Below are 56,221 nucleotides of genomic sequence, written 5' to 3'. Positions count from 1 at the left end.
AGCCACAGCAAGAGGCAAACCCAAAGCAAAAGCCATAGCCAAAGCCAAAGCCAAACCCAAAGCCAAACCCATAGCATCCCTTCACCGCGGTCCTCAACCACCGCGGTGCTTTTTACAAACGAGGCCACACATGAAAGACCTTCCCCTGCAGGGACTGCGCATCCTTGCCGTCGAACAGTACGGTGCTGGCCCCTATGGCTCGATGCACCTGGCCGACCTTGGCGCCGAAGTCATCAAGATCGAGTCCCCGCCGGGTGGCGATGTTTCGCGCGCCACAGGCCCGTACTTCCTGGGCGAAGGCGACAGCCTGTTCTTCCAGACCTTCAACCTCAACAAGCGCTCGCTGCGCCTGGACCTCAAGGCAGCCGAAGGCCGCGAAGTCTTCGAGAAGCTGGTCGCCAGCGCCGATGCCGTGCTCAACAATCTGCGTGGCGACCAGCCGGGCAAGCTCGGCCTGGACTACGCCACGCTCAGCAAGCTCAATCCCAAGATCGTCTGCGCCCATCTGTCTGCCTATGGCCGCGACAACGAGCGCGCGGCATGGCCGGGCTACGACTACCTGATGCAGGCCGAAGCCGGTTTCATGGCGCTCACCGGTGAGCCCGACGCGCCGCCGGCCCGCTTCGGCCTGTCGATGGTCGACTTCATGACCGGCACCACCATGTCGATGGGCCTGCTCGCTGCGATCATTGGTGCCATGCGCACCGGCCTTGGCCGCGATGTGGATGTCAGCCTGTTTGATGTGGCCCTGCACCAGCTCAGTTATCCAGCCACCTGGTATCTCAACGAAGGCCATCGCACCGAGCGCCTGTCGCGCAGTGCGCACCCGTCCACCGTGCCGTGCCAGGTCTACCGCACTGCCGATGGCTGGGTGATGGTGATGTGCATGCTGGAGAAGTTCTGGCAGACCTTCGTCGAAGGCATCGGCAATCCGGTCTGGGCCGCCGAGCCGCGCTTCGCCAATTTCGGCGAGCGTCGCAAGGTGCGTGACGAGCTGACCGTGCTGGTCGACGCAGTCCTCACCACTCAGCCCACCGTTTACTGGACACAGAAGTTCGCCGGCCGTATTCCGATCGCGCCAGTGCTGGATATCGCCCAGGCGCTGGACAATCCCTATGTGCGCGATGTCGATATGTTGCAGGACGTCGAGCATGCACGGGGCACGCAGCGCCTGCTGCGTAACCCGATCAAACTCGATGGTCAGCGGTTGAGCGGAAATGCCTGCCCGCCACTCAATGCCGATGCGGATGCATTGCTGCGTGAGCTGGGTTACAACGATGCAGACCGCACGCGCCTGCTCGGCGCGTGACGCAAGGGAATCGATGATGAAACTCGAAGGTGTACGCGTACTCGATCTTTCGCTGTTCCTGCCCGGTCCGCACCTGACCATGATGATGGCCGATCATGGCGCTGACGTGATCAAGATCGAACCGCCCAGCGGCGAGCCGGTGCGCGAGGTCGGGCTCAAGCAGGCCGGTGTTTCCACCTGGTTCCGTAACACCCATCGCGGCAAGCGCTGCATCGTGCTGGATTTGAAAAGCACGGATGGAAAAGCCGCCTTCGCCAAGCTAGTGGAGTGGGCCGATGTGGTGGTGGAGGCATTCCGGCCCGGCGTCGCCAAGCGCCTTGGCATCGACTACGCCAGCTGCAAGGCGATCAACCCGAAGCTGGTGTATTGCTCGATCAGTGCCTTTGGCCAGACCGGTCCCAAGGTCAATCGACCCGCCCACGATCTGGCAATGCAGGCCGATACCGGCGTGGTCAGCCTGAATCGCGCGCCGGATGGCACACCGGCGATGCCGCATATGCCGGTGGCCGATATGGCCGGCTCACTGATGGCGCTCAACGGCATTCTGATGGCCTTGTTCCGCCGCGAGCGCACGGGCGAGGGCGACTACATCGATCTTTCGATGCAGGACGCGTTGATGGCGTGGTTGCCAAATGTGCTGGGTCCGCCGTTCGCACTCGGCCGTGACCCGGTGGTCAAGGAAGAGCGCAGCTGGGGTGGGAATGCGTTGTACAAGCTCTACCGCTGCTCCGACGACCGCTGGATCGCACTCGGCGGTGCCGAGCACAAGTTCGCCGAGAACCTGTTGAGCGCGCTCGGCCGCGCCGACCTGATCCATCTCTGCCATCTGCCACCGGGCAGCGGGCAGGACCCGGTCAAGGAGTTCCTGGCCGAAACCTTTGCCCGCCGCACCTTGGTGGAATGGACGCTGTTCCTGCACGACATCGACGTGTGCTGGGCACCGGTCAAGACGCTGACCGAAGCCTTCAATGATCCGCACACGCGTGCGCGCGAAATGGTCTGGACCGATGCACAGGGCGGAACCCACTTGGGCATACCGATCAAGTTCGCCAACGAGCCAGGACGCATCAATCCGCAGTTGGATGGCATCGGTCAGTCCACCGCAGCCGTGCTCGCCGAGCTAGGCTTCTAGCAAATACCAAGGCGCTGCAAGAACCAGCCCCCTCCCTTGCGCTGCGCGCAGGGGAGGGTTGGGGAGGGGTGCCTTTGATTCAAGCACCACCCCAAAAAACTCAGGCGTCGCTACCAATATCGCTGGTTTCATCAGTCACGCTGGCCGCATGACGGCGACGCTGCGCGATCTGCCGCGACTTGGCTTCGATAGCCTCGTTGTCGCGCTTGTTCTTGCGGTACAGCGCATAGCCGATCAGGCCCAGGCCAACAGCCGCAACCGCGACGGTAGCAGTGGGATTGCGCTTGGCGACGCGGGTGACGGCACGGCCGCCGGTCTTCATCGCACCAATGGCGGCGCCGGTCTTGAGCCATTCGGCTGCGCTGGAACCACCGTGCTTGATGTTGCCACCGGCGCTGTTGACCAGTTCCAGTGCACGCTCCAGTGCTGGGCCGGTGATATCGCTGAACTTGCTCATGTGGGGACTCCATGTAGATGAGGGCCAGACCCCCATTCTTACCAGAGGGCCGTGTAGGGGATGTTAGCCGGGATGCGCTGGGCGTTGTTGTGGAAGGCTGAAGCGGGAGTAACGAGCATTGCGAACCTCAAAAGCTACCCCTCCCCAACCCTCCCCTGCGCTATGCGCAAGGGAGGGGGTTGAAGCTGCCGCACTGCGCACTGGCAGATTGCGAGGAACCGCCCCCTCCCTTGCGCATAGCGCAGGGGAGGGTTGGGGAGGGGTGCTCTTGCTCTTGCTCCTGCCTCTGTCCCGAATACCCAATCAAGTCCCCCGCGGCTTCGCCCGATGCGTCGCAGTAGCACTCCAAGGATCATCCGGCCACGGATGCCGTGGATAGCGCCCCTTCATTTCTTTCTTCACCTCGGCATAGGTGTTCTGCCAGAAATTGCGCAGGTCTCCGGTCACCTGCAAGGGCTTTCCACCCGGCGACAGCAGATGCAACAACAGCGGCACACGCCCATCGGCAATACGCGGCGTATCAGCCAGGCCAAACAGCTCCTGCAATTTCACCGCCAGCACCGGCGGGCGCGGGCTGACGCCGTCATCGTCCAGCGCGTACTCGATGCGTCGTTCCATCCCCGAAGGCACGCTGATACGCGTCGGCGCATGACGATCCACCAGCTGCCGCTTGCTCCAGTCGATGCCGGACTTCAGCGCTTCGCCGAGCTCTTCCTCGGACAAGGCTTCCAGGCGCGTCTTGCCGTTGAAGGCTGGCAACAGCCAATCGTCCAACGTCTCCAACAGCACCGCATCGGATAAGTCGGGCAGTTCGAGCTCCGGCATCCAGCGTCGCAGGCCCATCACCCGCCAGCGCAGCTGCTGCAGGTTCTCAGTCCACGGCAATGCATCCAGCCCCAGCTCGCGTACCGCATCGGTAAGTGCGCGTGCGGCACGTGCCGGGTCTACCTGGCCGGCAGGGCGGCTGTCCAGCACGATGCGCTCGAAGCTGCTTTCACGACGCGCTTCCAGTGCGCGCTTGGCGCTGTTCCAGCGCACGACATCCTGGGTCTTGAAGCGGCCGGGGAAGTCGCGGCGCAGGCGCTGCTCGTCTACCGGTGCCGCGCGCAGGATCAAGGCATCGCGTGGATCGTGGCGCAGCTCGCTGATCACCAGCCACGGCTCGCCGCGCAGGTCGCTGTTGTCGAACTGGCGTGCGCTGCGGCCATTGGCCAGCTGATAGCGCTGTGGATCATTCGGATGCTGGGTGGCAATGCGATCGGGAAAGGCATGGGCGAGCAGGTCGCCGAGTTCATGCGCTTCGATATCCGTCGGCGGCGCCGTATCGCAGCGCAGGCGGCGGCGCCATTGCTTGGCCGCAGCATCAATCGCAGCCAGTCCGCCGCGATTGGCGTCGTAAGGCGCACGGCCATTGCGGAACGCCGCCAATGCGCGCCAACGTGCGGCCAAGGCATCGCCGCCTTGACGCAGTGGATCGCGCGCTTCCAGCAGTGCGGCAACATCGGCGGCCAACGCCTGCTCGCGCGGATTGCCCGCGGACAGCAGCATCGCCGCCATGCGCGGATGCGTGCCCATCGCCAGCATGCGTTTGCCCAATGCGGTGATGGTGTTGTCCGCACTCAAGGCGCCCAGCCGCTGTAGCAGCTCACGCGCGGCCGAGAGTGCGCCGCTCGGCGGTGGATCGACGAAGCGCAGCTCGTCACTGCCCCAGGCTGCCAGTTCCAATGCCAACCCGGCCAGTTCCACCTGCGCCATTTCCGGACGCCGCTGTGATTCCAGTCGCTGTGATTGCGGCCACAGCCGCCACGCCCAACCGGAAGCAACGCGGCCGGCACGACCAGCGCGCTGATCGGCCGAGGCTTGCGAGATGGTCACCGCATCCAAACGCGAGAAGCCGCTGTTAGGGTCGTAGCGCGGTTCGCGCGCCAGCCCGGCATCGATCACCACGCGTACGCCGGGCAGGGTGACCGAGGATTCGGCGACGTTGGTGGCCAGCACCACGCGACGACGGCCGTCGGGATCGGGCTGCAGTACTTGGGTTTGTTGCTCGATTGGAAGCTCGCCGTGGAGGGGGAGCACGTCAAAGCTCTGCTCCTCCCCTTTCGCGGAGCGAAGGGGGAGGTTGGGAGGGGGTTGCTGTTGATCTTGGTCTGACGCGCGAAGCGACCCCTCCCCAGCCCTCCCCTTGCCTGTGGCAAAGGGAGGGAGCAGAGCAGCCTGCACTCGCGCAATCTCCCGCTGCCCCGGCAGGAACACCAGCACATCGCCCGGATGCTCGGCCACGGCTTGTTCCACCGCGCGCCGGGTCTGCGCTTCCAAGGCCTCGTCACGCCGTGCCGGGAAGTGGCTTATCTCCACAGGATAGCTGCGGCCTTCGCTGGACAGGCGTGGCGCATCAAGGAACTGCGCCAGCCGCTCGCCATCCAGCGTCGCCGACATCACCACGATGCGCAGGTCGTCGCGCAGCTGCGATTGCACGTCCAGCGCCAACGCCAGGCCGAGATCGGCGGACAGATGGCGCTCGTGGAATTCATCGAACAGTAGTGCGCTCACGCCTTCCAGCAGCGGATCATCCTGCAGCATGCGGGTCAGGATGCCTTCGGTGACCACCTCGATGCGGGTACGCGCGGACACCTTGTTCTCGAAGCGGATGCGGTAACCGACGGTTTCGCCGACCGGCTCGCCCAACTGCTTGGCCATGAAGGTGGCGGCACTGCGCGCGGCTACCCGGCGCGGTTCCAGCATGATGATCTTGCCTCCCTGCAGCCACGGCGCATCCAGCAGCGCCAACGGCACTTGGGTGGTTTTACCGGCGCCGGGCGGCGCTTCCAGTACCAGCCGCGTGTGCGTGGCCAGGTGTTGGAGGATGTCGGGGAGCAGCGGAGTGATGGGGAATGCAGTTGCCATCGGCGCATTGTAGAAGCCACACGCATCAAACGCCGCTTGAACACTCTGAAGTTCCGGCGCTGGGGTAACCGCACCGCACCTGGACGTTCTAGCCAAGTGCGAGGCCTGAGCAATTTCCCAAGTACCCTGCTTTTATCCGGGTCAGCGCGCTAGGACGTGGCGTCGTTCGAGCAGGTCCTGAACACCCCTTCCGGATTGAAAGAGTCCGGGTCTGCTTTGGTCAGCAGGGCGCTGCTCTGATCACGGGTCCAATAGTCATATGCAGCGGCGCGTAGCTTCGGATCACTTATCCGGAACACTCCCTTGGATTCCAGTTGCTGTGCCAGGCGGAATTTCGCGTCGAATGTCTCCACCCCAGTTTGCTGGAACAGCAATCGCTCGCCGCCGAAATTACGGTAGATATATCCCTCGGCCAATGTCCCGGCAATCAATGCGGATACAACGAAGCGCAGGATCTCTGGCTTGTCATACTCCGGTGTGGGATAGGGAATACATGCACGCGAGCGCTGGAATGCGGCCTCAGCGCGAACCAAGGTTGCCTCATCGGGCATCCACTCGCTGCGGTGCTCCCGCAGATATGCGGTGATGGCCGGCAGTATCGTGAGTTCACGCAGCTTGTCCCCCGCGCTGGCCGCATCTTCGCCCAGTTGCGAGCGTAGGATCGGCTGTTGGCCGTAATGCGCAACTACCTCATCGGAGGCGTGTGCCAGTGGGATGAACAGGCTGAACAGCAGCAGGGATGAAAGGCGCATCACGATTCTTTCGCAGGGCCACAACCGCGGACTCTAGCACCCGTTTCGGCGGGTGTATAAGGGCAGCCCTGTAGAATGAGCGTTCCCCAGCAATAGCACCTCTCATGCAACTGATCGACATCGGCGCCAACCTCACCCACGAATCCTTTGATCGCGACCTGGACGCGGTGCTGGAGCGCGCCCGCGCTGCGGGCGTGGTGCAGATGGTGATCACCGGTGCCAGCCGTGAGCATTCGCCGATGGCCTTGACGCTTGCGCAGCTACATCCCGGTTTCCTCTACGCCACTGCTGGCGTGCATCCGCATCACGCTAGTGAGTACACCGACGAATGCGACGCGGAGATGCGCGCGTTGCACACGCATCCGGAAGTGGTGGCAGTGGGTGAGTGTGGTCTGGATTTCAATCGCGATTTCTCGCCGCGTCCGGCCCAGCGCAAGGCCTTCGAACGCCAGCTGCAGATCGCCAGCGAGAACGGCAAGCCCTTGTTCCTGCACCAGCGCGATGCGCACGACGACTTCATCGCGATGATGAAGAACTTCGACGGCAAGCTCGGCCCGGCCGTGGTGCATTGTTTCACCGCTGAGCGCCGAGAGCTGTTCGACTACCTGGACCGCGATTGGTATATCGGCATCACTGGCTGGCTGTGCGACGAGCGCCGCGGCGCGCACCTGCGTGAGCTGGTCAAGCACATCCCGGCCGAGCGCCTGATGATCGAGACCGATGCGCCGTACCTGCTGCCGCGCACGATGCGGCCGCTGCCAAAGGACCGCCGCAACGAGCCGGCGTTCCTGTCGCACATCGTCGAAGAACTGGCCCGTGATCGTGGCGAAGACGTGGCGGTCACCGCTGCCAACGCTACCGCCGCGACCCGCGCCTTCTTCCGCCTGCCGCCAGTCTGACGGCAGGCGCAAGGCTGAAACCTCAAGCGGCGCGCTGCGCCTCGTAGGCCTGCAGGTGGCAGTACGCTGCCTGCAGCAGCGGCGCTGATTGCCCGGCGGCAAGTGCACGGCCCAGCATGTCGCCGACGATGTGTGCGGCTTCCACGCGCTGCCTGGCTTCCAGGTCACGCAGCATCGATGCCTTGATCGGCGAGCCGGTTTTGGTGATCGCGCCCAGTGCGATTTCCTGTGCTTTGGCGGGAATCGGCTGCCCGGCCTGCGCGGCGACTGCAAGACACTCGGTGTACAAAGCCTGCATGAAGGCGCTGCCGTGATCGCTGGCAACGATGGTGCCGACGTCAGCACGCATCAGGCAGGTGCCGGCGGCCAGCGCGGTCAGGAAGGTGTACTTGATCCACTGTTCCTGGGCGATATCGGCCGAGGCGACGTGATCGATGCCGGCTTGTTCGCAGGCCTTGGCCAGTGCTTCGACGCGTGCGCTGTCGGTAGCGCCATCGCGCTCGCCGAAGGTCAGCTTGGCCGGCTTGTCCAGATGTAGCACCGCGCCGTCCTCGGCCTTGGTTGCGCTGATGAAGCACAGGCCGCCCAATACGCGCTCGTGCCCGAAACGCGCGTCCAATGCGGCGTAATGGCGCAGGCCGTTGAGGATCGGCAGCACCGTGGTGTTAGCGCCAACTGCTGAAGCGATGGCATCGATCGAGCTGTCCAGGTCATAGGCCTTGCAGCTGAGAATAACCAGATCGAAGGGCTGATCCTTGGCCAGTTGCGGCAGGGCATCGGCAGTGACGTGGGTCACGGGGAATGCCGCATCACCGAGCGGGCTGCGGATCACCAGGCCATCGCGGTCCAGCTGTGCAGCGCGGTTGGCTCGCACCAGGAAGGTGACATCAACGCCGGCCTGCGCCAGCCGACCACCAAAGTAACCACCGGTACCACCGGCACCGAGAATCAGGATGCGCATCGGGTTGGATATCCATCAACAGAGGGGAGTGAAGCCATCATAGGTGTTCGGGGGTGTTGTAGGAGCGGCGTCAGCCGCGAAGCTGACACTGCTTCCAATTGCAGAAACCATGGTTCGCAATATCCAGATTGCAGAGTCATCTTGGTTTGATGCTGTACGAGCTTCGCGGCTGACGCCACTCCTACAAAATCAAAAAAGGCGCCTTTCGGCGCCTTCTCTCAGCTACGCAGGCCTACGCCGCGCTTCAACAGCCATAGCGCCAATGCAGTGAGCACTCCAACAAAGCCCAGCATCAACGCATACGACACCCACAACGGCACGTCGCTGCTGCCGAGCAGGCCGTAACGGAATGCATTGACCATGTAGAAGATTGGATTGGCGTGCGTCATCGCCTGCGCCCAACCCGGCAACAAGGTCACCGAATAGAACACGCCGCCCAGGTAGGTCAGCGGGGTCAGGATGAAGGTCGGCACGATCGCCACGTCATCGAACTTCTTGGCGTAGACGGCGTTGATGAAGCCGGCCAGCGAGAAGATCGTCGCGCCCAGCAGCACCGTGGTCAGGGTCACCAGCGGATGCGGGATGCGCACCGGGGTGAAGAACATGGCGATGATCAGCACGATCACGCCCACCATCAAACCACGCAGCACCGCGCCGGCAACATAGCCCCACAGGATCACCCAGTTCGGCATCGGGCTGACCAGCAGTTCCTCGACATGGCGGCCGAACTTGGCACCGAAGAACGAGGAGCTGATGTTGCCGTAGCTGTTCTGGATCACGCTCATCATCACCAGGCCCGGCACGATGAACTGCATGTAGCTGTAGCCGCCCATCTGCCCGATCTTGGAGCCGATCAGGCCGCCGAAAATCAGGAAGTACAGGGTCATGGTGATCGCCGGCGGCACCAGGGTCTGGCCCCAGATACGCAGGATGCGGTTGACCTCGCGGCGAACGATGGTGCCCAGCGCCACCCAGTTGCGGCTGCTGTCGGTCACGGGAACGGGGGTACTCATGCTGCGGTGCTCTCCAGGTTGCCGGTGAGGCGCACGAACAGCTCCTCCAGGCGGTTGCTCTTGGTACGCATCGAGCGCACGCGGATGCCGGCGGCATTCAAGGCGTCGAAGACTCGGTTCAAATCCATCGCACGCGGCATGTCCAGGTCCAGCGTATGCGCGTCGGTGGCGACCAGGGTGGCGCCTTCGATCTGCGGCAGCTGCGCGGGCAGCTCACCGTCGATATCGAACAGGAAGCCTTCCACATCGAGCTTGGCCAGCAGGCCGCGCATCGGGCCCTGCTCGACGATCTGGCCATGGTTGATGATGGCCAGGTTGCGGCACAGCTGCTCGGCCTCTTCCAGGTAATGCGTGGTGAGGATGATGGTGGTGCCGGCGGCGTTGATTTCCTGCAGCGTCTTCCACATGTCGCGGCGGATCTCGATGTCCACGCCTGCGGTGGGCTCATCGAGGATCAGCAGGCGCGGCCGGGTCATCATCGCGCGGGCGATCATCAACCGACGCTTCATGCCACCGGACAGGGTGCGGCTCATCATCTGCGCCTTGCCCCACAGGTGCGCGCGCTTGAGTTCTTCCTCGGCGCGTACTTCAGCCTCGGCACGCGGAATCCCGTAGAAGCCGGCGTAGTTGACCAGGATGTCGAAGGGCTTCTCGAACAGGTTGAAGTTGATTTCCTGCGGCACCAGCCCGATCAGGCGCATGGTCGCGCTGCGGTTGGCCACCAGGTCGCTGCCGAACACCTGTACCTGGCCTTCGCTCAGGTTCACCAGTGAAGACACGATGCCGATCAGGGTCGACTTGCCGGCGCCGTTGGGGCCAAGCAGGGCGAAGAAGTCGCCCGGGGCGACTTCCAGCGACACGCCTTTCAGGGCCTGGACGCCGTTGTCATAGGTCTTGCGCAGGTCGGTGATGCGCAGGGCGGCTGCGCCGGATGGGGTACGGGAGTCCAATCTGTGGCCTTCGCGCCGGGTACAGGCGTCGGATAAGTGCAGGCGGCTATTATAGAAGGCCCCGTGGTCCATACCCGGTTACACACTGTTCCCCTCCTGTGCCAATCCAATTCCCCCTCAAGCTGGTCGGCAGCCGCATGCTGGCCCCCAGCGTCGGTCACTACCAGTTCGTCCGTGACGACGGCCAGCCGCTGGATTTCCTGCCCGGCCAGTTCATTCAGGTCCATTTCGACTACGCCGACGGCACCGCAACCAAGCGCAGCTACTCCTTGGCCACCATCCATGACCACGCGATGGGCCCGGGCGAGGCGGTGGATATCGCGGTCAGCTTCGTGCCCGGCGGCGCTGCCACCGCGCTGTTCGAGGGCCTGAAGGCCGGCGACCATATCAGCGGCAGCGGCCCGTTCGGTCGCTTCTGCCTGCAGCCGGGCGACCACAATGGCCGCTACCTGCTGATCGCCACCGGCACCGGCGTCACCCCGTACCGCTCGATGCTGCCGCAATTACGCACTGCAATGATCGAGCGCGGCGTGGAAGTGGTGCTGCTGCAGGGCGCGCGTACACCGGAAGAGCTGCTGTACAGCGACGATTTCTACGCCTTCGCCGCCGCCAATCCGGGCTTCCGCTACCTGCCCTGCCTGTCGCGTGAGCTGCCGGAAAACCCGCATGCCGATGTCCGCAAGGGCTATGTGCAGCAGCAGTTGGCCGAGATCGCACCGGACCCGGCCCGCGATATCGCCTACCTGTGCGGCAACCCGGACATGGTGGATACCTGCGTGGAAGCACTGAAGGAAGCCGGTCTGCCGATGCCGCAGATCCGCCGCGAGAAGTACGTCAGCAGCAAGTGAAGGTTGGCGACTGCAGTGCAGTCGCCCGCTGGAGAGTCCGCCGGACTGGTCTCGGTTTGGTTTCGATCCGCATAAAGGCGCGACGCTTTCGTTCGCGCCTTTCTTCGTTGTGGATGCAGCTTTTCCACCTTGACCCGGGCAGTACGGGACAGCGCAAAGGGTGTTTTCATCTGTAAAGGCTACTTGACAGGTTGGCCGGGCTGACGGCAGGATGTGTCAAGCGTGCTTTACAGGAGTTGGGCCATGCGTCATTGCAAGTGTCTTGCCCGTCATGCGGCGACGGCCTTCGTCGCCAACCGGTTCGTTGCCGTACCGTGCGACCTGCAGCTGCAGCCACTATTGGAAGGGGTGGGGCAATGAGTCGCAATCATTGGACGATCGGCATGCTGATTGCCGCCGCTGCATTCACCCTCGCGGCTTCGGCCGTGCTGCTATGGCAGCCGATGGGTGCGCAGCCGCGGTTCTCTGGCATCTTGTTTGGTATCGCCCTTGGCCTGGCACTGGCGGCGCTGCTGCGCCGATTGATGCCTGCCGCCTGCGATGCCGCACCGGCCAAACTGCGCAAGCGCTATACCCGTGAGGTGATGCTGGCCATGGCCGGCTATGTGGTGCTGCTGGTGCTGTCGATCCTGCTGCTGAAGCGGGTCGAAGACGGCCTACTGCGCGCCCTGATCGCACTGCTGCCGGTGCCGCCGATGATGCTGGTGCTGCGTGCGATGATCCGCTACATCCGCGATGCCGATGAGCTGCAGCAACGCATCGAACTGGAGGCAGTGAGCTTCGCCACGGCATTCATTTCGCTGGTATACCTGACAGGGGGCTTTCTGCAGTCGGCCAAGGTCATCGATGTGCCGTCCAACGTGGCGATGATCTGGGTGTTTCCCTTGGTCTGCCTGTCATATGGGCTGGCCAAGGCCGTGGTCGCACGGCGTTACCACTGAGCCCGGGCGATGGATAACCGATTACGCGAGTTGCGCGAAGCCAAGGGCTGGTCGCAGGGCGAGCTGGCCGAGCAGCTGGAGGTTTCCCGGCAGACGGTCAACGCGCTGGAGACCGGCAAGTACGATCCCAGCCTGCCGTTGGCCTTTCGTATCGCCCGGCTTTTTGAAAGCCGGATCGAAGAAATTTTCTTTCCTGATGTCACATAGCTGCCGCGCCCGCGTCTGGATGCAGGTAGATCCGTTTCTTCTTCAACCGTGAGGGGCTGTTCCGATGATGTCCCGTAAGACCCAAACCATCCTCGCCTTGGCTGTGATCGCCGGCATCGTCGGTTACCGCCTGGTGCGGTCAACCGATACGCCAGCGTCAGTGCCTGCTGCGGCCGGAGCCACAGCTGTAACGGCCGTGGCCGGCAAGCCGCAGACGCTGGGCAGCTTGAACTTCCAACCCTGCAGCCTGAGCTCCAGCGGCAGCCGCGACAGCCTGGAAGCACAGTGCACCACGCTGGAAGTGCCCGAAGACCGGGCAAACCCGCAAGGCCGCAAGATCACACTGAACATCGCCTGGGTTGCCCCGGAGAAGGAAAGCGACCTGCAGCCCGATCCGGTGTTCTTCCTCGCCGGTGGTCCGGGCCAGGCCGCGGTCGCTACCTATCCGCAGGTGGATGCTGCATTTGCCGAGGTGCGCAAGCACCGTAACGTGATCCTGGTCGACCAGCGCGGTACCGGCAAATCCAACCTGCTGGCCTGCGATACGCCGGACGATGCCGATTTCACAACCGCGTCGATGCAGGCCGCCGCACAGGGCTGCGCAACCGAGCTGGCAAAGAAGGCCGACCTGCGCTTCTACACCACCACCGAGGCGGTGGCGGATCTGGATGCGGTGCGCCAGGCTATCGGCGCGACGCAGATCAATCTGGTCGGTGTCAGCTACGGCACCCGTGTGGCCCAGCAATACGCCATGCGTCATCCGCAGGCCACCCGCAGCATCGTGCTCGACTCGGTGGTGCCGAACAGCCTGCAGCTGGGCAATATCTTCGCGCGCAACCTTGACGACGCACTGGCGCTGCAGTTTGCCCAGTGCACCAAGACCGCCTCGTGCAAGGACAAGCTCGGTGATCCACGTGCCGAGCTGGACACGCTGCTGGCCAAGCTGCGCGCGCAACCGGTGACGGTGCAGTACCGCGACGCCAGCACCGGCGAACAGCAGCAAGGCGAGCTGCGTGCCGAAACCGTGGCCGGGCTGGTGCGCATGTATGCCTACATGCCGGCTGCCGGTGCGCTGCTGCCCAAGCTCATCCATGAAGCCAATGGCGGCCGTTACGACAACCTGATGGCGCTGACGCAGATGCTGCAGGGCGAGATGAAGGACGCCATGGCGATGGGCATGCAGCTGTCGGTGGTATGCAGCGAAGACAAGGAAAGCATGGTCGCCAACAGCGCCGACGAGAACACCGTGCTCGGCAACCAGATGGCCGAAGCCATGGGCGCGATGTGTGCCAGCTGGCCCAAGGGCACGGCACCAGCCGACTTCCACAAGCCGCTGGCCGGCAAGGTGCCGACGCTGGTGCTGGAAGGCGAGTTCGATCCGGTGACGCCGCCGCGCTATGGCGAAGAAGTGGTCAAGCATCTGGATAACGCGCGCCTGTTCGTGCTGCGCGGCCAGGGTCACAACGTGATCGGCGCGGGCTGCATGCCCAAGCTGTTCGCGCAGTTCATCGAAAAGACCGACCCGAAGGCGCTCGACGGTGCCTGCCTGGAAAAACTCAACTACGTGCCGCCGTTCACCAGTTTCAATGGCTGGGAACCGTGACATCACCGCATCACTGAGGATTAGCTTCCATGATCGTTGCAGAACGACTCCGCAAGACCTTCCCCGGCAGGGGCAAGGACAAGACGCCGGTGATTGCCGTGGATGACGTGGGCTTCACCGCCCATGATGGCCAGATCACCGGTCTGCTCGGCCCCAATGGTGCCGGCAAGACCACCACGCTGCGCATGCTGTACACGCTGATGACGCCGGAAAGCGGCCGCGTGCTGGTCGATGGCATCGATGCCGCGGTCGACCCCAACGCGGTGCGCCGCAGCCTCGGCGTGCTGCCGGATGCGCGCGGCGTGTACAAGCGCCTGACCGCCCGCGAGAACATCGATTACTTCGGTGAACTGCATGGCATGAGTTCGGCCGCCATCGTCGAGCGCACCGCGCGCCTGGCCAAGGCGCTGCAGATGGAGGATTTCCTCGATCGTGCCACCGAGGGTTTCAGCCAGGGCCAACGCACCAAGACCGCGATCGCCCGTGCGCTGATCCACGACCCGCGCAACGTCATCCTCGACGAGCCGACCAATGGCTTGGACGTGATGACCACCCGTGGCCTGCGTGGCTTCCTCAAGGAACTGCGCGAGGAAGGCCGCTGCGTGATCTTCTCCAGCCACATCATGCAGGAGGTCGCCGCGCTGTGTGACCGCATCGTGATCGTCGCGCAGGGCAGGGTAGTGGCCCAGGGCACGCCGGATGAGCTGCGCGAGCAGGCCCATGAGAGCAACCTGGAAGACGCGTTCGTGAAACTGATCGGCAGCGAGGAGGGCCTGCACGCATGAGCCAGACTGGATATTTCCGCGCCATTTTCACGGTGATGCGCAAGGAACTGCGCGACTTCGCCCGCGACCGCCGCACCTTCCTGCTTACCTTGCTGACCGCGCCGCTGCTGTACCCGTTGCTGTTCCTGGGCATGAACAAGCTCACCAACCTGCGCGCCGAGACGCAGTTGGAAAAAGACTTGAGCATCCCGGTGGTGGGCATCGCCCGCGCCCCGAACCTGGTTGCCTTCCTGGCCAGCCGCGGCATCAATGCCACCGAGGCGCCGGCTGACTACGAAGCACTGATCCGCAGCCAGCGCGAAGACCTGGCCTTGGTGATCGACGAGAACTTCGCCGCCGACTGGCAGGCCGGCAAGCCGGCCAAGGTGGAGATCGTCGCTGATACCACGCGCCGTACCGGAGACGTGCAGATCGCCCGCGTACGCAATGTGTTGACTGCCTACGGGCAATCGGTAGGTGCATTGCGCTTGCTGGCGCGCGGCGTCAATCCGATGGTGGCCGCGCCGGTCAATGTCGGCACCCGCGATCTGGCAACGGCCGAAGCCAAGCGCGGCATCTTCCTGTCGGTGGTGTTGCCTTTGGTGCTGATGTTGTTCGCCTTCATCGGCGGCTCGCATCTGGCGATGGATACCACCGCCGGTGAGCGTGAGCGGCAATCGTTGGAGCCCTTGCTGGCCACGCCGGCAGCACGCGGCGCACTGGTCAGCGGCAAGATGCTGGCGGCGGTGTTGTTGGGTCTGGCGTCGATGCTGCTGATCCTGATCTCGTTCAAGATCAGTGCCAGCATTGGTGGTGGCGCGGCGCGTTCGCTGGACGTGAGCTTCGCGGCGATGGGCAAGCTGCTGGTGATCCTGCTGCCGCTGGTGCTGATCGGCACCGCCCTGCTGACCTGCCTGTCGGCCAGCTCCAAGAGCATGAAGGAAGCACAGAGCCACATGGTCTGGTTGATGTTGCTGCCGATGCTGCCGGGCTATGCCTTGATGGCTTATCCGCTGAAGGACACCCAGCTGTGGCAGTACGCAGTGCCGTTCCTGTCGCAGAACCAGATGCTGGTGAAGGTGACCCGCGGCGAGATGCCATCGGCCACGCAGTGGGCGGTGTATCTGGCCGCCTCGGTGCTGTTGGCGGTGCTGCTGTGGGCGGTCGCAGTATGGCGTTACCGCCAGGAGCGTCTGGCGATCTCTGGTTGATCTTCTGTAGTGCCGAGCCATGCTCGGCATACGGAACGAAGCAGCAATGTTTCAGATATACAAAGGCCCGGATCACTCCGGGCCTTTGCTTTTGCTCCACCTGTAGTGCCAAGCCATGCTCGGCAGGGGCTTTACCGGTAAGGCCTCTGCCGAGCATGGCTCGGCACTACCAAAACCAAAAAGGCCCGGAGCGATCCGGGCCTTTTCGCAAGCAAAAACCGCTTACTTGTTCGGCGCAAACGCCAAGGTACGACGGGTGGTGGTCGGGCTGCTGATCGGCTCGAACTTCCAGCGCTTCACCGCATTCAAGGCTTCGCGGTCGAACACGCGTGCCGGGGTGGCGCGCAGCACGCGAGCGTCGGTGACCGAGCCGTCGGTGCCGATGCTCAGCTCCACCAGCACTTCACCGGAGGTGCCCGAACGCAACGCATCGGCCGGGTAGCGCGGGGCCGGGGTGCTGACTGCACGTAGCGCCGGTGCTGCAGCCGGCTTGGGTGCGGCGGCCTGCTGGGCGGCAGCCTGCGCAGCACTGCGCTGCTCTGCTTCGCGGCGGGCGGCAGCCTGACGCTCAGCTTCCTGACGCTCACTGTCCTTGCGCGCGGCTTCCTGCTTTGCCGCCAGCTGCTGCGCGGCAGTCGCTTCAACCGCCTGCTGCTGGGCCAAGCGCTGCTGTTCCACCTGCTGCTTGGCGCGGGTTTCAGCGTCCTTCTTGGCCTTATCGGCTTCTTCCACGGTGCGGCGTTCGGCAACCTGCATGCTGCCGGTGACGCCCTGCTTCAGGCGCGGCAGCGCCGGTGCGGTGGGGTCCACTTTCTCAACCAACGCGATCAGGCGCTGGGTTTCGGTGAAGTCCTCACGGCTCAAGGCCTGCTCAGCGGCGATCAGGGTGTAGGGCTGCAGGTCGGTCAGCGCGCTCTTGATCGAGGCGTCGTCGGGCAGCTTGTCGCGCAGGGCGAGGTAGTACTCCATGGCGTTGTCGCCGGCCGGCGCATACATGCGGTTCTCGCGCAGGGCGGCGCTGGCCATGTCGCGCAGCTGCTGGGTGTCCATGGCCTGCACCTTGTCGGCAACCACCGGTGCGGCGGGTGCTGCGGCTGCAGGCGTGGCCGGTGCAGCAGCCGGGGCGGCGGACTCATCCTTGCCGGAACAGGCGACCAGCGTGCTCAGCAGAACAGCGGGCATCAACAGGCGCAGCGTGCCTTTACTCATGACGTACGACATCAAACATCCCCTTGAATCGACGAACGTGGACTGCGTTTGCCTTGGCGGCATGAGGTGATGGCATTTCCCGATGCCGTACCCATCAGCAGTGAAGCGCGAATCTAGCATCGCCGGCGCGGTAAGCGGCAGCCAATGGTGACGCTGAAATGAAAGAGTGACGGGCGTCACATGATGTGGCGCCCGTCATTGGTGTTGCTCAGTGCGCGTTGGCCGCCGGTTTGGCGTGGCCGTTGGACATCAGCTTGTCGGTCCAAGCGATGCCGATGGCCGACAGGATGAACACGCAATGGATGATGGTCTGCCACAGCACACCGGCCTCGGTGTACTTGCTGCCTTCCGAGCCCAGCGTGCCGATCTCGATGAAGGTCTTGAGCAGGTGGATCGAGGAGATGCCGATGATCGCCATCGCCAGTTTTACCTTCAGCACCGAAGCATTGACGTGGCTCAGCCACTCCGGCTGGTCCGGGTGGTTGTGCAGACGCAGGCGCGAGACGAAGGTTTCATAGCCGCCGACGATCACCATTACCAGCAGGTTGGAGATCATCACCACGTCGATCAGGCCCAGTACGGCCAGCATGATCAGCTGCTCGGTCAGCTGCGTGGCCGAATGGATCAGGTGCCACAGTTCCTTGCCGAACAGGAATACGTAGACGCATTGCGCCAGGATCAGGCCCAGGTACAGCGGCAGCTGCAACCAGCGTGAAGCGAAGATCAGGGAGGACAGCGGGCTCAGTGATTTCTGTTCAGACATTGGGAAGGATGGTGCGTTGCGGAAACAGGGGAGGTTACCGGTCGCCCGGAAGGCTGCCAAGCGGCTACCGTAGAGGCCCCTGAGGATGGTTCTGCCGAGGCGTATTCATGATCGACCTTTACTACTGGCCCACCCCGAATGGCCACAAGATCACCTTGTTCCTTGAAGAGGCCGGGCTGGAGTACCGGGTGCACCCGGTCAACATCGGCAAGGGCGACCAGTTCCTGCCGGAATTCCTGGCAATCTCGCCAAACAACAAGATGCCGGCCATCGTCGACCATGCCCCGGTCGATGGCGGCGCGCCGCTGAGCGTGTTCGAGTCCGGCGCCATCCTGCTGTACCTGGCCGAGAAGACCGGTCGCTTCATCCCCGCTGACCTGCGCGGTCGTGCCGCCACTCTGGAGTGGTTGTTCTGGCAGATGGGCGGTCTCGGCCCGATGAGCGGGCAGATGGGCCACTTCAACGTCTACGCGCCGGAGCGCATCCCCTACGCGATCGAGCGCTATGACAGCGAGGTACGGCGCCTGCACCGGGTGATGGACAAGCGCCTGTCCGAGTCGGCGTTCCTTGGCGGCGACGACTACGGCATTGCCGACATGGCCAGCTACCCGTGGATTGGCGCCTACGCCAAGCTGCCGGTGGACTTCGACGCCTTCCCGCACCTGCGCCGCTGGCACCAGGCCATCGCCGAACGTCCGGCCACCCAGCGCGCCTACGCGGTCGGGCCGACGGTGAACCCGCAAGCCGGCCAGCCGCTTAGTGACGAGGAGAAGCGCCTGCTGTTCGGCAAGCGAGACTGACGCACGGCAGGGGCAGTACGGGCGGTGCTCGGCTAGGATGGTCAGATCCGTGCTGTTCTGACAGGTAAACCATGCGTCCCTTGTTTCTAGCCCTTGCCATGATCCTAGCCACCCCTGCTGTCCACGCTGAAAAGCTCACCCTCGAAGCCATCACCGGCAAGGCGCCGCTGTCCGGCCCCACGTTGATGAAGCCCAAGGTCGCCCCGGACGGTTCGCGGGTCACCTTCCTGCGCGGCAAGGACAGCGACGTCAAGCAGCTGGACCTGTGGGAATACGACATCGCCAGCGGCCAGACCCGGCTGTTGGTCGATTCCAAAGTGGTGCTGCCCGGTACTGAAACCCTGAGCGATGCCGAGAAGGCCCGCCGCGAGCGCCAGCGCATCGCTGCCTTCAGCGGCATCGTTGATTACCAGTGGTCGCCGGATGCGCAGACCCTGCTGTTCCCGTTGGGCGGTGAGCTCTACCTCTACGACCTGGGCAAGCAGGGCAGCGCTGCGGTGCGCAAGCTCACCAATGGCGAAGGCTTCAGCACCGACGCCAAGCTCTCGCCCAAGGGCGGCTTCGTCAGCTTCGTGCGCGAGCGCAACCTGTGGGTGATCGACCTGGCCAGCGGCAAGCAGCTGCAGCTGACCCGTGACGGCAGCGCCACCATCGGCAACGGTGTGGCCGAATTCGTCGCCGACGAGGAAATGGACCGCCACACCGGTTATTGGTGGGCACCGGATGACTCGGCCATTGCCTTCGCCCGCATCGACGAATCGCCAGTGCCGGTGCAGAAGCGTTACGAGATGTATGCCGACCGCGTGGAGATGATCGAGCAGCGCTACCCGGCGGCCGGCGATCCGAACGTACTGGTCACCCTGGGCGTAATTGCGCCGCGTGCTGATGCCGCGGCCAACTGGGTGGACCTGGGCAAGCAGAAAGATATCTACCTGACCCGCGTCAACTGGCGCGATGCCCAGCACCTCACCTTCCAGCGCCAGAGCCGCGACCAGCACACGCTGGAGCTGATCGAAGCCAACCTGGCCGACGGCAAGCAGCAGGTACTGGTCACCGAGACTGCCAAGACCTGGGTGCCGCTGCACAACAGCCTGAAGTTCCTCAAGGATGGACGCTTCCTGTGGTCGTCCGAGCGCAGCGGCTTCCAGCACCTGTATGTGTCCAGCGCTGATGGCCGCAACCAGACCGTCCTGACCTCGGGCAACTGGCCGGTGGACGAGCTGCTGGCCGTCGATGAAGACGCTGGCACCGTCTACTTCCGTGCCGGCGTTGAATCGGCGCTGCGCAGCGAAATCTATGCCGTGCCGCTGGCCGGTGGCACGCCGAAGAAGTTGTCGCAGGCGCCGGGCATGCACAGCGCCGCGTTCGCCAAGAACGGCAGCGTCTATGTGGACAGCTGGTCCAACAGCACCACGCCGCCGCAGATCGAGTTGTTCCGGGCCAATGGCGAGAAGATCGCCACCCTGCTGGACAACAACCTGGCCGACGCCAACCATCCATATGCCAAGTACCGCGACGCGCAGCGCCCGGTCGAATACGGCACGCTGACCGCGGCCGATGGCAAGACCCCGCTGAATTACAGCGTGATCAAGCCGGAAGGCTTCGACCCGGCGAAGAAGTATCCGGTTGCCGTCTACGTGTACGGCGGCCCGGCCTCGCAGACCGTGACCGACAGCTGGCCGGGTCGTGGTGATCACCTGTTCAACCAGTACCTGGCCCAGCGCGGCTATGTGGTGTTCTCGCTGGACAACCGTGGCACGCCGCGTCGTGGCCGTGACTTCGGCGGCGCGCTGTACGGCGTGCAGGGCACGGTGGAAGTGGCCGACCAGCTCAAGGGCGTGGAATGGCTGAAGTCGCAGCCGTGGGTGGATGGCAGCCGCATCGGCGTGCAGGGCTGGTCCAACGGCGGTTACATGACCTTGATGCTGCTGGCCAAGGCCTCGGACCAGTACGCCTGTGGCGTGGCTGGTGCGCCGGTTACCGATTGGGGCCTGTACGACACCCACTACACCGAGCGCTACATGAACCTGCCGGCGGCCAATGTCGATGGCTACCGCGAAGCACGCGTGCTCACCCATATCGCCGGGCTGACCTCGCCGCTGCTGCTGATCCACGGCATGGCCGATGACAACGTGCTGTTCTCCAATTCGACCGCCCTGATGAGCGCGCTGCAGAAGCGTGGCCAGCCGTTCGAGCTGATGACCTATCCGGGGGCGAAGCATGGTTTGTCGGGCGCGGATGCGTTGCATCGCTACCGTGTGGCTGAGAACTTCCTCGGGCGTTGCTTGAAGCCTTGAGGCGTTTTGCTGTTTTGATTTGTGGGTGAGGGCTGCAGGCCAAAGCCAGAAGCACCCCTCCCCAACCCTCCCCTTCGCTGCGCGAAAGGGAGGGAGCAACGCTCAGCGCCCTCCCTTTGGCCAAAGGCCAAGGGGAGGGTTGGGGAGGGGTGAGCTTTTGCACCAGCAATCCCCCAATACCCCCACTTCCTACCCTTGCCGCCCCGACAACGACTGCGTACGGTCAGCCCATCCCTTACGGAGCTGTCCATGAAGCCTCTCGTCCTCGCAGTCGCCCTTGCACTGGCCGCGCCGCTGCCGCTCACCGCATCCGCCGCCGCCGCACCCGCCACGACCAAAACCACGCCCGCCGCCCCGGCCTGGGTTGCGCGCAGCAACGAACTGGCGCAGATCCTGTTACAGGCGCAGGCGCCGTTCCAGCCTGAAATGACCAGCTTCTTCGGCGTGCCCGGCTATGACGACAAGGTCGTCGATCTGCGCGCGGACAACACCGGGCGTTACCGCGCCGCCATGAACAAGGCACGTGACCAGCTGCGCGAGAAGCTGCAGGTGGAGCGTGATCCGAACCTGCGCCAGGATCTGGAGATCATGATCGGCGCCGCCGAGCGCAACATCGAAAGCAGCACCCTCAACGAGCAACACCTGATGCCATGGGTGGATGTGCCGCAGGCAGTATTCGGCGGTATCAACAGCCTGCTGTCCGACCAGGTTCCCGAAGCGCGCCGGGCGAAGGCGCTGGACCGCCTCAATGCCTATCTCGGCAAGGCACCGGGCACGCAGCCGCTGGCTACGCTGGCGCGCCAGCGCTATGAGGAAAAGAGCGGCACGCCGAACCTGCTGCAGCCGACCAGGATCGAAGTGGATCAAGCGCTGGCCAATGTCGATACCTACATTGCCGGCATCGGCAAGCTGTTTGCCAAGTACAAGATTGACGGCGCCGATGCCTCGCTGGCCGAGCTGTCCACGCAGATGAAGGATTACATCGCCTGGACCAGCAAGGAGGTGCTGCCGAAGGCGCGCACCGACAACCGTCTGCCGGCCGAGCTGTATGCCTTCCAGCTCAAGGAGGTGGGCGTGGACATCGATCCGACCCTGCTGATGCAGCGGGCCCAGCTCGAATACATGGAAACCCGCGCGATGATGCGCCAGCTGGCACCGCTGGTGGTGCAGGCCAAGGGTTTGAAGGTCGCCGACAACACCGATTACGTGGCGGTGATCCGCGCGCTGAAGCAGGACAAGATCGGCAACGATCAGCTGGAATCGCATTACCGCAGCGTCATCGATGCGATCGATCCGATCATCCACAAGCAGGGCATCGTCGACGTGCCGCAGCGCCCGCTGCAGATGCGCCTGGGCAGTGAGGCCGAAAGTGCGGCTTCGCCTGCTCCGCATTACCTGCCGGCACCGCTGGTCGGCAACACCGGCCAGCAGGGCACCTTCGTGCTGCCGCTGGGTAACCCGGCCTCGGGTGAGAAGGCGCAGTACGACGACTTCAACTTCGGTTCGGCGGCATGGACGCTGAGCGCGCACGAAGGCCGCCCCGGCCACGACCTGCAGTTCGCGGCGATGGTCGAGCGCGGCATCTCGCTGGCGCGCACCATGTTCGCCTTCAACTCGGTGAATGTTGAAGGTTGGGCGCTGTATGCCGAAGCCGAGATGGTGCCGTTCGAGCCGCTGGACGGGCAGATGATCGCGTTGCAGTTCCGCCTGCTGCGCGCCGCCCGCGCCATGCTCGACCCCGCACTCAACCTGGGCCAGACCGACCGCGAGCGCGCCCGCAAGGTACTGGTGGAAGGCGTGGGTCTGTCCGAGGCTATGACCACGCAGGAACTGGACCGCTACACGGTGCGTTCGCCGGGCCAGGCCTGCAGCTACTTCTACGGCTACACCCGCATCATGGAGCTGCGCATGCAGACCGAGCTGGCATTGGGCGATAAGTTCGATCGGCTGGCATTCAACAATTTCCTGCTCGACCAGGGCCTGTTGCCGCCGGATCAGCTGGCGGCCGCGGTCAACGAAGTCTTCGTGCCGGCCCAGCGGCGCAAGTAAGCAAAAGGGCGCCGCAAGGCGCCCTTTCCATGAGGCCGGTGTGTTGCGGCTGCATTTGTAGGAGCGGCGTAAGCCGCGAAGCCGCAATATCAGCAGATCACATGGATACCAACGACTTCAGCACCATCAGCTTCATTTTTGTGGGAGGGGCGTAAGCCGCGAAGCCACCACATCATCAGATAGCAAAGCTGCCAAGGCCTTCAGCACCATCAGCTTCGCGGCTTACGCCGCTACCACAACTCCCACAGCTCCCACAGCGCGCACAGCGCGCACAGAACAACGCCAGCCCAGGCCGCCTCAATCCTTGTCGTTGGACGGCTTCACCGTCGTGCTGTCACTGGCATCGGCTTCGAACAGATGCATCAAATCAGCGCGGGCATCGCGCGAGGTCTGCATCACCGCCACCTCGTCGTCGTAGACCAGATGCTGCGCCTTGAGCAGTGCTTCATCGTGCTCGCGGAATCGTTGCACGTGGTCGCGCGCGACATTTTCCGGAAAGCCGAGCGCGGTCAGCACCCGTTCGCTGGCTTCAAGGCTGGAGCCGAATACCTCGCGGAACGGTTCGGCCGACATGTCCAGCAGCTTCCACGCGTGCTGGCGGTTGCGCGCACGCGCCAGCACGGTCGCCTTGGGATACATGCGTCGCACCAGCCGTACCGCACGCAGATTGGTGTCCGGGTCGTCCATTGCCATCACGAACACGCGGATGTGCTCGGCGCCTGCCGCGCGCAGCAGATCGGGGCGGGTAGGGTCGCCGTAATACAACTGGTTGCCGAAGCGGCGCAGGTCCTTGACCGTGTCCGGGTCGGCTTCCAAGGCCACAAACGGAATGCGCTGCGCGGTCAGCAAGCGCCCGACGATCTGGCCGAAGCGGCCCATGCCGGCAATCAACACCTGCGGCCGCTGCGCCCCGGCATCCTTCAGCGTTTCATCCGGTTCGGGTTGCGCCGGGCGCGCCGGCGGTTTGAGCTGCAATGTGCGCTGCAGCGCGAGCAGCAACAATGGCGTGATCGCCATCGACAGGCTTACCACCGCCACCAGCCGGTCGTGGTTGATCCGCCCAAGCAGATGCGCACGCTCGGCTTCGTTGAACACCACGAAGGCGAACTCGCCGCCCAGCCACAACACACTGCCCAGCATCAGCGCATTGCGCAGCGACAGACGCGCGGCCAGGCCCAGCGCGATCAGGATGGAAAACTTCACCGCCAGCAGGATGACCACGCCCAGCGCGATGATCTCGGGTTCGGCGGCAACCCGCTTCAGGTCGATGCCCATGCCAACGGCGATGAAGAACAGGCCGAGCAGCAGGCCCTTGAACGGCTCGATCTGCGACTCGATCTCGTGGCGGAATTCGGAGTCGGCCAGCAATACGCCGGCGATGAAGGCGCCCAGGCTGGCGCTGAGCCCTGCCTCGGCCATGAACCAGGCCGTGCCCAACACCACCAGCAAGGCGGTGGCGGTGAACACTTCCGGCATTCGCGTGCGTGCAACGATATTGAACAGCTGGCGCAGCATGGGCCGGCCGAGCACGATCACCAGCATCAGCGCGCCGAGGGCGATGGAGGCATCCTGCCAGCTCAGGGTTTCGTTCTTGACCCCGCCCAGCAGGGGAATGGCGGCCAGCAAGGGAATGGCGACCAGATCCTGGAACAGCAGGATGGCGAAGCCGAGCCGGCCATAGTCGGAGTTGAGTGCCTTGTGCTCGGACAGCAGCTGCAGGCCAACCGCAGTAGATGACAATGCCAGCGCGGTGCCGATCACCAACGCGCTCTTCCACGAGAAGTGATTGAGCAGCAGCAAACCGCCCAACACCATCGCACTGAGCAGCACCTGCACCGTGCCGGCACCGAACACCGGCCGCCGCATCACCATCAGCCGCGACGGTGACAGTTCCAGCCCGATCACGAACAACAGCATCACCACGCCGATCTCGGCGGCATTGAGGATGCGGTCGGCGTCCTGCACGAAGCCCAGCACATGCGGGCCGAGCACCACGCCAGCGGCCAGATAGCCCAGCACCGCACCCAAGCCGAAGCGCTTGAATACCGGCACGGCGATGACCGCCGCCAGCAGCAGTACCAAGGCTAATTCGAGACCGGTGCCATGCATTTATTGGGATTCCTTGATTGATTCAGCTGACCGGTCGGGCAGCTGCCTACCGAGGATTTCACATTATGCGGACTGTGCCGTGAGTGAATGCGAACAGAAGCCCTCCGTTGTTGGGATGCAGCGATGCAGGCTTGACCCCGCCGGCCAACAGGACCAGACTCGCGCCGCTGCCGGTAGAACCGCGCAGCACCTTTCCGGAGTCCAACCCATGTCCAGCGACAGTAGAAGTCGATCGCGATCGTCGACACCAGCGACGGCAACCGCCTGACAGGGCTGGTTCGCCCTGTGCTGGCGTTGCGGTCGCAATCCAGAACAGGCGAATCAACATGAACCAGAAGCAATTTCTGCGGCCAGTGGTGGACGCAGCCACGCTGAGCGCGCCCTTGGCCGATTACAACACCGCCGACGCGGTGGAGTACCTCAACGCCCTGCCATTGCCACTTGCGGCCAATACCCTGGCGGCATTGTCTTTGCCGCGTGCGGTCAAACTGCTGGAAGCCCCTGAGCTGCAGCATGCGGGTGAACTGATCGCAGCGTTGCCACCGGCCCGCGCCGCAGCCCTGCTGGGGCTGATGGCCGACGACCGTGCCACCGACATCGTCCATGAGCTGGATGATGCCGAGCGCGCGCGGCTGATCCCGCTGCTGGCACCGGAGGCGCGGCGCTCGATCCAGCTGCTGCTGAGCTATCCACCCAACACCGCCGGTGCCTTGATGACCACCGAGTTTGTCGGCGTGCCGGCAGACTGGACGGTGGCGCAGACCCTGCAGCACATCCGCGAAGTGGAGCGCAGCCGCGAGACGGTCTACGCCATCTATGTGCTGGACCCGCAGACCCGCCAGCTGCAGCAGGTGGTGACGATGCGGCGGCTGATCACCGGCGAGCCGGGGGATTCGATCCTGTCGGTTGCCCAGGTCAATCCGCCGGTGACCGTGGATGCCTTGCTGGACCAGGAAGAGGTAGCGCAGCTGATCCGCCGCCACGACCTGCTGGCGATCCCGGTGGTGGATGCGCAGCAGCAGATGCTGGGCATTGTTACCGTCGACGACATCCTCGATGCGTTGATCGATGAATCCACCGAGGACGTGCACAAGTTCGGTGGTGTGGAAGCCCTGGACAAGCCGTACATGCAGATCGGTTTCCTGGAGATGCTGCGCAAGCGTGCCGGCTGGTTGAGCGTGCTGTTCCTCGGCGAAATGCTCACCGCCAGCGCCATGCAGCACTATGAGGACGAGCTGGCGCGTGCGGTGGTGCTGACCTTGTTCATCCCGCTGATCATGAGCTCGGGTGGCAACTCCGGCTCACAGGCGACCTCGCTGCTGATCCGCTCGCTGGCGCTGCGCGAGCTGCGCCTGCGCGACTGGTGGAAGGTCGCCCTACGCGAGCTGCCGACCGGCGTTGTGTTGGGCGCGATCCTCGGCAGCTTGGCGATCATCCGCATCACCGTCTGGCAGCTGGCCGGCCTGCACGACTACGGCGAGCACTGGAAGCTGCTGGCGGTGACCATCGGTGCGGCCCTGATCGGCATCGTCACCTTCGGTTCCCTGTCCGGCTCGATGCTGCCGTTCGTGCTCAAGCGCCTGGGCTTCGACCCGGCCAGCGCCTCGGCCCCGTTCGTGGCAACGCTGGTGGATGTCACCGGCCTGGTGATCTATTTCAGCATCGCCGCAATGATCCTCGGCGGAACGCTGCTCTGAATGTAGTGCCGAGCCATGCTCGGCAGGAGCTTTACCGGCAAACCCAACGACAAACGCAAAAAACACCCCTCCCCAACCCTCCCCTTGGCTACGCCAAAGGGAGGGGGCAAAAACAAACCCTCCGCTGTGCTACGCGCAATGGAGGGGCAGCTTGTCTCCCTCCCTTGCGCGCAGCGCAGGGGAGGGCCGGGGAGGGGTGCTCTTCGCAATAATCAAGACCGCACCCACCAACACCCCAAAACACCCCCACTTTGATCCAACGCAGCCCACCCAGCACCGCAGCCGTGTACCTTTGACCCGGTACCCGCAACAGGCGTCGCAATGAGCACCTACCACCTGCAGACCGTATTTCGCCCCCGCTCGGTGGCAGTGATTGGCGGCAGCCCACGCGATCGTTCCGCCGGCCGCGCGGTGGTCCGCAATCTGCGCGCTGGCGGCTTCGCCGGGCAGATCGGCTGGGTCAGCCCGCGCTATGCCGAAATCGACGGTATGCGCACGGTCAAGAAGCTCAAGGACCTGCCGTGGATTCCGGATCTGGTGGTCATCACCGTGCCGGCAACGCTGTTGCCGCAGGTGGTTGCGCAAGCGGCCGAACTGGGCGTGGCCGCCGCCATCATCCTTACTTCCGGCCTGGGCAAGGGTCCGGGCTCCTTGGCTGCACAGGTGGAAGCCGCCGCACGGCCCAAGGGCATGCGCGTGCTCGGCCCGCATTGCCTGGGCGTCATCGCCCCACATGCACGGCTCAATGCCAGCATCGCCGCGCACACGCCGCAGGCCGGCGATTTGGCGTTGATCTCCGAATCCAGCGCGATAGCCGCCGCGCTAGTGGAATGGGGCGTGGCGCGTTCGGTCGGTTTCTCGGCGGTGGTGTCGCTGGGCGATGCGCTGGACGTCGACTTCGGCGATCTGCTCGATTACTTCGCCAGCGACTACCGCACCCGCGCAATCCTGCTCTACGTCGACCAGATCAGCGACGCGCGCAAGTTCATGTCGGCCGCACGTGCCGCCGCCCGCGCAAAACCCGTAGTGGTGGTCAAATCCGGGCGCAAGCCGCGCGGCAGTGATGAAGTAACCACCACCCATTCGCAGGCGTTGGCCGATTCCGACGCGGTCTACGGCGCAGCCTTCAACCGCGCTGGTCTTCTGCGGGTGAATGCACTGGACGAACTGTTCACCGCAGCCGAGACCCTGGGCCGGCTTGGAACCTTCCCGGGTCGCCGTCTGGCGATCCTCAGCAATGGTGGTGGTGTTGGTCGACTGGCGGTGGATCAACTGCAGGCGCTGGGCGGCAGCCTGGCCGAGCTGTCGCCGGCCACCATCGAACTGCTGGACAAGGCTCTGCCGCAGGGCTGGTCGCGTGACAACCCGGTCGACATCGTGGTCGATGCCGATGGCGGCCGTTACGCCTCCGCGATTGAAGCGCTGCTGTCCGACGACGCCAACGACGCGGTGTTGGTGATCAACGTGCCGACTGCGTTCACTTCCTCGGCCGAGGCCGCGCAGGCGCTGACCACCACGCTGGGGCAGCGCTCGCGGCAGCTGCGCGACAAGCCTGTGTTCGCGGTATGGCTGGGCAATGACGACCGCGCCACGGTCACCCTCAACACCGCGCGCGTACCGACCTATCCAACCGAAGCCGACGCCGTGCGTGGTTTCCAGCATCTGGTGCGTTACCGCGAGGCGCAGACCGCGCTGATGGAAACGCCGCCCAGCCTGCCAGCAGATTTCGTGGTGGATGTGCCGGCTGCACGCGTGCTGGTCGAGGCGGCGTTGGCCAACGATCAGCAATGGCTGGACCCGGTTGCCACGCACAAACTGCTGCAGGCCTACGGCATACCGTCGTTGGAAGTGATGGTTGCGCGTGATCCGCACGAAGCAATGGACCTGGCGCAGCCGATGCTGGAGCAGGGCATGAGCGTGGCGGTGAAGATTTTCTCGCCGGACATCCCGCACAAATCCGAAGTCGATGGTGTGCGCTTGAACCTGGGCAGCCTGCGTGCGGTGCAGTCCGCGGCAACCACCATCCTGCAGCGCGCCCGTGAGAAGCGCCCGCAGGCGCGCATCGAAGGCGTGCTGGTGCAACCCAGCCTGACCCGGCCCAAGGCACGCGAGCTGATCGCCGGCATTGCCGACGATCCGGTATTCGGCCCTGTGGTCGTGTTCGGCCGTGGTGGTACCGCAGTGGAAGTGATCGACGACAAGACCTTGGCGTTGCCGCCGCTGGATCTGCGACTTGCACATGAAGTAATCGGCCGCACCCGCGTCTCACGCATCCTCAAGGCTTACGGTGACGTACCGGCGGCGGACGAGCGTGCGGTGGCAATGGTGCTGGTCAAGCTGGCGCAGCTGGCGGCGGATATTCCAGAGATCCGCACGCTGGATCTCAATCCGCTACTGGCCGATCGCAATGGCGTGATCGCGCTCGACGCACGTGTCGCCATCACCCCGGTCAAGCGCCTGCACAAGGGCCGCGGTCATCCGCGTTTCGCGATTTTCCCGTATCCCACCGAGTGGGAGCGCACGATAGATCTATCCGATGGTGGCAAAGCCTTCCTTCGCCCGGTGCGACCAGAGGACGATGGCTTGTTCCGTGCCTTCTTCGCACGCGTCACCGACGATGATCTGCGCCTGCGTTTCTTCCAGTCGGTGAAGCATTTCAGCCACGAGTTCATTGCCCGCCTGACTCAGCTGGATTACGCGCGCTCGATCGCACTGGTGGCGATTGATCCCAAGACCGGCGAAATGCTCGGCGCGGTGCGCCTGCACGCCGATGCCGATTACAACCGCGGCGAGTACGGCATCCTGATCCGCTCGGACCTGAAGGGTCACGGCATCGGCTGGAAGCTGATGCAGATCATGATCGAGTACGCCAGCTGGCTGGGTTTGAACGTAGTGGAAGGGCAAGTGCTGCGTGAGAACAGCACCATGCTGGCGATGTGCCAGAGCCTGGGTTTCAAGGTGAAGGCTGACCCGGATGACTCGACCATCATGAATGTGACGCTGCCGGTGGGTGGGGTTAAGAGCTGAGAGCTGAAGGCCAAGAGCCAAAGGCACCCCTCCCCAACCCTCCCCTGCGCTACGCGCAAGGGAGGGGGCGGCTTGTCTCCCTCCCTTTGCCGTAGGCAAGGGGAGGGCCGGGGAGGGGTGCTCTGCTTCGCTCCCTCCCCTGCGCATAGCGCAGGGGAGGGCTGGGGAGGGGTGCTTTGGCTCTGGCTTTGGCAGTTGCCCAACCCCACCCCGTCACCCCCCGAACCACCCCAAGGCGCGACAATAGCGCCATGCAAACGAACCAGAACCCAGCAGCCAGAATCCCGCTGCTACTGCTGCCCGGCCTGCTCAACGACGCCACACTCTGGCAGGCCCAGCTCGAAGCGCTCACCGACATCGCCGACTGCGAGGTCGGCGATCTCACCCAGCAAACCAACATGCGTGCCGTCGCCGAAGATGTACTTGCCAAGGCACCCGCACAGTTCGCCCTGGCCGGCTTCTCCCTCGGTGGCTACGTCGCCCAGGAAATCCTCCGTATCGCACCGCAGCGGGTACTCAAGCTGGCCCTGCTGGATACCTCGTTCAAACCCGATTCGCCCGAGCGCGCCGCTCAACGCGTGGCCCAGCAGAACAGCGTGCGTCTGCCCGGCACCTTCCATGGTTTCGGCGACAAGCTGATGCGCAGCTACATCGACGCCTCGCGCCTGGATGACCATGCGCTGGTGGATACCGTACGCAGCATGACTGCACGTCTCGGCGCTGAAGTATTCCTGCGCCAGAGCCAGCTGCAACGCAGCGATGGCAGCGAGGTCCTGCGCGATTGGCAGGGCCCGGCCTTGATTGTCTGCGGTCGCAACGATGCGATCACGCCGCTGCCCGTAAGCGAGCAGATGGCCGCGCTGATGCCGCAATCAGCGCTGGTGGTGATCGAGGACTGCGGCCATCTCGCGCCCTTGGAAAAGCCTGCGGAAGTGAACGCAGCGATGCGTGCGTGGTTGCTGCAGGGTATCGACGACTAATCCCAGCAAGCGCCTGAGCCCCGCAGTTCAGTACGCAAACGCAGCACGGTGTTTGCGTATGAACTCCGTCCAGCGCACCGGCTCGCGGCCGGTGATGGCCGGGAAGTTGTCGAAGGTGGCTTCGATGCCAGGCACCCGCCGCTCGGCGACCCGCTGGAAGTTGTCGCGCACGCAGTTCATGTAGGCCATCTCGGCACCGGCCGCGCGCATGTCCTCCAGGAACACATCCGGGCTCAGCGCCTCGTAGCGGAATGGCTGGCCAAGCAGATCCGTCATCAGCGCGGCAACCTCACCATAGGACATGGCGTCGTAGCCCAGGCGATAGGTCTGCCCGGCATGCCGCTGCGGCCACGCCAGCGCCTGTGCGGCTACCGCAGCGACGTCATCGCCGTCGACCCAGCTGAAGCGCGCATCGCCGGTGTACTGGCGGATGACGCCGTCGACTATCGCGCGGGTGCCGTCGTAGCTCAGCAGGTTCTGCATGAAGGCCTCCGGCCGGAGATGGGTGAACGAGAAACCGTGCCACTCGATGTAGCGCTCCACCAGCTGATGCCAGGCCCAATGCCCGATGCTGGCGTCATCGCCACCGCAGGCACCCAGGTGCACCACATGCTGTACGCCGGCGTGCTTTGCAGCATCGAGGAAGACCTTGCTCTGGCGCAGCATGTCTACGCTGTAACCGGTGACCAGGAATACCCGATCAATGCCTTGCAGCGCGGGCAGCAGCGTGTCGTCACGATCGAAATCGAGCATGACAGTGCGGATTCCCTGCGCCTGCAAGGCGGCGGCCTTGGCTGACGAGCGCACTGCCGCAACCGGCGTGACCGCATCTTCCAGCAACAGGTTTTTCAAGGTTTCGGCGCCGATCTGGCCAGTGGCACCGGTGACGAGGACGGTGGGGCGTTGTTGGCTCATTGCTGCCTTGGAGGGTTGATGGAAGAGGGCGCCCAGCCTATCGTGGACGCACGTTCCGTTACGCGATGCTTTTTACCAACATTGCGGAACTTGATTCTTCAATAGCGAAGCCCGCCGCATGCACCCCTCTGAACGCCTGAAAGGCCTCGACGTCTTCGTCTGTGTTGCCGACGCAGGCAGCTTCACCGCGGCAGCTGAGCGGTTGCACCTCACCGCTTCGGCGGTCGGCAAGTCGATTGCGCGATTGGAAGAACGATTGGGTCGCACGTTGTTCCATCGCACCACGCGGCGCATGTCACTTACCGACGCGGGCATCGCCTTCTACCGGACCTGCACCGAGGTGTTGGCGAACCTTGAGGAAGCCGAGGTGTTGCTGCGGGCTGAGGATGATGAGCCAAGTGGACGAGTGCGAATTGATCTGCCGGCCGCATTCGGCCGCTTGCAGGTCTTGCCGATCATCCTGGGTTTTGCCCAGGCCTATCCGCTAACTCGGCCGCAGGTGTCGTTCTCGGACCGCTTTATCGATCCGGTCGAGGATGGCGTCGACATCATCGTGCGCATCGGCGGTCCTGATGCGTGGTCGTCGTTGGTCGAGCATCGACTGCTGGGCCATGAGCAGCACGTGTTCTGTGCGTCTCCTGCCTATCTGGCGGCACATGGTGTGCCGAAAGCGCGCGAGGACCTGCTGACGCATCGCTGCATCGCCTACGGACGCGCCGATGGCTCGGTCAGTCCGTGGCGCTTCGCAGCTGCGGTGCCCGGCGAGGTGGAGCAGCAGATGATGCCGTCACCGCTGGTGGTGGGTGATGGCGAAGGGCAAGTCACCGCGGCGCTGGTCGGTAGCGGCATCGTGCAGCTGCCGACCTGGCTGGTACGCAGCCATCTTGAGGATGGCGCGCTGGTGGAAGTGCTGCCGCATCTGGCCAGCCAAGGCCTGCCACTCAGCTTGGCCTGGATGAAGCGCCGACGCGAGCTGCCAACGGTCAGCCTGTTATTGGAAACCTTGGCGCAAGAGTTGGCGTCGCGTATTCGCTAACAACGCCACAATCGCAGCGTCTCGAAGCATGGCGGGCAGGTATAGCCGGCCCGCCATGGCTTTACTCAGGAGCCGCGTTTCAATCCCATGCCGGCGCGATACCTGGATTGGCTACACGCTCGCCGCGATCCAGTTCCGCGATCCGTGCCATGTCTTCAGCATCCAGATGCAGCTGCGCCGCCTGCAGGTTGCCGGCAAGGTTCTCGCGCTTGGTCGATGACGGAATCACCGCATAGCCCTGCTGCAGCGCCCACGCCAAGGCGACCTGTGCAGTGCTTGCCTGGTGCTTGTCGGCAATGGCCTGGATCACCGGGTCCTTCAGCACCGCGCCATAGGCCAGGCTCATGAACGCGGTGACATGGATGCCCTGCTCACGCAGATAGGCGATCAAGGCACGGTTCTGCAGATAGGGATGAACTTCGATCTGGTTGGTGGCAAAGGCATCGGCACCGAGGATGGCGATGGCCTGACGGGTCAGGTCGATGGTGAAGTTGGAAACACCAATCGCCTTGGTCAAACCCAGCGCCTTGGCTTCGCGCAGCGCACCCAGGAACTCGGCCATCGGCACTTCGTCCTTTGGCGAGGGCCAGTGGATCAGGGTCAGGTCGACGTGATCGGTGCGCAGCTTGCGCAGGCTCTCGCGCAGGCTGGCAAGCAGATCATCGTGATGGAAGTTGCTGATCCAGATCTTGGTGGTCAGGAACAGCTGCTCGCGCGGCACCATGCCGCTGGCGATTGCCGCACCCAGATCGGCTTCATTCTCGTAGATCTGCGCGGTGTCGAAAGCACGGTAGCCAAGGTCCAGTGCGTTGTGCACGGAGTCCGTCAGGACCTGATCCTTGAGGCGATAGGTGCCAAGGCCAATAGCAGGAATAGTCATTCAAATCTCCAGAAATTCGCGCATACAGGCTACGCTGTGCAGCGCGAACGAAAAGGTAAGAGGGAGTAACAGCGTGTTCAGTCAGTGCACGCTCACGGCAATGCCGTTGGCGCGCACATCCAATCCGTCGCGGCGATCCAGGCGGCCGCTCAGTACAGTCAGTGCCAGCGCACCCAGCACCACCAACGCACCAATCCACGGCGTGTGCATCAGGCCGATGTGATCGACCACCAGGCCGCCGAGCGATGCACCGAGCGCGATGCCGATGTTGAAGGCGGCGATGTTCAGGCCGGAGGCGACATCGGTTGCCTGCGGCACGAAGCGCTGTGCCTGCTTGACTACATACACCTGCAGGCCCGGCACATTGCCGAAGGCCACCGCGCCCAACGCCAGCACCGTCAGCAGCACCAACCAGTGGTTGTAAGCGGTGAAGGTGAGCACCAGCAGCACCAGCGCCAGCAAACCGAAGATCAGCGTCAGTGCAGGAATTGGACCGCGACGGTCAGCCAGTCGCCCGCCCCACAGATTGCCGATCGCCACCGACACGCCGTAGACCAGCAGCACCGCGCTCACCGCATTGGCCGAGAAGCCGCTGACGTCCTGCAGGATCGAGGCGAGGAAGGTGAAGGACAGGAAGGTGCCGCCATAGCCCAGTGCAGTCATTGCATAGACCAGCAACAGCCGAGGCTGCGCCAGCACCGCGAACTGCTGGCCGAACGTGGCCGGCGTGCTGCGCGGCAGGTCGCGTGGCACGAACAGCAGGCTACCGAGCAGGGCGATCACGCCCAACGCAGCCACCGCGAGGAAGGTTGCACGCCAGCCCAGGTGCTGGCCGATGAAGGTGCCCAGCGGCACGCCGGTCACCAGCGCCACCGTCAGCCCGGTGAACATGATCGCGATCGCGCTGGCGGCCTTGTCCTTGGGCACCACCGAGGTGGCGATGATTGAGCCGATCGAGAAGAACACGCCGTGTGCCAAGCCGGTCAACACCCGCGCCACGATCAACGAGCCATAGCCCGGTGCCATCCACGCGATCAGGTTGCCGACGGTGAACAGCAGCATCAGCGCCACCAGCAAGGCCTTGCGCGGCACCCGTCCGGTCAGAGCGGTGAGCACCGGTGCACCTACCGCAACGCCAAGCGCATACAGGGAAACCAGCAGGCCAGCCGAGGGCAGGCTGACATGCAGGTCGGCGGCAATGGTCGGGATCAACCCGACGATGACGAACTCGGTGGTGCCGATGGCGAACGCACCCAGCGTCAGCGCCAGCAAGGCAAGGGGAATACCGCGTGACATGGGCGAATCCTTGGAAAGGGCTGCGCAGTCTGACGGTGGAACTCTTGCTGAAAAATGCGGTTTCCCACCAATAACTATTGATTTAAAATCAACAATATTCCATCCCCACCTGGCCGCACCGATGAAAACCACCCTGGATGAGATGCAGGCCTTCATCGCGGTGATCGACACCGGTTCGATCACCGCTGCGGCCGAGCAGCTGGGCCAGACCACCTCGGGTGTCAGCCGGGCGCTGGGACGACTTGAAGAGAAGCTCGGCACCACGCTGTTGACCCGCACCACCCGCCGCCTGCAGCTCACCGACGAAGGCGAAACGTTTCTCGCACAGGCGCGTGCCATCGTCGCCTCGGTGGACGAGGCCGAAGAACTGATCGCAGCGCGCCGGGGCACACCTTCGGGGCGATTGCGTGTGGATGCGGCGATGCCGTTCATGCTGCACGTGATCGCACCGCTGGTGGCTGGCTACCGCGCGCGCTACCCGCAGGTGGCGTTGGAGCTCAACAGCAGCGAGCGCTACATCGACCTGCTGGAACGGCGCACCGACGTTGCAATCCGCATTGGCCCGCTGGCCGACTCCACCCTGCATGCACGACCCCTGGGCCACAGCCGCCTGCGTGTGCTGGCCAGCCCGGTTTACCTGCAGCAGCACGGCACACCGAAGGACGTGGCGCAGCTGCAGACGCACACCTTGCTGGGCTTCAACGAACCGGATTCGCTGAATCATTGGCCATTGCAGGGTGACGACGGCGAGCGCCTGCACGTGCGACCCGCATTGGCGGTATCCAGCGGCGAGATCCTGCACCGGTTGGCTATGGAGGGCGTCGGCATCGTCTGCCTGTCCGACTTCCTCACCGAAGCCGCGCGTGCGCGTGGCCAGCTGGTGCAGGTGTTGCCGAAGCACACGCTGGACACACGCCAGCCCATCCACGCCGTGTACTACCGCAACACCGCGGTATCCGCGCGTATCAGCTCGTTCCTGGATTACCTGGCCGATGCGATGGCATCACCTGCTGTGGGAGCGGCGTAAACCGCGAAGCTGACATCGTCAAAACCACCAGCATGCGTGTGATCCGATGATGCCGGATGCTGCCGTGCGCGCCGTTTATTGCCGCCGGGAAAGCCCCTGCCGAGCATGGCTCGGCACTACGCTTCTGCTCCCTCCCTTTGGCGAAGCCAAGGGGAGGGCTGGGGAGGGGTAGGCGCTTCAGCTTCCGGCGTTGCAGCAGCTTCGCGACTCATGGCCCGAGGCCACCCAGCGCCGCTCCAACAAAACCAAATCGGTTACCTTGCTCAGTGCTGCTGAGCATGATGCCAAGCATGCCGCACCAACCAACGTGCTTCATCCCAGGAAACCGCCAGCGCCGGGCTATGCCGGTGGTAGCTGTCCTGCAGCACTTTGTAGAGCTGTTCTTCGTTGGCGCGTGGATAGGCCTGGTACACGTCGTAACCCATTTCCAGCAGGCGCTGGTAGTGGTCGAACTCGTGCTGGCCAAGATGGCCGATGGCATGCACGCCGCGCCAGTAAGTCAGTTCGGCGTGGCGATCGATGCTGCGCTGGGCTGTAGGTGCGGTCTGCATGGGTAGGACTCCGTTAGCGGTCTACCCCCTGTCCGGTCGATCCTACGGCGCGGGCAGGGGGGGGCGCAACTCGCCCAATTCAGCTTTCCGCGCTGGCCGCATCCAATTGCGCGACCTGATCCGGGCTCAAGCCAAGTTGCGCCGCTGCCAGCACTTCCTGCAGCTGCTGCACACTGGTGGCACTGACGATGGGCGCGGTGACGCCCGGGCGTGCGATCAACCATGCCAACGCCACCTGAGCCGGCGTCGCCTTGTGGCTGGCAGCCACATCATCCAGCGCCTGCAGAATGCGCAGGCCACGCGGGTTGAGGTAGCGATCAGCCACTTTCGCCCCGCGTGCCGTGCTCTTGCCTACGTCATCGGCGCTGCGGTATTTGCCAGTGAGAAAGCCGCTGGCCAGCGAGTAATAACTGATCACGCCGATGCGGTGATCACGCGCAAGCGGTTCCAGCTCGGCTTCGTATCCGCTGCGGTCGTAGAGGTTGTACTCGGGCTGCAGGGTTTCGTAGCGCGGCAGGTGATAGTCGGCGGATACCTTGAGCGCATCACGCAGGCGCTCAGCGCTGTAGTTGGATGCGCCAATCGCACGCACCTTGCCCGCCTCGATCAGCCGCGCGAACGCGCCCAGGCTTTCTTCCAGCGGCACCGATTCATCGTCTTCGTGCGCCTGGTAAAGATCGATCACTTCGGTCTGCAGGCGACGCAGCGAATCCTCAACCGCTTCGTTGATGTTGTCAGCCGACAGGCCCGGATGCTCCGCCCACTTCGCAACCTTGGTTGCAATCACCACCTTGTCGCGCTTGCCGCTGCGCTGCAGCCAGCGGCCGATGATGGTCTCCGATTCGCCGCCGCGGTTGCCCGGCACCCATGCCGGATAGACATCGGCGGTATCGATCAGGTTGAAGCCGGCATCGACGAATGCATCGAGCAGACTAAAGGATGTTTTCTCATCGGCACTCCAGCCGAAAACGTTGCCACCGAAAGCGATGGGGCTGACATGGAGACCCGAGCGGCCAAGTTCGCGTGACTGGGGCATGCGTTGCTCCTTTGTTGTTCAGTTCAACAGCATAGACGGCATGCGTTCCAATTCCGTGGCAACGTCGTGAATACAGCGTTCCGTGAGCGGTTTCCACGCTAACGGGAAGTAAACAATTGCATGCTGCATTGCACTTGCAGCCGCGTGCTAGGCTCGCCGTTTCAACCGACGGAATTCCGCATGAAGAAGCCCGCCCCGCTGTTGTGTGCCTGTCTGCTGGCGCTTGCCAGCACCCTGTCTGCCGGCACTGCGCTGGCCCATGAAGCCGCTGCCAGCACTGCTGACACACAGGTGTCGCCGCAGCTGCAGGCAGCCATTGCCGGCAGCTGGCGCACACCGGCCAATGTGCTGCGCGACGAATACCGTCACCCAGCGCAGACCCTGGCCTTCTTCGGCCTGCAACCGACGCAGACGGTCATCGAAATTACACCCGGCGGCGGCTGGTATTCCGAGATTCTTGCACCCTATCTGCGCGATGGCGGCAAGTATGTTGCCGCTGTGGTTGATCCGGCTGCATTGCCGGCCGGCGGCGGCCGCGATTACCAGCAGCGCTCGCGCGATGGCCTGAGCAAGAAGTTCGCCGCGTCCCCGGCCCAGTTCGACCGCGCCACCGAGGTCGCCTACGACCCGGCGGCCCCGGTGCTGGGCGCACCGGGCTCGGCGGATGTGGTGCTGACCTTCCGCAATGTCCACAACTGGCGTTCCTCTGGCCAGGCCGAGGGCATGTTCAAGGCCTTCTTTGACGTGCTCAAGCCAGGCGGCACCCTCGGTGTGGTCGAGCACCGTGCCAAGGCTGATGTGCCGGCCGATGACGGCAGCGGCTATGTTGGTCAGGCGCAGATAATCACCATGGCCGAAGCCGCAGGCTTCAAGCTGGCTGGCAGCAGCGAGGTCAATGCCAACCCGCGCGATACCAAGGACTACCCCAAGGGTGTATGGACGCTGCCGCCGTCCAACAGCCATGACGCCGCAGATGCTGCCAAGTACAAGGCCATCGGCGAAAGCGACCGCATGACGCTGCGCTTCGTGAAGCAGTAACCGCGCAGGGAATAGGGCTTGGAGAGGGGAGGGTGAGACAATGTGCGGCCACGCTGTTGGCCGCACGGAACTCAAACCGGCGCGCGCCGGAAGATCGTCGCGCGCAGCCAGCAATGCATCTTCAACCTACTTCCCGAATACCCGTATTACATGCTTATCGCCTTCAATAAACCGTTCAACGTGCTGTGCCAGTTCACGGACCGCAGCCAACCGCCGCGTGCGACCCTGGCCGGTTTCGGTCTGCCGCCGAACGTGTATGCGGCGGGTCGCCTGGACTACGACAGCGAAGGCCTGCTGCTGCTTACCGATGATGGCAACCTCGCCCATCGCCTGACTGACCCACGCCACAAGCAGCCAAAAACGTATTGGGTGCAGGTTGAAGGCGTGCCAACCGAAGAGAAGCTGCAGGCGCTGCGTGATGGCGTGCAGCTCAACGATGGCCCAACCCTGCCTGCGCGCGTTGAGCTGCTGGCTGCAGCCCCCAGCCTATGGGAGCGGAACCCGCCCGTACGGTTCCGCAAGACCGTGCCGGACAGCTGGCTGGCAATCACCCTGCGCGAAGGTCGCAACCGCCAAGTCCGGCGCATGACCGCTGCGGTAGGCTTGCCGACGCTGCGGCTGGTGCGGGCGGTGATGGGGCCGTATTCCCTGGGTGAACTCCAGCCGGGGCAGTGGCGCCAAGTAGATTGAGTTGCGGTGACCAGCGTTGTCGCGGAGCAGTTGGCCGCACCTGGCTGATGATGGAACCGCGATAGGCGACAGGACCCGGTTCGACTGCAGGTTGATCGGTATCGGGTGCGGAGCCACTCCCACGTCCTTGTCGAGAGTGGCACCGCATATACAGCCGGAAGATATGCAGCCGTCCATACAAGGGCATATCATCGACAATCGCGCGAGCCCTTGCACCGCTGTGTTTATCGCTGCACAGCTGCCTGGACGCTTGCGATCATTGCCATGACAGCGACGCGATGCGGCTACCAGATGTCGATCGTGGTCGCGAAGCCTGCCGGGTCATGCGCATGTATCGCGATCTCCGCAGGGATGAAACTTCTGCCTCGGTAGATGGGCTTGGCCGCGTAGCGACTCAGCTTGCCCGCACGTATCAGTGGCAGCACCGTGGTGTTGTCGATTCTGCGCTTCTGTTCCGCAACCCAAATGGGCACAAACACCATGTTGTCCACATTACGATCACCACCAAGCTCTTCCGGGATCAAATGCAGGAAAGCCAGCTCGCGTCGCTGCACCCCAGCTTCGCATTTCTCCCTTGTATCGTAATGCCCGAAGTCTGCGTACCCGGTTTTGCGGGAGCGGCGCCCGTCGTACATGACACTCTCCTATAGCCTTTTCAACCGAAGCGAGTGCATTGATCAAAGCCACGCAAAAGAGCTGCAGCGATAAATAGCGCTGCGTTGCGCCGCGGCGAAAGCCGTAATCAATGTCGCTGTCTTTCGAGCGGAGAGGATACGAGAGTTTTGTCATATCGCCTTGTTACAACTGGGCATGAGTTGGCGTAGACGCGGCATGTAAGCGTGTATTGATTGATGGGCGGCGCAAAAAAAGCACGACGCTTCAGTTGCCCATCCGGTTTGAACAGCGGAGCGACGGGTTGTGTATCGCAACCCGTTCTGGCCCTAAGCGGGTTGCAATACACGCGTAGAAAATTCCGGAAACTTTCGTGGCAGCGGGCAACCAGCAGAGAAAGATCCAGGCGTCAGTGAATCGTGAGCGTCATATCAACCGTGCATGCAAGCAATAGACGATGCTGTTGCCTACTGCCCGGCAGGCGGTTCCCACAGCTCGACCTTGTTGCCTTCGGGGTCCATCACCCAGCCGAACTTGCCTTGTTCGGAGCTTTGCAGCTCGCCGACGACATTGCAGCCTTCGCTGCGCAGTGCCGCCAGCAGTGCATCCAAGTCATCCACGCGGAAGTTGATCATGAAGGACGCAGTGGAAGGCGTCATATAACTGGTGTCTGCAGCAAACGGACTCCAGATCGTCGCACCCGCTTGGCTATCCGTGCCGCCCCATTGAAACACCACACCTCCCCAGTCGCTGACATCCAGGCCGAGGTGCTCGCGATACCAGTTGGAAAGTGCTTTTGGATCATTCGATTTGAAGAAGATGCCGCCAATGCCGGTTACGCGTTTCATGGTGGTTCTCCAAAGGTGATCCAGGTGGCGATGGCTGGCGCCAAGGGGCAGCCATCGTGGTTTCGGCTCGATGGGGGACGCCCTGCGGCTATTCAATCAAAGCAACATCTACGCCCATGTGAATACCGCTTCAGTCGGTAGCGCGCTCTGGTTGCAGGTTGCCCTGCAGATCATCCTGCCTGTCCAGCAAGCTGACACCGTCCGGATCCCGATGATTCAACGAGATGATCTCTCCGGCCCCATCCAGTCCTGCGATCGCCTCGCCGTCCTCCGATCCTTGCCAGCAACGCTCAACTTAAGCGTACAACCGCGGAAGTTACGCAATGACGAACACTGCCAACCTCTCCCGATTGGCGACGTACTGCGCGGCGCCCTACTCCGGAAACATAGAGGCATCAACCTGGGCAGGTTCACGGAACGTGTTGGATCTGAAGACATGGAGCTCCACCTTGCAGCGAAACAGACGGATCGGCGTGCCGGCTGGAGAGTGTGTCAGATGCGGATACGTAGCAAAAGATTGGCCGAAGGCCTGCGTTGCGCCCGAATCAGGGCCTGATGTGCGATGACGGCACAGTTTGTGAACGAGGTTTCCGCAACCCTGTCTTTCGATAAGAAGGACGGTTTGAATAAAGTTTGGCAGGTGCAGTATCGATCATGGGCATTGGCAGGGAGTGGGCTCACGCCACAGTGGCTCGACCGTGCAGCGGCCGAACAATCTGGAGCGCTTTATCAGAACCGCCGTTCCGGAAAGTGCTGACGGTGCAGATGCTGGAGTACAGGAGTCGCTGCCGCCACCCGTGCAGCAGGTGTGGTAGTACACGGCTCCACCTTGCACTGTGTATGAAGGACGAAACCTGTCTTCGATCACCTTGGGTGGAAGAAGGATGTCCGCTGCAAGCAGGATGGTGAAGTACAAGGTAAACCCGCCTATGACCGCATGTGAGTTCTTCATTCCAATGGGAGCAAGCTGCTCAATGCGTCAACCAGAGGGAGTTGAAAAGCAAGCACAGGACGGTCTCGTGGAGGACGCCCCAGTCTTGCTGCGCTGTGTGTGCTTAGAATGAAGTGGGCGCGAAGAGGCATGGGGATTCGACAGTAGCGCGAAGACTTCGCCGAAAGGCCAGCCGGCTATTGGTCAATGACGCACATGGCTTGCATGAGCTACGCAAGCCTATCCGTTGTAGGCAAGCACGATCAGGCGCAGCTCTGGTATGACGATGAGTACCTTTTCTGGCCCATGAGTGTAAAAGGATCCCTTGGTACGCGACGCCCTCTCGATTTGTTCTTTCAGTTGCGTATCAAGCCCAGCGCATTCCAGGCCAGGCGACAGCAAGGTCTGATCGTCATCGATGAGGGCAGCATCCGGTGTGGGGCGCCACGCATCAAACGTGTGATAAGGGTCGGCCGATTTGCGTGAGTGGCTGGTTGCGGGAAAGAACTCCAGCCCGCGCTGTGCGATGCCTTGGGTGGTTTCCCGGTCGAGCCGGTAAACCGCGGCTCCACAGCCCTCTCGGAAGCCTGATACGCCGCCGCGAGCAAGCGGATAGCTGATGCCAATCTCCGTTGGGATGATCCGCAGGTAGAACGACTCGGTCCAACACTTTCCGGCGAGCAATAGCGCCAGTCCACCAATAATGGCTGTTTGTACTTTTCCTGAAGAAACAGACATGAGTGCCATCCTGAGCTACGCCCCGCCGCGAGAAGCGCCCGCCATGTATGAACTATTGGTACCAATGCCACGCGCTGAAAAAGTGCGGGCCAACTGGCTCCTGGTATGCACCTGCATACTTCAGGAAACCTTGAGCCGTTGAAACCGTTATGGGTTGGCAGGAGCGTGGCGCAACAGCAAGGCTATGGGCGGATGGGTTCGGTATTTCGGCCGGGATGCCGAGAGATGCAGCCAGAATCAGGGCTGCGATGAACTGTTTCATGGCCGCCAATTCCTGGCTCAACTCGCAGTACGGAGCGGGTCTGGTTGGAATGAACCATCAGCACACCCTGTCATGCGAAGGGTGCCAGCGCCCGTCAATTTGATCGCACATGCTGTGGTGCAGGGAGCAAAGGAAGATGGGATATCCCCATTCCTCAGCGGTCAACTCAACCGGTTTGCGAACAACCTGGGATTCGCGGTTCCAGATTGCCCAAGTGCGGTCTCTACCGTAACTTGGGCTGTCCTGGCGGAATAGGTCCACCCCATCGAACGCATCCGTTGGAACCCGCGCCGCAATGCGGGCCAAAGATCCGGATCGGTTGCAGGCGATGAAGTCGGTAATGCGATGGAACCCTTGCGGATTCCTGGTGAGCAATTCATCTGCCGGAACAAGGGACTCGCTTGTGAAGTAAAAGGCATGAACCAGTTGCCCACCGCCCATGATCTGACGCGAGAGCACCAGACAGTAGTAGTAGCGGTCGCGTTCCTTGATCGCCAGAAGATCACCTGGACGGATGCGTATCATTGGCACCAACTCCTTAGCTGGGACGCGCCGCGTAGTGGCGAAAGCTTGAATGAATTGTTGGACATCTTACTGATCGGCGGTGAACAGCACATGCCGCTCCTCGGAAGCTGCGACTTGGTAGAGGGTGCAAACTTCCTGGAACCATTCCCACGTGTACCGGAAGTCTTCATCTGTCAGATCGAAGCCGTACTCTCCCGGGTTGATGGCGTCATATCGCTCTCTGAATTGCTCCTGCGTGAGCCCCGCTATCGCCAAAGCCACGTCCCTGACCTGCTCCGGAGTCTTTAGGCTGATGATGTAGTCATTCTCGCTGTACAAAGACTGGCCGCCGAGGACTAGATGATTGAGAGGGTATTGGCCTCCGTCATAGCTGAGAAGTCCATCCGAAAGGGCGCGGTGCATCGCATCCCATGCCTTGTCGCATTGAGCGATGTAACGGCCGGGCTCTGCGAAATAGCGTTCCTCGATATCCTCCCGGATGAGCATGAGTCGCTCCTTGTCGTTCTGCTTGGATAGCAGCAAGGCGACATCGTCACCGGAGAGTGCAAAGTGCACGCCAAGACAAGCCATGAGGTCTCCTCGGGAGGCCTGAGTGAGATTTGAACAACCGGCTCGATCACCTTGATTCTCTGTTCGAGTCGGAACGTGCACTACAGATCACGACAACGGCGACAGCTGGATGCGTAGCATCGCTTTCAGTCGATACGGCTGCCGACCCAGGTCGCTGCCATTTTTTTCGTAGTGTGGCGCAACCAACGCCGTCCACGGCACAGTCTGCACCGCCTCGGACAGGACGACTCGCGTCGTATACGCATGCGTCGGTCTTGTTGCTCGGCACTCCCAGAAGTCAGTTGCATGGATAGCTCAGGCTCTCAAATCGTGGCCAGTGGTCCGACAAGCTGCAGGGGAGGGCGGAGATGCCTTTAGTCGACCCGCGGGGCAGCCCCGGTCCGAACGAATCATTGGTACTACGCCAAGTGCTTGGCGAGGATCGCACTTAGCGCGAGCGCTGCTCCTACGATTGATACGGAGCGAAAGTGCTTGTGCCATCCGTACGCCATTAAGCCGAACCCTGTCGCTCCCAAAAGGTTGCGAAGGTTTTGTCCATAGAACAGAAAATCGATAAGGTTGATTGCAGCAAACAACAAGAACAGTACAAGGAAGACTCTATTGCTGGTCGCCATGCCGAAAAGATCCTTTTCAATTCCAACTCTTTAAGCAAGCCGCGCCGGGACGCGGGGTCGGCCTGAGTGAACTGTCAGCCCCTTGCATGCTGCTCTAGCTCAGCAAGCAACTGAAGAGTAGTGCCAAAGAACGGGTAGTACAGTTGAGTCAAGCCCGGCTGATTCGTTGTCGCGGCGATGGCTGAACATCGCTTCTGTTTCCACAGCCATGGAGTGGCCTCGGCTTGAACGAATTGTCAGGTGGTTGCCAGAACAACATCCATGCCGTCGTAAGTGTCAACGCCGAATCTGTCGGCGAGAGCATAGAGTTCTTGATTTCTTTGGTGCAGCGAAAGAACCGTGTGCGGCTCAATTTTTTCCATATGCAGGAAGTTGTACTCTTCCTCGCCTTCGTCAAACTCAGGGACTAACATGTCAACAAAACGGTAGCCTTGTTGATCTAGCTCAGCGGCGAGTGTGCGCAGCTTGTCGGCCGAGCTGTCAGTAAAGAAGTAGCCCCAGAGCATTGGGCCATCGATGTTCCAGTCCGTTGATTCCTGGATGTTCGAGAACATTGCTTCCAGGCTTGCGATATCAATCATGCAAACACCTGACTCCATAAATGCGCCGAACCGCGTATCGGGTTCGGCTCGAATGAACTGTTGAACGCTCCTTTCAACGAGCGTCTTCTGGGCGAGGTGACCCATCGCGTGCAATTCCCTCGCCGCATGTCGGGCAGTGCCAGCCTCCCAACATTGCTTCACGCACATTGGATGGCCTTCGGAACCTTGGTAAAGGCGCTTTGCACTTTGGACATGACTTGCTGGGAAGTAAGAGTGCCAGAACAAGTACCGCCACTCCGCCAGCGGTGCCTCCAATCAGTACAGCTGTCAACAACGTACCCATAAGAATCCTGTTGGCGCCAACTCCGGAATCAAGCCGAACCGCGAAGCGAGTTCAGCTTGAATGAACTTTCGAGCTGTCGCAATGACAGCAACAACACCTTACTTTGGTGCTGGATGCGCTGCATCGAGCAGCGCGTTCTGCTCCACAGCGGCGTCATAGATCTCAAACAGCGATGCTCTTGCAGACCAGATGCCCATGCAAACCAAAAGCAAGGCCATTGGCAACAATTTGTAAATTCGTTCTGCAATCATTGGAATTACGTCCTTTGTAAAAATCCAGTGGAGCTTCCTGATTCTAGCGCTAAGTTGACCCGCGAAGCAGCGACGCCTTGAGCGAAAGGTTAGGCCCTGGCCCCTGTGACGCAGATCCAAGCATCTTGCTTGGATATTGTCAGAGTGCCGTTGCCACGCTGAAATTTCCACCATTCACCCGAGCAAGAGCTTCTATCTCTCCTGCACAGTATGTAGTCACCTTCGGGCGCGATAAGTCACTGCTCGATTGGATAAGCCATCTTGCCCGCAGGGAAGTTGGGGCTTGAATCTGCACGCGTTGAAATGCATCACTTGCACCCAACTCCGGAATCAAGCCGATCCGCGAAGCGGGTTCGGCTTGAATGAATTGTTAGATTTATTGCGCGGGCTTTGCAGATAGCTCAGCGTACGCTCGCTTGCCCACCGACTCAGAAAGGTGGTTAAGTCCCATGATGGTATTGGCAGAGGTATCGGACACAGTGTGTTCTTGGCCGAGGTAGCGAATACGAAGGCCAAGCCTGTCTTTTCCTGCCATGAATCCGAACATGACCCGCACACCGGGAGGTCGCTGTCGGATGTCAGTAATTGCAACCTCGGCAGCATCTGTTTCCGATACCGCAAACGAATTTTTCCTGGCTTCTGCGGCGTAAGCTTGCTCGATTAGCGGTGGCACTTTGTCGTTGTGCTCACAGTCGCCGCAATCCCAGACGATGTTGAGCTTTGGGACTGTTGGCAATGCCTGTGCGGGCTCAGGCAGTGCCGCCGAGGTAGCGGCCGTGGGCTCAGGCGCTACCTGAGCAAAAACAGGCTGTATGGCGACAAAGGCAAGCAGAAAAGTCACGCACAAGATATCTTTTTTCACGCGATCCCCCTTTTGGTTGGACAGAAATATAACTCTGGAATTAAACCGACCCGCGAAGCGAGCTCGGCTTGAATGACTTGTTAACCCTTGCGCCAAAGGGCCGCGTCTACACCGACGATCAAGGTAACGACGATGGAGGCAACTAGATAGCAAACGAAGTGATCACGGAACCTTAGCTTGAGATTGCGGCTAGCTGATACAAGAAGGGCAAACAAGCCCGCCACAACAATCAAGGGGATTGTCCAAGTGCCAAATCCAATTAGTTGGCTAACCCTCGCCTCGTCATTTGGGTTGTAAAAGCTCATTCCCGCTGCCAAGAGGCGCATGAAGAAAGCCATATAGAGGAGCGCAAAACCGAGCTGTGATTGGCGATTTTTGACAAGCCAGAATCCCACAATTCCTTGAGCAATGGTAATGACAGGGCCTGCAGCAGAAACCATGGCTTGATCTAGCGCGCTCATGGGATTCTTGGACCACACATGATTGGGGGTGGCAACCATGTCATGCCCAATGGCAACACCCGTTAGCCAATGAGCAAACTCATGCACGAGAAATGTACCAATTCCAACAAAAAAGAGGTTCATGTAAAACTTGAGGGGCAACGCTGATCTCTGGAGGCTCACCAATTTCTCCTGTAAGGCCAAACTCTGGAATTTAGCCGCCGCTGCGAAGCTGGTTCGGCTTGAATGAACTGTTAGGCGCGAAAACCCCGTTGGTTATGAACTCAAAGTCCCGAGATTGCATCTCGAAGCGCCTCCCATAGATCCTTAAGCTTCTTTCGGCTTCCCATGAAGAAAAGGACTCGTATCAGTTGTATCAGGACGGCGGCTAGAAGGACAAGGAATCCAATCAGTCCAATCGCATCCCTAAATAGGATTCCTGCGATAGCGAGGACGACTAGTGCTAGCAAAACGGCTAGGTCGGACTTCCGCATTTCTCTTTGAGTAGCTGTGGCCATCGCGCCTAACTCCGGAATTAAACCGACCCGCGAAGCGGCTGGGACTTCCTTCGAAAAAGTGGACACCTGTTGGTCAATGGCAGGTGTGCTCGAATTCCACGGGTGTTTTATACCCCAGTGCCGAGTGTAGGCGCTGGTTATTGTAGAAATCCACATAGCTGCGGATGGCTGCCAGTAGGGACCGGTCGGTTTCAAATGTGCGTTGGTGATAGAAGTCGGCCTTCATGGACTTATTCCAAGATTCCATATGTGCATTGTCGGTCATGCGCCGAGGTCGATTGGCGGACTGCAGCAGGTCAGCGTGCTGCAATTGCCGTCTGAACTCGCTGCCCAGGAACTCGATGCCGCGATCGCTGTGAAAGATGGCTCCTGGCTTGGGTCGGCGGGTGCGCAGGGCAGAAGCCAGTGCGCGCTTGGTCAGCGCCAAGGTACGGTCCTTTCCAAGCGACCAGCCGAGCAAACGTCTGGAGCAGCGGTCCATCACTGTGGCCAAGTAGCGCCATTGGCCCGCGACCTTCAAATAGGTGACATCGCCGACCCACACTCGGTCTGGCTTTGTGTTGTCTACCAGATGGGCATGGCTCCCTATGCTGGCCAGGAATCGCTTGAGCCCGGGGCGTTGCTTGTACACGCTTGCCGAACGCGCAGATATGCCTTCCAGACGCATCAATCGCTCAACGCGGCGACGCCCGATGATCTCACCAGTTCGCTTCAGTGCAGCGTGTACACGTGGGCTGCCATAGGTGTATCGGCTTTGTGCATGCACGTTACGGATGCGCTCGATAAGAAGGCCGTCCTCAAGCACGCGTGCGCTTGGTGGCCGACGCAGCCAGGCATAGAAGCCGGCCGTGCTGACGTCGAACAGCTGACACATCGCTTTCACCGGACAGGCTTCTTTATGATGGGCGATGAAGGAGAAGATATCGCTTTTTGTTTTGAAGTGAATGCGATGGCTTTTTTTAAAATGTCATGCTCAAGCTGCAGGCGTTCGTACCTGCGCTTCACCTCGCGCAACTCCTTGAGCTCGGCACTGATGGCTTGGTCCAATTCGACACCCTTGGTCACGATGATTCCTTCGCGGGCAAGCTTTCGCCAACGAGACAACATGAAAGGATGGATGTAAAGGGATTGGGCAACATCGGCCACCGAAACGCCCGGGAGCTCGCTCAAGCGTACGGCGGTTGCCTTGAAATGATCGGTATAGCGGTAGGTACTTCTGGGGCCAGGGCGGGGCATTGGGATACTCCTGATCGTTAGGTCAGGGTGTCCACTAAAGCGAAGGAACTACCGCTTCGGCTTGAATGAATTGTTAGGTTGCAACCGCTGACGCTTGCAACCGAGTTTTTAGATTTGCTACAGCCTCAGGTGTCAGTTCAAGTCCGACCGTGTGGCCGGGGTTGATGACAATGCCGACGCCACTAGCAATGCCACGAAGTAGCCACTGGAATTGTGTGGCCATGCCGAACTCGAACTGGGGAAGTTGCTTGTGCCAAGAAGTGGAGCGCTCAGGAGCCGTGAACATGGCAAAAACCGGAGAGCCAGCGGCATTTGACAGAACCAAAGGAGAAGCTGAGTTGTCCCACACGCCACTCGGCCCAGGATCTTTGTCTAGAAGCACGACAACTTGGGCAGCCAGCAATCCATCCAGAAACTCAGAGGCGGGGATGCGGCCCAATTGCGTTTGTAGTAGCTGGGTCTCAAGGTCGTTCGCCGGCACAAAGCTTTGCTGGGCCTCCATCATTCTCTCCATTGCAACCTAACTCTGGAATTAAGCCGCGCCGCGAAGCGGCGTCGGCTTGAATGAACTGTTAGGCGGCTGTGGCCACTTGCTGCTCCCGGGGCCAATGCTGCCTTGCTTGTGCCACCTAACGCGAACCGATCATGCCACAGCTCGCGGGATGGAGCTTGCCCGGGAAGCCTTGCCGAGCGCTGCCGCCGAAGTGCGATGAAATGATTGCGGCAGGACAGAGAAGGGTAAGACGAAGTGGCGGGCCTACCGGCGCCAGGAACAGTTGGAGCTGTTACCCGGAGACGACCGGTGACTTGCCGATGTTGCTGCCGAAAGAAGAAGGGCCAGCCAACCCAACACACCGCCGCCTAACGCCTGAATTAAGCCGAGCCGCGAAGCGGCTTCGGCTTGAATGAATTGTTAGGTGCCAGCCCGGCCGCCAGGAGGCAACCAGCGGTCACCGGGCTCCCAAACGATATGGCAGAAGTCCTTGGACATATCGCGGCATATCAACGCCATAGCAAAGATGTTGGGTGCTTGGCCCGAGTCAATGGCCACCCCGACGTTAACTTGATAGTACATGTCCGCTGCGGGAGTAAAATTCACGAATTGCTCCCACTCTGATGATGGGTAATTGCCTGCAACGTACAGATACCGGCCCACCTCCGCTTTCATCTCAGCGTAGCGCTGAGGAGAGAGGTGCTCCTCGGCTTGGTTGTAAATCATCTCCTCGGCCATGAAGGTGGCCGTGTTGATTCCGTGCCTCTTAGGCCTGCTAGTCATCTGTACCTGGCACCTAACTCTGGAATTAAGCCGACTCGCGAAGCGAGTTCGGCTTGAATGAACTGTTAGGCGGCTGTGGCCACTGACGGAACCCTGGACCAATGCTGCCTTGCTTGTGCAACCCAGCGCGAACCGATCATGCCACAGCTCGCGGGATGGAGCTTGCCCGGGAAACCTTGCCGAGCGTTGCCGCCGAAGTGCGATGAATTGATTGCGGCAGGACAGTGAAGCGTAAGGCGAAGTGGCGAGCCTACCGGCGCCAGGAACAGTTGGAGTTGTTACCCGGAGCCGACCGGTGACTTGCCGATGTTGCTGCCGAAAGAAGAAGGGCTAGCCAACCAAACCCGCCGCCGCCTAACGCCTGAATTAAGCCGACCCGCGAAGCGGGTTCGGCTTGAATGAACTGTTAGGCGCCACCCTACGATCCGAAGCCGGTAGGAAGCAACCGGACGTCTGCGGACATGCAGACGCCATTACCGCCGGATAGTGGCCGTACACCCAAGATGGTCCCCTGCTGCGTGAGCTCCGCCTGGACTATGACGATAGGCTGCTCAGAGCCATCCTCCAGTAGCTGAACTGCGCAGCATGGAAGGCTAATTGGAGCTGGAGTGGAACCACCCTGCACATAGAAGACGGCAGAGCCGGCCGCAACATCAGCCTCGGTTGCTGGGCGACCGACTATGCACGGTGTGGCATGCCAATCGGTTGCCGAAACGGGACCCCAAAGATCAGTCATAGCTGTAGTGGCGCCTAACTCTTAGTAGACCGCCTAAAAGCGGTGTAAAGCCGAGTATGCCCACTTCCGCTTCGGTTTTAAATCGGAAAATTCTCACAAAGAAACAAAGACTTACGAGATTCTCCAGCCCGCATCGCCATATCAAGCTCCAACTTTATTGCCGCCCGGAAGCCGTCATATGGAATACACCCCTGTCTCAGCAGGCGTAAAAGCAGCTAAGCCCCAACGATTACTGGATCGGGTCAGGGAACATATCCGGGTCCGTCACTACAGCTTGCGAACCGAGCAGGCGTATGTGGGCTGGATACGGCGCTTCATCTTTGCCAACGGCAAACGCCATCCGCAGGAGCTTGGTGTAGTTGAAGTAGGGGACTTTCTGACCCGGCTGGCGACGGTGAGGCTCGTGTCGGCTTCTACCCAGAACCAGGCGTTGTCGGCATTGTTGTTTCTCTATCGCGAGGTGCTGGACATGGAGCTGCCGCGCTTGGATCAGGTGGTGCGCGCCAAGCAACCGCGTCGTCTTCCGGTTGTTCTGTCACCGGACGAGGTTGCGCGTCTGCTGCAAGCCATTCCTGAGGGGCAAACGGGGATGATGGCGCAACTGCTGTACGGCACCGGCATGCGCTTGATGGAGTGCGTTCGGCTTCGCATCAAAGACGTGGATTTCGCACGCAACGAGATATGTGTACGTAGTGGCAAGGGCAACAAGGACCGACGCGTGCCGCTGCCCATCTCGCTCTGTGAGCGCCTGCTGCGGCAACGCGAGCGGGCGCTGCGGATACACCGCAAGGATCTCGATGAAGGAAAGGGGCGGGTACAGTTGCCGTATGCGTTGGCACGCAAGTATCCGAATGCAAACGCAGAACCGGGTTGGCAATACCTGTTCCCCTCTACTCGACTGTCTACTGATCCTCGAACCAGGGCAATCGGGCGGCATCACGTCAGCGAAGAACCATTGCAGCAAGCGGTGAAAATGGCACGGGCCCTTGCAGGCATCACAAAGCCCGCAACCTGCCATTCCTTGCGGCACTCCTTTGCGACGCATCTATTGGAGGCCGGGCATGACATCCGCACTGTGCAGGAACTGCTTGGGCACAAGGATGTCACTACCACCCAGATCTACACGCACGTTCTCGGGCGTGGTGCAGGCGGTCTGCTTAGCCCCTTGGACCGGCTACCGGGAGTGCCGCCACTCCCGGGTTAAAGGCAGTGATCAGCCCTCCAGCAGCGCTTTGTCGCGCACGGCGCCCTTGTCGGCACTGGTAGCGAGCAGGGCATATGCCTTCAACGCTGTGGTGACCTTGCGCGGGCGTGCTTCGGCTGGCTTCCAGCCCTTGGCATCCTGCTCGCGGCGGCGGCGTGCCAGTTCGGCATCATCCACCAGCAGGTTGATGCCACGCTGTGGGATGTCGATCAGGATGCGGTCGCCGTCACGGACCAGGCCGATGGCGCCGCCGCCTGCGGCTTCGGGTGAGCAGTGGCCGATGCTCAATCCGGAGGTGCCGCCGGAGAAGCGGCCATCGGTGAGCAGTGCGCAGGCTTTGCCCATGCCCTTGGACTTGAGGTAACTGGTGGGGTAGAGCATTTCCTGCATGCCCGGGCCACCCTTCGGTCCCTCGTAGCGGATCACCACCACGTCGCCGGCCTGCACTTCGTTGCCGAGGATGCCTTTCACTGCGGCGTCCTGGCTTTCATAGACGCGGGCATTGCCTTCGAACACATGGATGGATTCGTCCACGCCGGCGGTCTTCACCACGCAGCCATCGGCGGCGAGATTGCCGTACAGCACCGCCAAGCCGCCTTCGCTGGAGAACGCATGGGCGACGTCACGAATGCAGCCTTCGGCACGGTCCACATCCAGCGACGGCCATCGCGTGGATTGGCTGAAAGCCACCTGCGTGGGGATACCTGCAGGACCAGCCTTGTAGAACTGATGGACGGCGTGATCCTGGGTCTGGGTGACATCCCATTGCGTGATCGCATCGCCGAGCGTGCGGCTATGCACGGTGGAGGCATCGGTATGCAGCAGGCCACCGCGTGCCAGCTCGCCGAGGATGGCCATGATGCCGCCAGCGCGGTGCACGTCTTCGATGTGGTACTTCTGCGTGTTCGGCGCCACTTTGCACAGCTGTGGCACACGCCGCGACAGGCGATCGATATCGCGCTGGTCGAAGGCCACTTCGGCCTCCTGTGCGGCGGCCAGCAGGTGCAGGATGGTGTTGGTGGAACCGCCCATGGCGATATCCAGCGTCATCGCATTTTCAAACGCTTCGAACGTTGCGATGCCGCGCGGCAGCACATTGGCTTCCTCGCCGCCGTACCAGCGATGGCACAGGTCGACGATCAGCCGTCCGGCGCGCTTGAACAGCGCCTCGCGGTCGCTGTGCGTGGCCACCACCGTGCCGTTGCCTGGCAAGGACAGGCCTAGCGCTTCGGTCAGGCAATTCATCGAGTTGGCGGTGAACATGCCCGAGCAGGAACCACAGGTTGGGCAGGCGCTACGTTCGATCGCGGCCACCTGCTCGTCGCTGACCTTGTCATCGCCAGCAGCAACCATCGCGTCGATCAGGTCGAGTTTGTGGTCGGCAAGCTTGGTCTTGCCTGCTTCCATCGGGCCACCGGAGACGAATACCGCGGGGATGTTCAGCCGTAGCGCGGCCATCAACATGCCAGGGGTGATCTTGTCGCAGTTGGAGATGCACACCAGCGCATCGGCGCAGTGGGCATTGGCCATGTATTCGACCGAGTCGGCGATGATCTCGCGGCTGGGCAGCGAGTACAGCATGCCGTCGTGGCCCATCGCGATGCCGTCATCCACGGCGATGGTGTTGAATTCCTTGGCCACGCCCCCGGCGGCTTCGATCTCGCGCGCCACGAGCTGGCCGAGGTCCTTCAGGTGCACATGGCCGGGCACGAACTGGGTGAAGGAGTTGACCACCGCGACGATGGGCTTGTGGAAGTCGCCATCGGTCATGCCGGTGGCACGCCACAGGGCGCGGGCGCCGGCCATGTTGCGGCCAGCGGTGGAGGTTTTAGAGCGGTATTCGGGCATGGGGGCGAGCTGGAACGGGCTGGCAGAAGTGCAGTGTGATTGATTCTGCATCAAGTTCCCGGTTGCAGCTGCAACCATTGGTTTGCGGTAGTTTGAGGGTGGAATGGGGCGGTTGGTTGGGTGCTTGAATGTTGATTGCTGGGTCAGGTGGCAGAGCCAGAGCCAGGCGAAGCCAAAGCGAAAGGCACCCCTCACCAACCCTCCCCTGCGCTGCGCGCAAGGGAGGGGCTGTCTGCTGCGCGCGTTCAGATCGCAAGCGAGCCACTTTTACCCCCTCCCTTGCGCGCAGCGCAGGGGGTGAAGAAGGCCCGCTTGCGCGCCACTGGCGCGCGGCCTGATGAACGACCGAAGGCTGTGCCTTCGGGCCGGACGGGTTGGGGAGGGGTGCTCTGGATCTTGATTTTCCAACGCACCACCAGCGCCCATGTGCTGAATAGCAACGCATGCGAAAACTACCGAAACCCAGCCACCCCAAGCCTTTCCACGCACCAACTGAAATCCGATTCAGTTTCAGGAGTTTTTCGATTTCCGCCCTGCCGTCTGCATCGGGCATCATTAGGGGATCAAATTGACGGGGAACCGACCATGAAGCGATCCAAGGCCACCGCACTGGTGCTGATGAGCGCCGTGCCGCTGCTGCTGACCGCCTGCCAGAAGGAAGAGGCCGTGCAGACGCAGGAAGGGCTGTACACCTCGGTGGAAGCCTGCAGCGAAGCCACCGGCGATCCGTCCAGCTGCCGCGAGGCGTTTGCCACCGCGCAGAAGCAGTCGGCTGATGCCGCACCCAAGTACGCCAGCAAGGAAGAGTGCGCCAAGGAATACCCGGCCGAGCAGTGCGTGCAGCAGCAGACCAGCGCCGGCACCTCGTTCATCGGCCCGATGATGATGGGCTTCTTCATGTCGCAGATGCTCAACGGCAGCCGTGGCGCTGTCGCCGCACCGCCGGCATCGCAGCCGGCGTTCAAGGACAAGGCCAATGGTTGGGCCAAGCCCGCACCGGGCGGCAGTGGCGGTTTGAACACTGGTAGTGGCATTGGTGCAGGCAAGGCTGGCCTGGCGCCGGTCAATGCCACCCCGAACCGCGCCGTCACCGCCAGCCGTGGTGGTTTTGGTGCGCGTAGCGGCGGCCGCAGCAGCGTCGGCGGTTGATGCAGTGAAGCGCGTTGCAATTGCCGAACGTGGTAACTGGAAGGCCCGTGCTGCGGAGGCGGGCTTTCGCTTCCACACCATCGACGGTGCGCCGTACTGGGATGAAAGCGCGTACTACGCTTTCACCCTGCGCCAGATCGAAAACGATATCGAAGACCCCAGCACCGAGCTGCATGCGATGGCGATGGATATGGTTGGCGAGGTGGTGGGCAGCGAAGCGCTGATGGCGCAGCTGGCCATCCCCGAGGCGTTCCGCGACTGGATCGCCGAAAGCTGGCGCCGGCGTGATCCGCACCTGTACGGTCGCTTGGATTTTGCCTATGACGGCAACGGCCCGGCCAAGCTGTACGAACTGAATTACGACACGCCGACGTCGCTGTACGAGGCATCGTTCTTTCAGTGGCAGTGGTTGGAAGATCAGCGCAACCGCGGTGCGTTGCCGCAGCAGGCCGATCAGTTCAATTCCATCCACGAGACCCTGGTTGAGCGTTTTGCCGAGTTGACCTCGCGCCTGCCGCCGCCGCTGTATTTCAGCGCGGTGGGTGAGTCGGAGGAAGATCAGGGCACGGTGGCCTACCTGCGCGATTGCGCGGCGCAGGCCGGCTTGCACGCGGCGGCGATTGCCATCGAGGACATCGGTTTGTCGGCTGATGGCCGCTTCACCGATCTGGATGACGTGGTAATCGGCAGCCTGTTCAAGCTGTACCCGTTGGAAGACCTGATGCGCGAAGAGTTCGGCGCGGCGTTGCCGCGTTCGGGCGTGCAGTTGCTGGAGCCGGCGTGGAAGGCGGTGTTGAGCAACAAGGGCATCCTGCCGTTGTTGTGGGAGCGCCATCGCGGCCACCCGAATCTGCTGGAGTCCTACTTCGACGATGGCAGTGCCTTGCCGGCCGGTTGGGTACGCAAGCCATTGCATTCGCGCGAAGGTGCCAATGTGGCCATGCACATGAGCGACGGCAGCTGGCAGGAGAGCGAAGGGCCGTACAACGGGCCGAGCATCCGCCAGGCGTTCCATGCCTTGCCGGTGTTTGACGGCAATTACCCGTTGGTTGGCAGTTGGGTGGTGGGTGACCGCGCCTGTGGCGTTGGCATCCGCGAAGATAATAGCCGCATCACCCGCGACAGCGCCCGTTTCCTGCCGCACGCCATCATTGATGATGCACCGCAGGGCACGACCCGGATCTATCTGTAAGCAGTTGTGTTTTTGTAGGAGCGGCGTAAGCCGCGAAGCTGGTGATATCTGAAACATCACTGTAGAGCCGAGATCCTATGTTCGCGGTCAAGCCTGCTGGAAGCAGGCTTGACCTACTCTCAGCATGGTCGGATCGAAATCCCGGCCGCTCTTGAGAACACCCCACGCGA

51 protein-coding genes are annotated in these 56,221 nt (G+C 62.2%); 22 read left to right on the top strand and 29 right to left on the bottom strand.

Annotation, left to right across the window (positions count from 1 at the left end; genetic code table 11):
• Positions 1-130: 130 nt before the first annotated feature.
• A complete protein-coding gene (locus tag ACVOK8_RS09050; RefSeq protein WP_481566513.1) occupies positions 131-1,309 on the top strand; it encodes a CaiB/BaiF CoA transferase family protein in 1,179 nt (392 codons plus the stop codon).
• Between the two features lie 16 nt (positions 1,310-1,325).
• Complete coding sequence (locus ACVOK8_RS09045; RefSeq protein WP_481566512.1) at positions 1,326-2,441, top strand: CaiB/BaiF CoA transferase family protein; 1,116 nt, start codon at positions 1,326-1,328, stop codon at positions 2,439-2,441.
• A gap of 100 nt (positions 2,442-2,541) precedes the next feature.
• On the opposite strand, the gene ACVOK8_RS09040 is transcribed toward ACVOK8_RS09045, so the two are convergent.
• From ACVOK8_RS09040 to ACVOK8_RS09030, 3 genes are all read right to left on the bottom strand, one after another.
• Complete coding sequence (locus tag ACVOK8_RS09040; protein WP_282268299.1) at positions 2,542-2,898, bottom strand: hypothetical protein; 357 nt, start codon at positions 2,896-2,898, stop codon at positions 2,542-2,544.
• Positions 2,899-3,201: 303 nt separating this feature from the next.
• Positions 3,202-5,805: an ATP-dependent helicase HrpB gene (gene hrpB / locus ACVOK8_RS09035; RefSeq protein ID WP_481566511.1), complete on the bottom strand. Its 2,604-nt coding sequence runs from the start codon at positions 5,803-5,805 to the stop codon at positions 3,202-3,204.
• 149 nt (positions 5,806-5,954) lie between these two features.
• On the bottom strand, positions 5,955-6,560 hold the full coding sequence (locus tag ACVOK8_RS09030; RefSeq protein WP_481566510.1) for a hypothetical protein: 606 nt from the start codon (positions 6,558-6,560) through the stop codon (positions 5,955-5,957).
• 101 nt (positions 6,561-6,661) lie between these two features.
• Here ACVOK8_RS09030 and ACVOK8_RS09025 point away from each other — a divergent pair, with 101 nt between their 5' ends.
• Positions 6,662-7,456, top strand: coding sequence for a TatD family hydrolase (locus tag ACVOK8_RS09025; protein WP_481566509.1), 795 nt, complete (start codon positions 6,662-6,664; stop codon positions 7,454-7,456).
• A gap of 22 nt (positions 7,457-7,478) precedes the next feature.
• Here ACVOK8_RS09025 and panE read toward each other — a convergent pair whose 3' ends face one another.
• The 3 genes from panE to ACVOK8_RS09010 form a co-directional block, all read right to left on the bottom strand.
• The gene (gene panE, locus ACVOK8_RS09020; RefSeq protein ID WP_481566508.1) at positions 7,479-8,417 is read right to left on the bottom strand and encodes a 2-dehydropantoate 2-reductase; all 939 of its coding nucleotides are present in this window, start codon (positions 8,415-8,417) and stop codon (positions 7,479-7,481) included.
• A gap of 218 nt (positions 8,418-8,635) precedes the next feature.
• Positions 8,636-9,430, bottom strand: coding sequence for an ABC transporter permease (locus ACVOK8_RS09015; RefSeq protein WP_481566507.1), 795 nt, complete (start codon positions 9,428-9,430; stop codon positions 8,636-8,638).
• A complete protein-coding gene (locus ACVOK8_RS09010) occupies positions 9,427-10,380 on the bottom strand; it encodes an ABC transporter ATP-binding protein (RefSeq protein WP_481544197.1) in 954 nt (317 codons plus the stop codon). The genes ACVOK8_RS09015 and ACVOK8_RS09010 overlap by 4 nt, the downstream gene beginning before the upstream one ends.
• Positions 10,381-10,517: 137 nt before the next feature.
• On the opposite strand from ACVOK8_RS09010, the gene ACVOK8_RS09005 reads away from it, so the two are divergent.
• The 6 genes from ACVOK8_RS09005 (at position 10,518) to ACVOK8_RS08980 (ending at position 15,954) form a co-directional block, all read left to right on the top strand.
• On the top strand, positions 10,518-11,228 hold the full coding sequence (locus ACVOK8_RS09005; protein ID WP_481566506.1) for a ferredoxin--NADP reductase: 711 nt from the start codon (positions 10,518-10,520) through the stop codon (positions 11,226-11,228).
• 356 nt (positions 11,229-11,584) lie between these two features.
• Positions 11,585-12,169, top strand: coding sequence for a hypothetical protein (locus ACVOK8_RS09000; protein WP_481566505.1), 585 nt, complete (start codon positions 11,585-11,587; stop codon positions 12,167-12,169).
• 9 nt (positions 12,170-12,178) lie between these two features.
• The gene (locus tag ACVOK8_RS08995) at positions 12,179-12,376 is read left to right on the top strand and encodes a helix-turn-helix transcriptional regulator (RefSeq protein ID WP_481515999.1); all 198 of its coding nucleotides are present in this window, start codon (positions 12,179-12,181) and stop codon (positions 12,374-12,376) included.
• A 67-nt stretch (positions 12,377-12,443) separates the two neighbouring features.
• On the top strand, positions 12,444-13,979 hold the full coding sequence (locus ACVOK8_RS08990; RefSeq protein WP_481566504.1) for an alpha/beta hydrolase: 1,536 nt from the start codon (positions 12,444-12,446) through the stop codon (positions 13,977-13,979).
• Positions 13,980-14,008: 29 nt separating this feature from the next.
• Positions 14,009-14,764, top strand: a complete 756-nt coding sequence (locus ACVOK8_RS08985) for an ABC transporter ATP-binding protein (protein ID WP_282271996.1) — start codon at positions 14,009-14,011, stop codon at positions 14,762-14,764.
• A complete protein-coding gene (locus ACVOK8_RS08980) occupies positions 14,761-15,954 on the top strand; it encodes an ABC transporter permease (RefSeq protein ID WP_481566503.1) in 1,194 nt (397 codons plus the stop codon). The genes ACVOK8_RS08985 and ACVOK8_RS08980 overlap by 4 nt, the downstream gene beginning before the upstream one ends.
• 222 nt (positions 15,955-16,176) lie before the next feature.
• On the opposite strand, the gene ACVOK8_RS08975 is transcribed toward ACVOK8_RS08980, so the two are convergent.
• Positions 16,177-17,175, bottom strand: a complete 999-nt coding sequence (locus ACVOK8_RS08975; RefSeq protein ID WP_481566502.1) for an energy transducer TonB — start codon at positions 17,173-17,175, stop codon at positions 16,177-16,179.
• 196 nt (positions 17,176-17,371) lie between these two features.
• Positions 17,372-17,926 (bottom strand): TIGR00645 family protein, encoded by a 555-nt coding sequence (locus ACVOK8_RS08970; RefSeq protein ID WP_481566501.1) that lies wholly within the window; start codon positions 17,924-17,926, stop codon positions 17,372-17,374.
• A gap of 107 nt (positions 17,927-18,033) precedes the next feature.
• Between ACVOK8_RS08970 and ACVOK8_RS08965 the strand changes: the two genes are divergently transcribed.
• From ACVOK8_RS08965 to ACVOK8_RS08955, 3 genes are all read left to right on the top strand, one after another.
• Positions 18,034-18,726: a glutathione binding-like protein gene (locus ACVOK8_RS08965; RefSeq protein ID WP_481566500.1), complete on the top strand. Its 693-nt coding sequence runs from the start codon at positions 18,034-18,036 to the stop codon at positions 18,724-18,726.
• 71 nt (positions 18,727-18,797) lie between these two features.
• Entirely contained in the window at positions 18,798-21,023 is a 2,226-nt protein-coding gene (locus ACVOK8_RS08960) for a S9 family peptidase (RefSeq protein ID WP_481566499.1), read from the top strand.
• A 249-nt stretch (positions 21,024-21,272) separates the two neighbouring features.
• Positions 21,273-23,072, top strand: coding sequence for a DUF885 domain-containing protein (locus ACVOK8_RS08955; RefSeq protein WP_481566498.1), 1,800 nt, complete (start codon positions 21,273-21,275; stop codon positions 23,070-23,072).
• A 297-nt stretch (positions 23,073-23,369) separates the two neighbouring features.
• Here the strand turns inward: ACVOK8_RS08955 and ACVOK8_RS08950 are convergent, their stop codons facing one another.
• Positions 23,370-25,181, bottom strand: a complete 1,812-nt coding sequence (locus ACVOK8_RS08950; protein WP_481566497.1) for a monovalent cation:proton antiporter-2 (CPA2) family protein — start codon at positions 25,179-25,181, stop codon at positions 23,370-23,372.
• Positions 25,182-25,507: 326 nt separating this feature from the next.
• Between ACVOK8_RS08950 and mgtE the strand changes: the two genes are divergently transcribed.
• From mgtE to ACVOK8_RS08935, 3 genes are all read left to right on the top strand, one after another.
• Positions 25,508-26,878 (top strand): magnesium transporter, encoded by a 1,371-nt coding sequence (mgtE, locus tag ACVOK8_RS08945; protein WP_481566496.1) that lies wholly within the window; start codon positions 25,508-25,510, stop codon positions 26,876-26,878.
• 321 nt (positions 26,879-27,199) lie between these two features.
• Positions 27,200-29,905 carry a bifunctional acetate--CoA ligase family protein/GNAT family N-acetyltransferase gene (locus tag ACVOK8_RS08940; RefSeq protein WP_481566495.1) on the top strand — a complete coding sequence of 902 codons (2,706 nt, stop codon included), beginning with the start codon at positions 27,200-27,202 and terminating at the stop codon, positions 29,903-29,905.
• A gap of 251 nt (positions 29,906-30,156) precedes the next feature.
• Positions 30,157-30,885 carry an alpha/beta fold hydrolase gene (locus tag ACVOK8_RS08935; RefSeq protein ID WP_481566494.1) on the top strand — a complete coding sequence of 243 codons (729 nt, stop codon included), beginning with the start codon at positions 30,157-30,159 and terminating at the stop codon, positions 30,883-30,885.
• A gap of 27 nt (positions 30,886-30,912) precedes the next feature.
• Here ACVOK8_RS08935 and ACVOK8_RS08930 read toward each other — a convergent pair whose 3' ends face one another.
• Positions 30,913-31,800: an SDR family oxidoreductase gene (locus tag ACVOK8_RS08930; RefSeq protein WP_481566493.1), complete on the bottom strand. Its 888-nt coding sequence runs from the start codon at positions 31,798-31,800 to the stop codon at positions 30,913-30,915.
• Between the two features lie 118 nt (positions 31,801-31,918).
• Between ACVOK8_RS08930 and ACVOK8_RS08925 the strand changes: the two genes are divergently transcribed.
• Positions 31,919-32,836, top strand: coding sequence for a LysR family transcriptional regulator (locus tag ACVOK8_RS08925; RefSeq protein WP_481566492.1), 918 nt, complete (start codon positions 31,919-31,921; stop codon positions 32,834-32,836).
• Positions 32,837-32,915: 79 nt separating this feature from the next.
• Here ACVOK8_RS08925 and dkgB read toward each other — a convergent pair whose 3' ends face one another.
• Both dkgB and ACVOK8_RS08915 read right to left on the bottom strand, forming a co-directional pair.
• Complete coding sequence (dkgB, locus tag ACVOK8_RS08920) at positions 32,916-33,716, bottom strand: 2,5-didehydrogluconate reductase DkgB (protein ID WP_481566491.1); 801 nt, start codon at positions 33,714-33,716, stop codon at positions 32,916-32,918.
• 81 nt (positions 33,717-33,797) lie between these two features.
• The gene (locus tag ACVOK8_RS08915) at positions 33,798-35,012 is read right to left on the bottom strand and encodes an MFS transporter (RefSeq protein WP_481566490.1); all 1,215 of its coding nucleotides are present in this window, start codon (positions 35,010-35,012) and stop codon (positions 33,798-33,800) included.
• A gap of 121 nt (positions 35,013-35,133) precedes the next feature.
• On the opposite strand from ACVOK8_RS08915, the gene ACVOK8_RS08910 reads away from it, so the two are divergent.
• Positions 35,134-36,039: a LysR substrate-binding domain-containing protein gene (locus tag ACVOK8_RS08910; RefSeq protein ID WP_481566489.1), complete on the top strand. Its 906-nt coding sequence runs from the start codon at positions 35,134-35,136 to the stop codon at positions 36,037-36,039.
• Between the two features lie 263 nt (positions 36,040-36,302).
• Here ACVOK8_RS08910 and ACVOK8_RS08905 read toward each other — a convergent pair whose 3' ends face one another.
• On the bottom strand, positions 36,303-36,590 hold the full coding sequence (locus ACVOK8_RS08905; protein WP_481537133.1) for a hypothetical protein: 288 nt from the start codon (positions 36,588-36,590) through the stop codon (positions 36,303-36,305).
• Positions 36,591-36,669: 79 nt separating this feature from the next.
• Positions 36,670-37,626 carry an aldo/keto reductase gene (locus ACVOK8_RS08900; protein WP_481566488.1) on the bottom strand — a complete coding sequence of 319 codons (957 nt, stop codon included), beginning with the start codon at positions 37,624-37,626 and terminating at the stop codon, positions 36,670-36,672.
• 180 nt (positions 37,627-37,806) lie between these two features.
• Between ACVOK8_RS08900 and ACVOK8_RS08895 the strand changes: the two genes are divergently transcribed.
• Together ACVOK8_RS08895 and ACVOK8_RS08890 are read left to right on the top strand one after the other, a co-directional pair.
• Positions 37,807-38,664 (top strand): class I SAM-dependent methyltransferase, encoded by an 858-nt coding sequence (locus ACVOK8_RS08895; RefSeq protein ID WP_481566487.1) that lies wholly within the window; start codon positions 37,807-37,809, stop codon positions 38,662-38,664.
• A gap of 150 nt (positions 38,665-38,814) precedes the next feature.
• Positions 38,815-39,354 carry a pseudouridine synthase gene (locus ACVOK8_RS08890; RefSeq protein WP_481566486.1) on the top strand — a complete coding sequence of 180 codons (540 nt, stop codon included), beginning with the start codon at positions 38,815-38,817 and terminating at the stop codon, positions 39,352-39,354.
• 284 nt (positions 39,355-39,638) lie between these two features.
• Here the strand turns inward: ACVOK8_RS08890 and ACVOK8_RS08885 are convergent, their stop codons facing one another.
• From ACVOK8_RS08885 to ACVOK8_RS08820, 14 genes are all read right to left on the bottom strand, one after another.
• On the bottom strand, positions 39,639-39,989 hold the full coding sequence (locus ACVOK8_RS08885) for a hypothetical protein (protein ID WP_481566485.1): 351 nt from the start codon (positions 39,987-39,989) through the stop codon (positions 39,639-39,641).
• Between the two features lie 444 nt (positions 39,990-40,433).
• Positions 40,434-40,814, bottom strand: a complete 381-nt coding sequence (locus tag ACVOK8_RS08880; RefSeq protein ID WP_481566484.1) for a VOC family protein — start codon at positions 40,812-40,814, stop codon at positions 40,434-40,436.
• A gap of 1,171 nt (positions 40,815-41,985) precedes the next feature.
• The gene (locus ACVOK8_RS08875) at positions 41,986-42,483 is read right to left on the bottom strand and encodes a hypothetical protein (RefSeq protein WP_481566483.1); all 498 of its coding nucleotides are present in this window, start codon (positions 42,481-42,483) and stop codon (positions 41,986-41,988) included.
• A 52-nt stretch (positions 42,484-42,535) separates the two neighbouring features.
• On the bottom strand, positions 42,536-42,745 hold the full coding sequence (locus tag ACVOK8_RS08870) for a hypothetical protein (RefSeq protein WP_481566482.1): 210 nt from the start codon (positions 42,743-42,745) through the stop codon (positions 42,536-42,538).
• A 57-nt stretch (positions 42,746-42,802) separates the two neighbouring features.
• A complete protein-coding gene (locus ACVOK8_RS08865; RefSeq protein WP_481566481.1) occupies positions 42,803-43,270 on the bottom strand; it encodes a hypothetical protein in 468 nt (155 codons plus the stop codon).
• A gap of 66 nt (positions 43,271-43,336) precedes the next feature.
• Positions 43,337-43,840, bottom strand: coding sequence for a YfbM family protein (locus ACVOK8_RS08860; protein ID WP_481566480.1), 504 nt, complete (start codon positions 43,838-43,840; stop codon positions 43,337-43,339).
• A gap of 850 nt (positions 43,841-44,690) precedes the next feature.
• A complete protein-coding gene (locus ACVOK8_RS08855) occupies positions 44,691-45,140 on the bottom strand; it encodes a ribonuclease E inhibitor RraB (protein WP_481566479.1) in 450 nt (149 codons plus the stop codon).
• 297 nt (positions 45,141-45,437) lie between these two features.
• Positions 45,438-45,590 (bottom strand): hypothetical protein, encoded by a 153-nt coding sequence (locus ACVOK8_RS08850; RefSeq protein WP_481537143.1) that lies wholly within the window; start codon positions 45,588-45,590, stop codon positions 45,438-45,440.
• A 376-nt stretch (positions 45,591-45,966) separates the two neighbouring features.
• The gene (locus ACVOK8_RS08845) at positions 45,967-46,452 is read right to left on the bottom strand and encodes a hypothetical protein (protein ID WP_481566478.1); all 486 of its coding nucleotides are present in this window, start codon (positions 46,450-46,452) and stop codon (positions 45,967-45,969) included.
• Positions 46,453-46,532: 80 nt separating this feature from the next.
• A complete protein-coding gene (locus ACVOK8_RS08840; protein ID WP_481566477.1) occupies positions 46,533-47,036 on the bottom strand; it encodes a hypothetical protein in 504 nt (167 codons plus the stop codon).
• Between the two features lie 447 nt (positions 47,037-47,483).
• Positions 47,484-48,320, bottom strand: coding sequence for an IS3 family transposase (locus ACVOK8_RS08835; RefSeq protein WP_481566515.1), 837 nt, complete (start codon positions 48,318-48,320; stop codon positions 47,484-47,486).
• On the bottom strand, positions 48,290-48,646 hold the full coding sequence (locus tag ACVOK8_RS08830) for a transposase (protein WP_481566476.1): 357 nt from the start codon (positions 48,644-48,646) through the stop codon (positions 48,290-48,292). The genes ACVOK8_RS08835 and ACVOK8_RS08830 overlap by 31 nt, the downstream gene beginning before the upstream one ends.
• A 73-nt stretch (positions 48,647-48,719) precedes the next feature.
• Complete coding sequence (locus tag ACVOK8_RS08825; RefSeq protein WP_481566475.1) at positions 48,720-49,151, bottom strand: SseB family protein; 432 nt, start codon at positions 49,149-49,151, stop codon at positions 48,720-48,722.
• A 408-nt stretch (positions 49,152-49,559) separates the two neighbouring features.
• Entirely contained in the window at positions 49,560-49,877 is a 318-nt protein-coding gene (locus tag ACVOK8_RS08820; protein ID WP_481566474.1) for a DUF440 family protein, read from the bottom strand.
• 959 nt (positions 49,878-50,836) lie between these two features.
• Here ACVOK8_RS08820 and ACVOK8_RS08815 point away from each other — a divergent pair.
• Complete coding sequence (locus ACVOK8_RS08815; RefSeq protein WP_481566473.1) at positions 50,837-51,862, top strand: integron integrase; 1,026 nt, start codon at positions 50,837-50,839, stop codon at positions 51,860-51,862.
• A 9-nt stretch (positions 51,863-51,871) separates the two neighbouring features.
• On the opposite strand, the gene ilvD is transcribed toward ACVOK8_RS08815, so the two are convergent.
• Positions 51,872-53,710 (bottom strand): dihydroxy-acid dehydratase, encoded by a 1,839-nt coding sequence (ilvD, locus tag ACVOK8_RS08810; protein WP_481566472.1) that lies wholly within the window; start codon positions 53,708-53,710, stop codon positions 51,872-51,874.
• Positions 53,711-54,295: 585 nt separating this feature from the next.
• Here ilvD and ACVOK8_RS08805 point away from each other — a divergent pair.
• A complete protein-coding gene (locus ACVOK8_RS08805) occupies positions 54,296-54,859 on the top strand; it encodes a DUF1190 domain-containing protein (protein WP_481537859.1) in 564 nt (187 codons plus the stop codon).
• A gap of 4 nt (positions 54,860-54,863) precedes the next feature.
• Positions 54,864-56,051, top strand: coding sequence for a glutathionylspermidine synthase family protein (locus tag ACVOK8_RS08800; protein ID WP_481566514.1), 1,188 nt, complete (start codon positions 54,864-54,866; stop codon positions 56,049-56,051).
• Positions 56,052-56,221: the final 170 nt, after the last annotated feature.

The sequence above is a fragment of the Stenotrophomonas sp. STEN083 genome, assembly GCF_056759195.1.
This window is presented reverse-complemented; position numbering and strand designations above follow the sequence as displayed.

Bases quoted from the DNA above. Each gene is read 5' to 3' on its own strand.
- ACVOK8_RS09050 (WP_481566513.1), top strand. From the start codon at position 131: ATGAAAGACCTTCCCCTGCAGGGACTGCGCATCCTTGCCGTCGAACAG.
- ACVOK8_RS09045 (WP_481566512.1), top strand. From the start codon at position 1,326: ATGAAACTCGAAGGTGTACGCGTACTCGATCTTTCGCTGTTCCTGCCC.
- ACVOK8_RS09040 (WP_282268299.1), bottom strand. From the start codon at position 2,898: ATGAGCAAGTTCAGCGATATCACCGGCCCAGCACTGGAGCGTGCACTG.
- hrpB (WP_481566511.1), bottom strand. From the start codon at position 5,805: ATGGCAACTGCATTCCCCATCACTCCGCTGCTCCCCGACATCCTCCAA.
- ACVOK8_RS09025 (WP_481566509.1), top strand. From the start codon at position 6,662: ATGCAACTGATCGACATCGGCGCCAACCTCACCCACGAATCCTTTGAT.
- panE (WP_481566508.1), bottom strand. From the start codon at position 8,417: ATGCGCATCCTGATTCTCGGTGCCGGTGGTACCGGTGGTTACTTTGGT.
- ACVOK8_RS09015 (WP_481566507.1), bottom strand. From the start codon at position 9,430: ATGAGTACCCCCGTTCCCGTGACCGACAGCAGCCGCAACTGGGTGGCG.
- ACVOK8_RS09005 (WP_481566506.1), top strand. From the start codon at position 10,518: ATGCTGGCCCCCAGCGTCGGTCACTACCAGTTCGTCCGTGACGACGGC.
- ACVOK8_RS09000 (WP_481566505.1), top strand. From the start codon at position 11,585: ATGAGTCGCAATCATTGGACGATCGGCATGCTGATTGCCGCCGCTGCA.
- ACVOK8_RS08995 (WP_481515999.1), top strand. From the start codon at position 12,179: ATGGATAACCGATTACGCGAGTTGCGCGAAGCCAAGGGCTGGTCGCAG.
- ACVOK8_RS08990 (WP_481566504.1), top strand. From the start codon at position 12,444: ATGTCCCGTAAGACCCAAACCATCCTCGCCTTGGCTGTGATCGCCGGC.
- ACVOK8_RS08985 (WP_282271996.1), top strand. From the start codon at position 14,009: ATGATCGTTGCAGAACGACTCCGCAAGACCTTCCCCGGCAGGGGCAAG.
- ACVOK8_RS08980 (WP_481566503.1), top strand. From the start codon at position 14,761: ATGAGCCAGACTGGATATTTCCGCGCCATTTTCACGGTGATGCGCAAG.
- ACVOK8_RS08975 (WP_481566502.1), bottom strand. From the start codon at position 17,175: ATGTCGTACGTCATGAGTAAAGGCACGCTGCGCCTGTTGATGCCCGCT.
- ACVOK8_RS08970 (WP_481566501.1), bottom strand. From the start codon at position 17,926: ATGTCTGAACAGAAATCACTGAGCCCGCTGTCCTCCCTGATCTTCGCT.
- ACVOK8_RS08965 (WP_481566500.1), top strand. From the start codon at position 18,034: ATGATCGACCTTTACTACTGGCCCACCCCGAATGGCCACAAGATCACC.
- ACVOK8_RS08960 (WP_481566499.1), top strand. From the start codon at position 18,798: ATGCGTCCCTTGTTTCTAGCCCTTGCCATGATCCTAGCCACCCCTGCT.
- ACVOK8_RS08955 (WP_481566498.1), top strand. From the start codon at position 21,273: ATGAAGCCTCTCGTCCTCGCAGTCGCCCTTGCACTGGCCGCGCCGCTG.
- ACVOK8_RS08950 (WP_481566497.1), bottom strand. From the start codon at position 25,181: ATGCATGGCACCGGTCTCGAATTAGCCTTGGTACTGCTGCTGGCGGCG.
- mgtE (WP_481566496.1), top strand. From the start codon at position 25,508: ATGAACCAGAAGCAATTTCTGCGGCCAGTGGTGGACGCAGCCACGCTG.
- ACVOK8_RS08940 (WP_481566495.1), top strand. From the start codon at position 27,200: ATGAGCACCTACCACCTGCAGACCGTATTTCGCCCCCGCTCGGTGGCA.
- ACVOK8_RS08935 (WP_481566494.1), top strand. From the start codon at position 30,157: ATGCAAACGAACCAGAACCCAGCAGCCAGAATCCCGCTGCTACTGCTG.
- ACVOK8_RS08930 (WP_481566493.1), bottom strand. From the start codon at position 31,800: ATGAGCCAACAACGCCCCACCGTCCTCGTCACCGGTGCCACTGGCCAG.
- ACVOK8_RS08925 (WP_481566492.1), top strand. From the start codon at position 31,919: ATGCACCCCTCTGAACGCCTGAAAGGCCTCGACGTCTTCGTCTGTGTT.
- dkgB (WP_481566491.1), bottom strand. From the start codon at position 33,716: ATGACTATTCCTGCTATTGGCCTTGGCACCTATCGCCTCAAGGATCAG.
- ACVOK8_RS08915 (WP_481566490.1), bottom strand. From the start codon at position 35,012: ATGTCACGCGGTATTCCCCTTGCCTTGCTGGCGCTGACGCTGGGTGCG.
- ACVOK8_RS08910 (WP_481566489.1), top strand. From the start codon at position 35,134: ATGAAAACCACCCTGGATGAGATGCAGGCCTTCATCGCGGTGATCGAC.
- ACVOK8_RS08905 (WP_481537133.1), bottom strand. From the start codon at position 36,590: ATGCAGACCGCACCTACAGCCCAGCGCAGCATCGATCGCCACGCCGAA.
- ACVOK8_RS08900 (WP_481566488.1), bottom strand. From the start codon at position 37,626: ATGCCCCAGTCACGCGAACTTGGCCGCTCGGGTCTCCATGTCAGCCCC.
- ACVOK8_RS08895 (WP_481566487.1), top strand. From the start codon at position 37,807: ATGAAGAAGCCCGCCCCGCTGTTGTGTGCCTGTCTGCTGGCGCTTGCC.
- ACVOK8_RS08890 (WP_481566486.1), top strand. From the start codon at position 38,815: ATGCTTATCGCCTTCAATAAACCGTTCAACGTGCTGTGCCAGTTCACG.
- ACVOK8_RS08885 (WP_481566485.1), bottom strand. From the start codon at position 39,989: ATGTACGACGGGCGCCGCTCCCGCAAAACCGGGTACGCAGACTTCGGG.
- ACVOK8_RS08880 (WP_481566484.1), bottom strand. From the start codon at position 40,814: ATGAAACGCGTAACCGGCATTGGCGGCATCTTCTTCAAATCGAATGAT.
- ACVOK8_RS08875 (WP_481566483.1), bottom strand. From the start codon at position 42,483: ATGTCTGTTTCTTCAGGAAAAGTACAAACAGCCATTATTGGTGGACTG.
- ACVOK8_RS08870 (WP_481566482.1), bottom strand. From the start codon at position 42,745: ATGAAACAGTTCATCGCAGCCCTGATTCTGGCTGCATCTCTCGGCATC.
- ACVOK8_RS08865 (WP_481566481.1), bottom strand. From the start codon at position 43,270: ATGATACGCATCCGTCCAGGTGATCTTCTGGCGATCAAGGAACGCGAC.
- ACVOK8_RS08860 (WP_481566480.1), bottom strand. From the start codon at position 43,840: ATGGCTTGTCTTGGCGTGCACTTTGCACTCTCCGGTGACGATGTCGCC.
- ACVOK8_RS08855 (WP_481566479.1), bottom strand. From the start codon at position 45,140: ATGGGTCACCTCGCCCAGAAGACGCTCGTTGAAAGGAGCGTTCAACAG.
- ACVOK8_RS08850 (WP_481537143.1), bottom strand. From the start codon at position 45,590: ATGATTGCAGAACGAATTTACAAATTGTTGCCAATGGCCTTGCTTTTG.
- ACVOK8_RS08840 (WP_481566477.1), bottom strand. From the start codon at position 47,036: ATGAACCTCTTTTTTGTTGGAATTGGTACATTTCTCGTGCATGAGTTT.
- ACVOK8_RS08830 (WP_481566476.1), bottom strand. From the start codon at position 48,646: ATGCCCCGCCCTGGCCCCAGAAGTACCTACCGCTATACCGATCATTTC.
- ACVOK8_RS08825 (WP_481566475.1), bottom strand. From the start codon at position 49,151: ATGATGGAGGCCCAGCAAAGCTTTGTGCCGGCGAACGACCTTGAGACC.
- ACVOK8_RS08820 (WP_481566474.1), bottom strand. From the start codon at position 49,877: ATGGCCGAGGAGATGATTTACAACCAAGCCGAGGAGCACCTCTCTCCT.
- ACVOK8_RS08815 (WP_481566473.1), top strand. From the start codon at position 50,837: ATGGAATACACCCCTGTCTCAGCAGGCGTAAAAGCAGCTAAGCCCCAA.
- ilvD (WP_481566472.1), bottom strand. From the start codon at position 53,710: ATGCCCGAATACCGCTCTAAAACCTCCACCGCTGGCCGCAACATGGCC.
- ACVOK8_RS08805 (WP_481537859.1), top strand. From the start codon at position 54,296: ATGAAGCGATCCAAGGCCACCGCACTGGTGCTGATGAGCGCCGTGCCG.